This is a genomic window from Pandoraea horticolens (assembly GCF_902459555.1).
GTDB classification, from domain to species: domain Bacteria; phylum Pseudomonadota; class Gammaproteobacteria; order Burkholderiales; family Burkholderiaceae; genus Pandoraea; species Pandoraea horticolens.
Genome location: NZ_CABPSM010000002.1, coordinates 568,329 through 609,962, shown reverse-complemented (window position 1 = coordinate 609,962; position 41,634 = coordinate 568,329). Strand labels below are relative to the sequence as shown.

At 62.3% G+C, this 41,634-nt stretch carries 39 protein-coding genes and 1 pseudogene (1 of these 40 cut by a window edge); 17 read left to right on the top strand and 23 right to left on the bottom strand.

The genetic code is table 11. The annotated features are described in order from the left end of the window. Positions 1 to 2,319, top strand: a 2,319-nt coding sequence (locus PHO31112_RS27095) for an RCC1 domain-containing protein (protein ID WP_425495159.1), incomplete at its 5' end; no start/stop codon positions are given. 269 nt (positions 2,320 to 2,588) lie between these two features. Here PHO31112_RS27095 and clpB read toward each other — a convergent pair. Continuing rightward, entirely contained in the window at positions 2,589 to 5,216 is a 2,628-nt protein-coding gene (gene clpB, locus PHO31112_RS06655) for an ATP-dependent chaperone ClpB (protein WP_150619748.1), read from the bottom strand. 145 nt (positions 5,217 to 5,361) lie between these two features. Between clpB and PHO31112_RS06650 the strand changes: the two genes are divergently transcribed. Beyond that, positions 5,362 to 5,985 carry a group III truncated hemoglobin gene (locus tag PHO31112_RS06650; RefSeq protein ID WP_425495158.1) on the top strand — a complete coding sequence of 208 codons (624 nt, stop codon included), beginning with the start codon at positions 5,362 to 5,364 and terminating at the stop codon, positions 5,983 to 5,985. Between the two features lie 56 nt (positions 5,986 to 6,041). On the opposite strand, the gene moaE is transcribed toward PHO31112_RS06650, so the two are convergent. The 6 genes from moaE to PHO31112_RS06620 are packed head-to-tail and all read right to left on the bottom strand — an operon-like array spanning position 6,042 to position 12,223. Beyond that, on the bottom strand, positions 6,042 to 6,524 hold the full coding sequence (moaE, locus tag PHO31112_RS06645; RefSeq protein WP_150619747.1) for a molybdopterin synthase catalytic subunit MoaE: 483 nt from the start codon (positions 6,522 to 6,524) through the stop codon (positions 6,042 to 6,044). A gap of 52 nt (positions 6,525 to 6,576) precedes the next feature. Beyond that, positions 6,577 to 6,834: a molybdopterin converting factor subunit 1 gene (gene moaD, locus PHO31112_RS06640; protein ID WP_010803822.1), complete on the bottom strand. Its 258-nt coding sequence runs from the start codon at positions 6,832 to 6,834 to the stop codon at positions 6,577 to 6,579. Between the two features lie 39 nt (positions 6,835 to 6,873). Next, positions 6,874 to 8,085, bottom strand: a complete 1,212-nt coding sequence (locus PHO31112_RS06635) for a molybdopterin molybdotransferase MoeA (protein WP_150619746.1) — start codon at positions 8,083 to 8,085, stop codon at positions 6,874 to 6,876. A 41-nt stretch (positions 8,086 to 8,126) separates the two neighbouring features. Beyond that, positions 8,127 to 9,593 carry a threonine synthase gene (gene thrC / locus PHO31112_RS06630; protein WP_150619745.1) on the bottom strand — a complete coding sequence of 489 codons (1,467 nt, stop codon included), beginning with the start codon at positions 9,591 to 9,593 and terminating at the stop codon, positions 8,127 to 8,129. Between the two features lie 55 nt (positions 9,594 to 9,648). After that, positions 9,649 to 10,959, bottom strand: a complete 1,311-nt coding sequence (locus PHO31112_RS06625) for a homoserine dehydrogenase (RefSeq protein WP_010803819.1) — start codon at positions 10,957 to 10,959, stop codon at positions 9,649 to 9,651. A 37-nt stretch (positions 10,960 to 10,996) separates the two neighbouring features. Continuing rightward, the gene (locus PHO31112_RS06620) at positions 10,997 to 12,223 is read right to left on the bottom strand and encodes a pyridoxal phosphate-dependent aminotransferase (RefSeq protein WP_150619744.1); all 1,227 of its coding nucleotides are present in this window, start codon (positions 12,221 to 12,223) and stop codon (positions 10,997 to 10,999) included. Positions 12,224 to 12,554: 331 nt separating this feature from the next. On the opposite strand from PHO31112_RS06620, the gene PHO31112_RS06615 reads away from it, so the two are divergent. From PHO31112_RS06615 to PHO31112_RS06565, 11 genes are all read left to right on the top strand, one after another. Next, positions 12,555 to 12,941 (top strand): Mth938-like domain-containing protein, encoded by a 387-nt coding sequence (locus tag PHO31112_RS06615; RefSeq protein ID WP_010803817.1) that lies wholly within the window; start codon positions 12,555 to 12,557, stop codon positions 12,939 to 12,941. A 98-nt stretch (positions 12,942 to 13,039) separates the two neighbouring features. Next, on the top strand, positions 13,040 to 14,704 hold the full coding sequence (locus PHO31112_RS06610) for an ArnT family glycosyltransferase (RefSeq protein WP_174995581.1): 1,665 nt from the start codon (positions 13,040 to 13,042) through the stop codon (positions 14,702 to 14,704). A 141-nt stretch (positions 14,705 to 14,845) separates the two neighbouring features. Next, entirely contained in the window at positions 14,846 to 15,217 is a 372-nt protein-coding gene (locus tag PHO31112_RS06605; protein WP_150560776.1) for an SMR family transporter, read from the top strand. 85 nt (positions 15,218 to 15,302) lie between these two features. Then, entirely contained in the window at positions 15,303 to 16,469 is a 1,167-nt protein-coding gene (locus tag PHO31112_RS06600; RefSeq protein WP_150619742.1) for a DegT/DnrJ/EryC1/StrS family aminotransferase, read from the top strand. After that, the gene (locus tag PHO31112_RS06595) at positions 16,466 to 17,488 is read left to right on the top strand and encodes a glycosyltransferase (RefSeq protein ID WP_150619741.1); all 1,023 of its coding nucleotides are present in this window, start codon (positions 16,466 to 16,468) and stop codon (positions 17,486 to 17,488) included. The genes PHO31112_RS06600 and PHO31112_RS06595 overlap by 4 nt, the downstream gene beginning before the upstream one ends. Beyond that, complete coding sequence (locus PHO31112_RS06590; RefSeq protein ID WP_150619740.1) at positions 17,485 to 18,390, top strand: formyltransferase; 906 nt, start codon at positions 17,485 to 17,487, stop codon at positions 18,388 to 18,390. Before PHO31112_RS06595 ends, PHO31112_RS06590 begins: the two co-directional genes overlap by 4 nt. A 7-nt stretch (positions 18,391 to 18,397) precedes the next feature. Further along, the gene (locus PHO31112_RS06585) at positions 18,398 to 19,447 is read left to right on the top strand and encodes a bifunctional UDP-4-keto-pentose/UDP-xylose synthase (RefSeq protein WP_150619739.1); all 1,050 of its coding nucleotides are present in this window, start codon (positions 18,398 to 18,400) and stop codon (positions 19,445 to 19,447) included. 176 nt (positions 19,448 to 19,623) lie between these two features. After that, on the top strand, positions 19,624 to 20,529 hold the full coding sequence (locus PHO31112_RS06580) for a polysaccharide deacetylase family protein (protein WP_150619738.1): 906 nt from the start codon (positions 19,624 to 19,626) through the stop codon (positions 20,527 to 20,529). A 57-nt stretch (positions 20,530 to 20,586) separates the two neighbouring features. After that, complete coding sequence (locus tag PHO31112_RS06575; RefSeq protein WP_150619737.1) at positions 20,587 to 21,048, top strand: peroxiredoxin; 462 nt, start codon at positions 20,587 to 20,589, stop codon at positions 21,046 to 21,048. 334 nt (positions 21,049 to 21,382) lie between these two features. Further along, on the top strand, positions 21,383 to 23,119 hold the full coding sequence (locus PHO31112_RS06570; protein WP_150619736.1) for a PhoH family protein: 1,737 nt from the start codon (positions 21,383 to 21,385) through the stop codon (positions 23,117 to 23,119). A gap of 206 nt (positions 23,120 to 23,325) precedes the next feature. Further along, a complete protein-coding gene (locus PHO31112_RS06565) occupies positions 23,326 to 24,150 on the top strand; it encodes a C40 family peptidase (protein ID WP_150619735.1) in 825 nt (274 codons plus the stop codon). On the opposite strand, the gene PHO31112_RS06560 is transcribed toward PHO31112_RS06565, so the two are convergent. The 9 genes from PHO31112_RS06560 to PHO31112_RS06520 all read right to left on the bottom strand — a co-directional run bounded on the left by PHO31112_RS06560 (position 24,142) and on the right by PHO31112_RS06520 (position 30,770). Next, positions 24,142 to 24,414: a cupin domain-containing protein gene (locus PHO31112_RS06560; RefSeq protein ID WP_150619734.1), complete on the bottom strand. Its 273-nt coding sequence runs from the start codon at positions 24,412 to 24,414 to the stop codon at positions 24,142 to 24,144. The genes PHO31112_RS06565 and PHO31112_RS06560 overlap by 9 nt on opposite strands. 357 nt (positions 24,415 to 24,771) lie before the next feature. Further along, positions 24,772 to 25,782, bottom strand: coding sequence for an inorganic phosphate transporter (locus tag PHO31112_RS06555; protein WP_150619733.1), 1,011 nt, complete (start codon positions 25,780 to 25,782; stop codon positions 24,772 to 24,774). 13 nt (positions 25,783 to 25,795) lie between these two features. Next, on the bottom strand, positions 25,796 to 26,422 hold the full coding sequence (locus PHO31112_RS06550) for a DUF47 domain-containing protein (RefSeq protein WP_010803803.1): 627 nt from the start codon (positions 26,420 to 26,422) through the stop codon (positions 25,796 to 25,798). Positions 26,423 to 26,536: 114 nt separating this feature from the next. Then, positions 26,537 to 27,904: a replicative DNA helicase gene (locus PHO31112_RS06545; protein WP_010803802.1), complete on the bottom strand. Its 1,368-nt coding sequence runs from the start codon at positions 27,902 to 27,904 to the stop codon at positions 26,537 to 26,539. 300 nt (positions 27,905 to 28,204) lie between these two features. Next, positions 28,205 to 28,657: a 50S ribosomal protein L9 gene (rplI, locus tag PHO31112_RS06540; protein WP_010803801.1), complete on the bottom strand. Its 453-nt coding sequence runs from the start codon at positions 28,655 to 28,657 to the stop codon at positions 28,205 to 28,207. Positions 28,658 to 28,684: 27 nt separating this feature from the next. Next, entirely contained in the window at positions 28,685 to 28,966 is a 282-nt protein-coding gene (gene rpsR / locus PHO31112_RS06535) for a 30S ribosomal protein S18 (RefSeq protein WP_010803800.1), read from the bottom strand. Between the two features lie 2 nt (positions 28,967 to 28,968). Next, the gene (gene priB, locus PHO31112_RS06530) at positions 28,969 to 29,271 is read right to left on the bottom strand and encodes a primosomal replication protein N (RefSeq protein ID WP_150619732.1); all 303 of its coding nucleotides are present in this window, start codon (positions 29,269 to 29,271) and stop codon (positions 28,969 to 28,971) included. Positions 29,272 to 29,317: 46 nt separating this feature from the next. After that, complete coding sequence (gene rpsF, locus PHO31112_RS06525) at positions 29,318 to 29,695, bottom strand: 30S ribosomal protein S6 (protein ID WP_010803798.1); 378 nt, start codon at positions 29,693 to 29,695, stop codon at positions 29,318 to 29,320. A 163-nt stretch (positions 29,696 to 29,858) separates the two neighbouring features. Continuing rightward, a complete protein-coding gene (locus PHO31112_RS06520) occupies positions 29,859 to 30,770 on the bottom strand; it encodes a LysR family transcriptional regulator (RefSeq protein WP_150619731.1) in 912 nt (303 codons plus the stop codon). A gap of 121 nt (positions 30,771 to 30,891) precedes the next feature. Between PHO31112_RS06520 and gcl the strand changes: the two genes are divergently transcribed. The 3 genes from gcl to glxR all read left to right on the top strand — a co-directional run bounded on the left by gcl (position 30,892) and on the right by glxR (position 34,740). After that, positions 30,892 to 32,658 (top strand): glyoxylate carboligase, encoded by a 1,767-nt coding sequence (gcl, locus tag PHO31112_RS06515; RefSeq protein ID WP_150619730.1) that lies wholly within the window; start codon positions 30,892 to 30,894, stop codon positions 32,656 to 32,658. A gap of 163 nt (positions 32,659 to 32,821) precedes the next feature. Beyond that, positions 32,822 to 33,613 (top strand): hydroxypyruvate isomerase, encoded by a 792-nt coding sequence (gene hyi / locus PHO31112_RS06510; protein WP_150619729.1) that lies wholly within the window; start codon positions 32,822 to 32,824, stop codon positions 33,611 to 33,613. A gap of 146 nt (positions 33,614 to 33,759) precedes the next feature. Then, positions 33,760 to 34,740: a 2-hydroxy-3-oxopropionate reductase gene (gene glxR / locus PHO31112_RS06505; protein ID WP_281355082.1), complete on the top strand. Its 981-nt coding sequence runs from the start codon at positions 33,760 to 33,762 to the stop codon at positions 34,738 to 34,740. Between the two features lie 161 nt (positions 34,741 to 34,901). Here the strand turns inward: glxR and PHO31112_RS06500 are convergent, their stop codons facing one another. The 7 genes and pseudogenes from PHO31112_RS06500 to PHO31112_RS06475 form a co-directional block, all read right to left on the bottom strand. Next, positions 34,902 to 35,942, bottom strand: a complete 1,041-nt coding sequence (locus PHO31112_RS06500) for an asparaginase (protein WP_150619727.1) — start codon at positions 35,940 to 35,942, stop codon at positions 34,902 to 34,904. Positions 35,943 to 36,113: 171 nt separating this feature from the next. Next, positions 36,114 to 37,052 (bottom strand): CysB family HTH-type transcriptional regulator, encoded by a 939-nt coding sequence (locus PHO31112_RS06495; RefSeq protein ID WP_010803792.1) that lies wholly within the window; start codon positions 37,050 to 37,052, stop codon positions 36,114 to 36,116. A 111-nt stretch (positions 37,053 to 37,163) separates the two neighbouring features. Then, positions 37,164 to 37,400 carry a TOBE-like domain-containing protein gene (locus PHO31112_RS28135; RefSeq protein WP_425495162.1) on the bottom strand — a complete coding sequence of 79 codons (237 nt, stop codon included), beginning with the start codon at positions 37,398 to 37,400 and terminating at the stop codon, positions 37,164 to 37,166. Between the two features lie 104 nt (positions 37,401 to 37,504). Next, positions 37,505 to 38,240: pseudogene (locus tag PHO31112_RS06490) on the bottom strand (sulfate/molybdate ABC transporter ATP-binding protein); the annotation flags it as partial. A gap of 27 nt (positions 38,241 to 38,267) precedes the next feature. Beyond that, positions 38,268 to 39,173 carry a sulfate ABC transporter permease subunit CysW gene (gene cysW / locus PHO31112_RS06485; protein ID WP_150619725.1) on the bottom strand — a complete coding sequence of 302 codons (906 nt, stop codon included), beginning with the start codon at positions 39,171 to 39,173 and terminating at the stop codon, positions 38,268 to 38,270. A 30-nt stretch (positions 39,174 to 39,203) separates the two neighbouring features. Continuing rightward, positions 39,204 to 40,067 (bottom strand): sulfate ABC transporter permease subunit CysT, encoded by an 864-nt coding sequence (gene cysT, locus PHO31112_RS06480; protein WP_150619724.1) that lies wholly within the window; start codon positions 40,065 to 40,067, stop codon positions 39,204 to 39,206. A gap of 24 nt (positions 40,068 to 40,091) precedes the next feature. Beyond that, positions 40,092 to 41,123 carry a sulfate ABC transporter substrate-binding protein gene (locus PHO31112_RS06475; RefSeq protein ID WP_150619723.1) on the bottom strand — a complete coding sequence of 344 codons (1,032 nt, stop codon included), beginning with the start codon at positions 41,121 to 41,123 and terminating at the stop codon, positions 40,092 to 40,094. A 437-nt stretch (positions 41,124 to 41,560) separates the two neighbouring features. Between PHO31112_RS06475 and lexA the strand changes: the two genes are divergently transcribed. Further along, positions 41,561 to 41,634, top strand: the 5' portion of a protein-coding gene (gene lexA / locus PHO31112_RS06470; RefSeq protein WP_010803787.1) for a transcriptional repressor LexA. 580 nt of this gene lie beyond the right edge of the window; 74 of the gene's 654 nt are visible here — the first part of the coding sequence; it begins with the start codon at positions 41,561 to 41,563; its stop codon lies beyond the right edge, outside the window.

The window sequence follows — 41,634 nt, the reverse complement described above, 5'->3', positions numbered from 1 at the left end:
CCAGGCAGCGGCGGCCTGGAGTGGTATATCGACGTGTCCAGCGCCATGGTCAGCGCGAACAAGCCGATCCAGCGCCCTATCCCGCTCGCAAACATCACGCCCTTCCTCAACAAAACCGCGACATTGTTCTACACGGTGGACGACGGTTCGCCGGTGCTGCGCACCTCCCCCGAGCTGGACGTGCGCGTCGAGCGCCAGAGTTCGGAATTGCTCCCGCCGCGGGTCCCCTCGCTCAACAACGGCGTGCTTGATCCGCGCACCGTGCCTGATGCGGGCGTGGTGGTCATCGTCACGTACGTCACCGGCATGCTGCAGGGCGACACGGTGCGCCTGCATTGGGACAACACCATCGCCGCTGGCACGGATCAGAGCGACCGCATCGTCGGCAGCCAGCCGACCGACATCCAGTTCAGCGTACCGCGTGACAAGATCTACGCCGGCATTAATGGCACGGTAGACGTCTGGTACGAATGGCTGCGCGGCGGCGTTCGCCAAGGGGCGAGCACAGGGCTCGATTTCACCATCAAGCTGCCCGCACTGCCGCCCGCCACCATCGATCAGGCCGTGGGCACCGTGCTCAATCCCGACGACGTGCCCGCCACGGGCGCCACCGTGCGCATCGACAGCAGCGCCGCGTTCCAGCAGGGCGACCAGATCGAACTGCGCTGGACCGGCCTGCCCGGCGCCGGCAGCGGCACCTTCCTTTATAACGCCCAGGACAGCGACGTCGGCAAGGACGTCACCATCACCGTGGACAAGTCGATCGTCGTGGCCGACACCGGGCAAACCGTCACGCTCGACTACACCCTCATGCGCGCGGCCGGGGGGCAGGACGAAATCTCCCCGCCCTCCGTCTACGACGTGCGGCGCGAAATCGGCAGCGGCGACGTGCTGGTGATGGGTGCGCGCGCTGGTGGTGGCTCCCATCAGGGGATTTTGTCGAGGCCGCAGTACCTGCGCGCGCTGGACAAGAACACGCGCGGCGATTTGGTCGCCGAGTGGCGTTACGACGACGAATCCACCTGGATCCAAGACACCACCTTCCATGACACGCGCCCCTGGGTGGCGCTGAAGGTGCGCACCAAATCCGGCCAGGTGACGATCAACCCGGTCAATATCATCGGCTCGGGGATGACGCTCATCCTGGGGGGCTCGGCCCCCATAGCCGCGTTCACCGCATTGCTGTCCGGTGATAGTGTGATCTCTTGGGGCGCACCCGATTACGGCGGCAACGTACCCCCCACGATCATGACCTATACCAACGTGGTCGAGGTCGATGCGACAGGAGCCGCCTTCGCGGCGCGGCTCAGCAACGGCCGTGCCGTCCCGTGGGGCAATACCGCGATGGGTGGATCGATGCCCCCCACCACGAACATCGTCAATGCAAAACGCATTTTCGGTAATGGCGGAGCTTTCGTGGCGATCGAGGGTAACGGTACGCTGGCCGCTTGGGGCCCAGCGGGCAGAGGCGGCACGCTCTCCGCCGAAGCCGCGGCACTGAGCGACGTGGTGACGATTGCCACCACCGACTGCGCTTTTTGCGCGCTGCGGCGCAACAATCAGGTGATGGCCTGGGGGCCCAGTACCTGTGGCGGCGAAGTCCCCGGCAACATCAGGGGGCTCAACGACATCGTGGACGTGCGCGGCAACCTTTCTGCGTTCTGCGCGCTGCGCAGCAACGGTACCGTGGTTGCCTGGGGCGACCCAAGCTCCGGCGGCAGTGTGCCTGACGCCATCGCGGCGCGCCGCGACATCGCCAAACTGGCCAGTGCCACGGGTTCTGCCTTCGCGGTGCTCACCACCGGCGGCGACGTGCTGGCATGGGGCGCCTCGGCTTACGGCGGAACGGTACCCACCGACATTGGAGCCTTCGACGACATCGTGGATGTCAGTGCGACCTATAAGTCTTTCTGCGCGCGCCGTAGCAATGGCAAGGTAGTCTCATGGGGGGCGGTGGGGACTCCCCCGAAGGAAATCCTCGACCTGGACGATATCGTGCAGGTCGCGAGCACCTCCTTGGCCTTCGCGGCGCTGCGCCGCAACGGCACGGTCGTCGCATGGCCCGCCTCGACCCCCTCCGGCGACACGGCGGCGGTCGCCAGCCAGCTCGTCAACATTCGCGCCGTGTACGGCAACGCACAAGCCTTCGCCGCGCTGAAAGAGGGAGGCGGCGTGGCGACCTGGGGCAATTCGGTCGCCGGTGGCGACAGTTCCGGGGTCAAATCGGTTCTCGACAGCAGCTTGTTTTATCAGGCGACATCGGGCGGAGTTTCCTATGCCACGGAACAAGGCAAAGCCATCGCGGCGCTCGATGTTTGACGCAGGACGTCCGGAACGTCGTACGGTCGATCTTGCGGCTCGTTTCCGAACATGCGACGACCAGGGAATACAATCCCGCACACAATCCTCAGTAAAAACCTACGCTCTTAGTGCAAATCGGGTGCGGTTCGTGAGTCAGATGTTTTGTGCTCCGTCCATATGGACAACCAATGTGTGGTTTCTCCATACCCGTAACTAACCCCTGTAACAAAAAAATCCCCGCGCTCCTCTCGGAGCACGGGGATAGCTCAGGTTTGTTCTATTCAGGCTTACCCGGCGGTGGCTTCGGTCTCGTTGCTCGCCTGCTGAGCGCTTTCGCCCTCGAAGGTGAAGCGCCCATTGCGCCAGTCGACCGGGATGGTGTCCTTCGGCCCGAACTTGCCCGCGAGCACCAGCTTGGCGACCGGGTTCTCGATCTCCTGCTGAATGGCCCGCTTGAGCGGCCGTGCCCCGAACACCGGGTCGAAGCCTTCGCGCGCCACATGCATGAGTGCCGCCTTGCTGACCTCGAGCGTCATGTCCAGCTTGGCCAGACGTTGACGCAGGATCTCGATCTGGATCGTGGCAATCGACTCGATATGCTTCTGGTCGAGCCCATGGAACACCACGACTTCGTCGATCCGGTTCAGGAACTCCGGACGGAAGTGATCCTTGATCTCCGTCCACACCGCGTCCTTGATCCGTTCCTGCGGCTCGCCGACCATCGACTGGATCATCGACGAGCCGAGGTTCGACGTCATCACGATCACCGTGTTCTTGAAGTCCACGGTACGGCCCTGCCCGTCAGTCATCCGGCCATCGTCAAGCACTTGCAGCAGCACGTTGAACACGTCCGGATGGGCCTTTTCGACTTCGTCGAGCAGGATCACGCTGTACGGCTTGCGACGCACGGCTTCCGTCAGGTAGCCGCCCTCTTCGTAGCCGACATAGCCCGGAGGCGCACCGATCAGACGCGCCACGCTGTGCTTCTCCATGAACTCGCTCATGTCGATACGGATGAGGTGATCCTCCGAATCGAACAGGAACATCGCCAGCGCCTTGCAAAGCTCGGTCTTGCCCACACCGGTCGGCCCGAGGAACAGGAACGACCCATACGGACGGTTCGGGTCTGCAAGCCCCGCACGCGAACGGCGGATGGCATCGGCCACGGCGGTAATCGCCTCGTCCTGCCCCACCACGCGCTCATGCAGCTTGGCTTCCATATTGAGCAGCTTTTCGCGCTCGCCTTGCATCATCTTCGAGACCGGGATGCCCGTGGCTCGCGAGATCACTTCGGCAATTTCTTCAGTGCCCACCTGCGTGCGCAACAGACGCGGATGCGCCTGCTGGCCCGCCGCTTCTGCGGCAGCGGCATCCTTCAACTGCGCTTCGAGCTGCGGCAGCTTACCGTATTGCAGCTCAGCCACCTTGTCGAGCTTGCCCTCACGTTGCAGCTTCGTGATCTCGGCACGCACCCGGTCGATCTCTTCCTTGACCTGGGCGCTACCCTGCACGGCAGCCTTTTCGGCCGTCCAGATTTCTTCGAGGTCGGCGTACTCACGCTCCAGGCGCGAAATCTCTTCCTCGATCAACCCCAGGCGCTTTTGCGACGCTTCGTCGGTTTCCTTCTTGACGGCCTCACGCTCAATCTTCAACTGGATCAGACGACGGTCGAGCTTGTCCATCACTTCCGGCTTCGAATCGATCTCCATCTTGATCTTCGAGGCCGCCTCATCGATCAGGTCGATGGCCTTGTCCGGCAGGAACCGGTCGGTGATGTAGCGCTGGCTGAGTTCAGCCGCCGCCACGATGGCCGGATCGGTAATCTCCACGCCGTGGTGCAGTTCGTACTTTTCCTGCAAGCCGCGCAGAATGGCGATGGTTGCCTCGACGCTCGGCTCGTCGACAAGCACCTTCTGGAAACGACGCTCCAGAGCGGCGTCCTTCTCGATGTACTTGCGGTATTCGTCGAGCGTGGTGGCGCCGATGCAATGCAGTTCGCCACGCGCGAGCGCGGGCTTGAGCATATTGCCGGCGTCCATCGCGCCTTCGGCCTTGCCTGCACCGACCATCGTGTGAATCTCGTCGATGAACAGAATCGTGCGGCCTTCGTCCTTGGCAATGTCGCCCAGCACGCTCTTTAGACGCTCTTCGAACTCGCCGCGGAATTTCGCGCCGGCGAGCAAACCCGCCATGTCAAGAGAGAGCACGCGCTTGTTCTTGAGCGACTCCGGCACTTCGCCGTTGACGATACGCTGAGCGAGGCCTTCCACAATGGCGGTCTTGCCCACGCCCGGCTCACCGATGAGCACCGGGTTGTTCTTCGTACGGCGTTGCAGAATCTGGATCGTGCGACGAATTTCGTCGTCGCGGCCGATCACCGGGTCGAGCTTGCCGAGGGCAGCGCGTTCGGTCAGATCAAGTGTGTATTTCTTGAGGGCTTCGCGTTGGCCTTCCGCCTCCTGGCTGTTGACGGATTGCCCGCCGCGCACGCCCTGGATGGCCGCTTCCAGCGACTTGCGCGTCAGGCCACGAGCACGGGCGAGCTTGCCCGTTTCGCCCTTGTCGTCGGCGAGCGCCAGCAAGAACATTTCGGTGGCGATATAGCTATCATCATGTTTCTGCGCTTCCTTGTCGGCCTGGTTGAGCAGGCCCGCGAGTTCGCGGCTGACCTGAACGTTGCCGTCGGTGCCCTGCACCTGCGGCAGCTTCGCGATGGCCGTCTCGACGTCATGCGCCAACGGCTGGACCTGTACGCCCGCGCGTTGCAGCAACGAGCGCGCAGCGCCCTCGGGCTCTGCGATCAGCGCCGCGAGAAGATGCAGCGGTTCGATGTATTGCTGATCGCGACCGACCGCCATGCTTTGGGCATCAGCCAGCGCTTCCAGGAACTGCGTGGTGAATTTGTCTTGTCGCATCTAGTGCTCCGGTTAGAAATCATTCTGGATCGGATGTGCGGACAATCCCCTGGGGTTTCAAGGGGCATTACAGCGCGACGATTGACATTTCGCACCACGCCGGTGAAAGCCGGTATCGGGGCTTGCGACGGGAGAGTTCGGCGGCGTGAAACAACCGCAGGACACACCCAGGTTTGAAGCTCATAATAGCCATTTTCAGCGTGCCGCACCATGCGTTATCCCGGCACCGAAACACAAAAAAAAGCCCGTGTACCCACCCCGGTTATTCTCCCCAATGCCTGCCGAAACCTCCCACCAAACACCGGGCGAATGGCCCGAAAAGCGCCTCGCCGGGATTGACGACGATGCCGTGCGCCTGCTCGTCCACACGTTCTACGGGCGGATTCGCGACGACGATATGCTCGGGCCGGTTTTCCAGCAAGCGCTCGAAGGCCGCTGGGACATGCATCTGGAAAAAATGGTGGGGTTCTGGTCGAGCATCGTGCTTGGCGCGAAACGGTATCGCGGCAATGTGACGCAGGCTCACCAGCCCTTTGGTCACCTGAGCGGGGCGCATTTCAGCCGCTGGCTTGCCCTCTTCTTCGACACGCTGGATCACCTGTTCGAGCCGCAGGCCGCCTTCGCCTTTGCGGAGCCGGCCATCCGTATCGCGGAGAGCCTTCAATTGAATCTGTTCGGATGGGAGTACACGCTGCCCCCTGCGCAGAAGGCGCTACTCGACAGCGTGAAGCAGGCAAAACCGGCACAGCCTCACGCACGACCCACATGACGTGATTGGCAAAAATCCCGATCGTTTGCCGACGTTAGGATGCAACAAATAGAAAATCAGCGATTTTCCGCCGAGCCGGACGTTTCGCTCGTCACCCAGCGGTCCCGCGCGGCGGTATCGGTCTCGCGCGCATCGACCCAGCGCTCGCCCTGCGGCGTCGATTCCTTCTTCCAGAACGGCGCCTCGGTCTTCAGATAGTCCATGATGAACTCGCACGCGGCGAAGGCGTCCCCCCGATGGGCCGACGTGACGGCGACCAGCACGATCTGATCGCCCGACCCCAAGTCGCCGTAGCGGTGGATCACCAGCGCGTCGAACAGGCGCCAACGCTCGCGGGCCTGCACGACGATCGCCTCCAGCGCCTTCTCCGTCATGCCCGGATAGTGCTCGAGGGTCATGCGCGAGACATCCTTGCCGTCGTTCAGATCACGCACCGTGCCGACAAAGCTCGCCACAGCCCCCACGCGCAGATCGCCCGCGCGTAGTTGGCGAATCTCCTCCGACAGGTCGAAATCCTCCGTCTGTACGCGAATCGGCATGGTGGCGGTGTCTCCTGCTCAGTGTTTCGCCATGCTGGCGAGCGATGGCGGCTCAACCGCCCGTGACGGGCGGGAAAAACGCGACTTCGCACCCCTCGGTCAGGCGCGTGGCAGCCGGCACCATCGTATGGTTCAGCGCCATGCGCAGCGAGCGCTGCGCACCCAGCGTCTCGGCCCAGACCGGGCCGCGACCGCACAGCCACTGACGCACGTCTCCCACCGTGGCAATCCCGGCCGGAACCTCGACGCGCTCCTCAGCGACATTCAGCGCCTCACGGACGCTGGCGAAAAAGCGAAGATCGATCTGCATAGTCTGGCTGGTCCGCCGCAAGTGCGACGGGCCTGTCTCTCAATATAGGAGGTCTGAGAATGGCAGGAACGCCACTGTCTGCCCTGCTTCGATGCGATGGCCCGGGGGATTGTCGATGAGGCCGTCGCCCCACACGGTCGACGTGAGGACCGCCGAACTCTGATTGGGAAAGGCGTCGAGGCCACCCTGGGCATTGATCCGGGCCCGCATGAACTCGTTGCGGCGATCCGCCTTCGTCTGCGTGAAATCGGCACGCATGGCGATGCGGCGCGGCGTCACGTCCGTGACACCCTGCAACCGCAAGATGAACGGACGCACGAACAGCAGGAATGTCACGAAGCTCGACACCGGATTGCCCGGCAAGCCGATGAAGTGCGCCGTCTCGCCGCTCGCGCGATTAACTTCACCGTACGCCAGCGGCTTGCCCGGCTTGAGGGCGATCTGCCACAGATTGAGGCGACCCTCGGCTTCCACCGCCGGTTTGACGTGATCTTCCTCGCCTACCGACACACCGCCGGACGTGATGATCAGGTCGTTGGCACGTGCGGCGTCGCGCAGAATCGCACGCGTGGCCGCCAGATTGTCCGGGACGATGCCGTAATCGGTCATCTCGCAACCCAGATTCTCCAACAGGCTGCGCAACACGAAGCGGTTGGAGTTGTAGATGCTGCCCGCGCGCAACGTCTCGCCGGGCATCGTCAGTTCGTCACCGGTGAAGAACACGGCCACACGCAGGCGGCGTGCGACTTGCAGCTTCGCCATACCGACGGAGGCAGCCAACCCCAGCGCCGGCGCCCGCAGCCGCGTGCCTGCGGCGAGCACAACGCTATCACGCCGAATATCTGCCCCCTGCCGATTGACGAATTCGCCTTCGGCCGGGGTATGACGAATGACGACCGAACCATCGTCGCGCGCCTCGCACTGCTCTTGCATGACGACGGCATCGGCACCTTGCGGCACCGGCGCCCCCGTGAAGATGCGCGCCGCCGTACCGCCGGCAAGCGGTTCGGGTGAATGCCCCGCAGCAACGCGTTGCGAGACCGGCAACCCCGTCTCGCCTCCCTGCAAGTCGGCCACCCGCACGGCGTAACCGTCCATGGCACTCGTGTCCATGGGGGGTACGTCGAGGGTGGCAATCACGTCGGCCGCCAGCACGCGGCCGTTGGCCGCCAGCGTGTCGACCGTCTCCCTCCGATAGAGCGGGCGGGCAGCCGCCAGCACGGCATCAAGCGCTTCTTGTGTACTCAGCATGACGAATGGCCCGGAAGTCAGAGGACAGAGCAATCGCCGGCTTACAAGCCGGTGTGCTCCGCGATATAGGCCTTCACCCGTGCCACGTCGTTCGGCACGGTCTCAAAGCGTTGCGGCAGCGATTCGAGCTGCTCGAACCCGGCAGGCCGCGGCGGCTCGCGATGCAACGCCTCGCGAATCGTCTCGGCAAACTTCGCCGGCTGCGCGGTCTCGAGCACCACCATCGGCACACCGGGCTCGAGGGCTTCGCGGGCCACCTTCACGCCATCGGCCGTGTGGGTATCGATAACCACGCCGTAGCGCTTGGCCACGTCCTGAATCGTCGTCACGCGATCGGCGTGCGTGCTGCGGCCTGAGACGAAACCGAACCGCGCCACTCGGGCGAACGCCTCGGTACCCGACAGATCGAAGCCGCCTTCGCGCTCCACTTTCGACAGCAACCCGGCGGTCGCCTTGGCATCGCGACCGAGCAGATCGAACAGGAATCGCTCGAAGTTCGATGCCTTCGAGATGTCCATGCTGGGACTGCTCGTGTGGAGCGTTTCGGCGGACTTGCGCACGCGATAACGGCCGGTGCGGAAGAATTCGTCGAGCACGTCGTTCTCGTTCGTCGCCACGACCAGCTTGCGAATCGGCAGGCCCATCATGCGCGCGATATGGCCCGCGCAAACGTTGCCGAAGTTGCCCGACGGCACCGTAAACGACACTTCGCCGTCCTGCCCCGCCTTGCCGCCCGTGGCCGCAAAATATCCCTTGAAGTAGTACACGACCTGCGCCACGACACGTGCCCAGTTGATCGAGTTGACCGTGCCGATCTTGTAGCGCGCCTTGTAGGCGTGATCGTTCGAGACGGCCTTGACGATGTCCTGCGCGTCGTCGAACACGCCTTCGACCGCGAGGTTGAAGATGTTCGGGTCTTGCAGGCTGTACATCTGTGCCGTCTGGAACGCACTCATCTTGCCGGCAGGCGAGAGCATGAAGACGCGAATGCCTTCCTTGCCGCGCATGGCGTACTCGGCCGCGCTGCCCGTGTCACCCGACGTCGCGCCAAGAATGTTGAGCGCGTCGCCATGCTGCGCCAGTGCGTACTCGAACAGGTTGCCCAGCAACTGCATGGCCATGTCCTTGAACGCGAGCGTCGGGCCGTTCGAGAGCGCCAGCAGCGAGAGTTGCGTGTCCTTCTCGACACCCAGCGGCAGCAGCGGCGTGATCTCGGTGGCGTCCTCACCCGGACGCACGTTGCGGTACACCTCGGCGGTGTACGTGCGCTTCGTCAGGTCCGCCAGCGTTTCGGCCGGAATATCGCCCGCGAACTTGGCCAGCACCTTGGCGGCCAGATCGGCGTACGACAACTGTCGCCAGGCGCGCAACTCGCCGGCCGTCACTTGCGGGTATTGCGTCGGCAGGTACAGGCCACCATCCGGTGCCAGACCGCCGAGCAGAATGCTGGAAAACGATTGCGGTTCGCCCGAGGTCAGGCCCGCGCCGCGCGTGGAGATGTATTTCATGTGGGTCGTGTCCTGTCGTATCGGTTCGTGTGGCCAGACGCCGGCGCCCAAGCGCTCAGCTCAACGCTTCCATACGGATGCGCGTGACCTTCGAAAGCACCGTTTCCATGGCCTCGATCTTTGCGATGGCGGAGTTGATGTGCTTCTCCTGGGTCTGGTGCGTCAGGAGGATGATGTCGGTCTGGTGCTCGCCTTCGCGCGATTCCTTTTGCAGCAGCGCATCGATGGAGATATCCAGGTCGGCGAGGATGCGCGTGAGCGCTGCCATCACGCCCGCACGATCGACCACGCGCAGACGCAGATAGTAGCTCGTGGTGACTTCGTCGATCGGCAGCACCGGCGTATTCGACAGCGCGTCATGCTGGAAGGCCAGATGCGGCACGCGATGCTCCGGATCAGCCGTTTGCAGACGCGTCACGTCGACGATGTCGGCCACCACGGCCGAGGCGGTCGGTTCGGCGCCCGCCCCCTTGCCGTAATACAGCGTGGCGCCCACGGCGTCACCCTGCACCAGCACGGCGTTCATGGCACCTTCCACGTTCGCGATGAGGCGCTTGGCCGGAATCAGCGTCGGGTGCACGCGCAGCTCGATGCCCGCCTCCACGTGACGCGTGATACCCAGCAACTTGATGCGATAGCCCAGCTCTTCCGCATACTTGATGTCGAGTGCCGACAGTTTGGTAATGCCTTCGATATACGCGCGGTCGAACTGCACCGGCACGCCGAAAGCGATCGCGCTCATGAGCGTGAGCTTGTGCGCGGCGTCCACACCCTCGATATCGAAGGTCGGGTCGGCTTCTGCGTAGCCCAGACGCTGCGCATCGGCCAGCGCCACGTCGAAATCGATGCCCTTGTCGCGCATCTCCGAAAGAATGAAGTTCGTGGTGCCGTTGATGATGCCGGCGATCCACTGGATGCGGTTGGCGGTCAGGCCTTCGCGCAGCGCCTTGATGATGGGGATACCCCCGGCGACCGCCGCTTCGAAGGCAACCATCACGTTGGCCTTGCGCGCGGCGGCGAAGATCTCGTTGCCATAAACGGCCAGCAGCGCCTTGTTGGCCGTGACGACGTGCTTGCCGTTCTCGATCGCCTTGAGCACCAATTCCTTGGTGAGGTCGTAGCCGCCGATGGTTTCGACCACGACGTCGATGTCCGGATCGTTGACCACCTCAAACGGATCGCCCGTCACGACGGCCGCATCGCCGACGAGACCGCGGGCGCGTTCGACGTTGCGCACCGCGACCTTCGTAATCTCGATGCCCCGGCCGGCACGACGTTGAATTTCCTCCTGGTTGCGAGCAAGTACCTGGAAGGCACCGAAGCCCACCGTGCCAAGGCCGAGCAGGCCCAATTTGATCGGTTTCATGCAGTTTTACTCAAAAGTCGAAATCGGTTGGCGTGCATCACTTGCCGTGGCGACGGCGATAACCGTCCAGGAAGCGGGCAATGCGACTGATGGCGTCTTCCAGGTCGCCCTCGTGAGGCAGGAACACCACGCGGAAATGGTCGGGATGCATCCAGTTGAAGCCGCTGCCCTGCACCAGCAGGACCTTCTCTTCAAGCAGCAACTGGAGGATGAACTCCTGATCGTTGGCGATGGGATACACCGCCGGATCGAGACGCGGGAACAAGTACAGCGCCGCCTTCGGCTTCACGCAGGTCACACCGGGAATGTCGGTGAGCATACGGTGGGCGATCTCACGCTGCTCGTACAGGCGCCCGCCCGGCACGATCAGGTCATGGATGCTCTGATAGCCGCCCAGCGCCGTCTGAATGGCGTACTGGCCCGGCACATTCGGGCACAGACGCATCGAGGCCAGAATGTTCAGCCCTTCGATGTAGTCGCGCGCCGGACGCTTGTCGCCCGACACCACCATCCAGCCTGAGCGATAACCGCACGCGCGATAGCTCTTGGACAGGCCGTTGAACGTAATGGTGAGGACATCTTCGGAAAGCGACGCGATCGAGGTGTGCTCTGCGCCGTCATAGACGATCTTGTCGTAGATCTCGTCGGCGTAAATGATGAGCTTGTGCTCACGGGCGAGCGCGACGATGTCCTTGAGGAGTTCGTCCGAATACAGCGCCCCGGTCGGGTTGTTCGGGTTGATGAGGACGATCGCCCGCGTATTCGGGGTGATCTTCTTGCGGATATCCGCCAGATCGGGCTGCCAGTCGGCCTGTTCGTCACAGATGTAATGCACCGGCGTGCCGCCCGACAAGCTGACCGCAGCCGTCCAGAGCGGGTAGTCGGGAGCCGGCACGAGGACTTCGTCGCCGTCGTTGAGCAATGCCTGCATGGCCATCACGATCAGCTCCGACGCCCCGTTGCCGAGGTAGATGTCGTCGAGCCGCACGTCTTTGATGCGCTTTTGCTGGCAGTAGTGCATGATCGCCTTGCGCGCCGCGAACACGCCCCGCGAATCCGAATAACCGGCCGAATTCGGCAGATTGCGGATCATGTCCTGCACGATCTCATCGGGCGGTTCGAAGCCGAACGGCGCCAGATTGCCGATGTTCAGCTTGATGATGCGATGACCTTCGTCTTCCATGCGCTTGGCATGTTCGAGCACGGGCCCACGAATGTCGTAGCAGACATTCTGCAATTTCTGCGATTTGAGGATCGGTTTCACGGCGGTAGTGGTCTTGACGGGCGGCGCAGCGTCCGGACGGGCCGGCAGCAGGCGGGACGCACGGCGGACTGACGGTCCGCAAGCGTGTGCGCGAAGCGCACATGACACCGCGTCCCCCCGGTTTCGGCGTGGCAAATGCCGCACTGCAACGGTTTTGCCGTGCTGCGTACGGCAAAAAGCTATAATTTAGCTAATTATGACAGAGTTCGGCAATGCATCATTGACGGTTTGCGCCACGCGAGGCAAGATGCCCGACCGTTGCACGACCCGCCGACGCTCGTCGACCACTGGATAACCATTGGTTAACCCCCTGGGTAGGGAATCTCCGAAAGTGAAACTGCATCAAGACCCGTCGCAAGCATTGAACACTGTCACCGGCTACGGCCCCGGCTACGTCGAGGTGAACAAGGTTCGTCACGAACAAAGTGTGATCATTGCGCCCGAGGGCGAGATTCAGGCCTGGCCGGTGTCGCGCTTCGACGCGCTCGATCCGTCCCATTTCGAAAAACTGCGCGCCCTCGACCCCGAGGTCGTCATCTTCGGCAGCGGCAATCGCCTGCGCTTTGCCCATCCCCGACTGACCAGCACGCTCACCAGCACCCGTATCGGCGTGGACTCCATGGACACCCAGGCGGCCTGCCGCACCTACAACATCCTGATGAGCGAAGGACGCCGGGTCGTGCTCGCGCTGCTCATCGAGACCGAGGCAGCTGAGTGAGCCGCCGCCCGCTCGCCTCCGGCCTATCGGCCGCCCCCCTCGCCCCACCTCCGCTCTCAGCGCCCAACGCACCCAACGCGCCACCCTCGTCCCATCCGCTGTCCCTCGCTGCTTTCTGGCTGCTTCTTGTGGCGTTCGCGCTCGTGTGGTTCGGCGCGCTCGATTATCGCCATCTGATTGCGAGCGACGAAGGGCGTTATGCGGAGATGGCACGTGAAATGTGGATCACGGGCGACTGGATTACGCCGCGCTACAACGGCTACAAGTATTTCGAGAAGCCGCCGCTGCAAACCTGGATGAATGCGCTCACCTTTGCCGCCTTCGGACTCGGCGAATGGCAAGCCCGGCTGTGGACGGCGCTCACCGGCTTCGCAGGCGTGCTGATGGTCGGCTTCACCGGCCGCCGAGTGTTCAATGCGCGTGTCGGCCTGTTCGCCGCCGCAGCGCTGGCCTGCGCGCCACTGTGGTCGCTGCTCGGGCACTTCAACGTGCTCGACATGGGCCTGTCGTTCTTTATGGGCCTTTCGCTGTGCGCGCTGCTGCTGGCCCAGCGCCCAGGGCTGGCGCGCGCCGCCGTGCGCGGCTGGATGTGGCTGTGCTGGGCGGCCATGGCGCTCGCCGTGCTGAGCAAGGGGCTGGTCGGCATCGTACTGCCGGGCGGCGTGCTCGTGATCTACACGTTCGTCGCACGCGACTGGGCCTTGTGGCGGCGCCTGTATCTGGGCAGCGGCCTGATCGTCTTCTTCGCGATTGCAGCCCCGTGGTTCGTGCTCGTGCAGATTCACAATCCGGAATTCTTCGACTTTTTCTTCATCAACGAGCATTTCCGCCGCTTCGCGATGGCGGGCCACAACCGCGATGGCGCGCCGTGGTACTTCGTACCCGTATTCATCGTCGGCTTCCTGCCCTGGCTATCGGTGCTGCCGGGCACCGTGCGCGCCACGCTGCGCATGCCGCGCCAGCCCAACGGCTTTGCCCCGGCGCTGATGCTCTGGGTGTGGTCGCTGTTCATCTTTGCGTTCTTCAGCGCCTCGCACTCGAAGCTGATTTCGTATCTGCTGCCCATCGCGCCAGCCATGGCCCTGCTCTTCGGCCTGTACCTGGCGCAGTTGCGCCGCGAAACGGTACGCCTGCATCTGGCCGGTTACGCGATCTTCCTGATCGCAGCGCTTGTCATGGTGGCCATCTTCGTGGGGCGCGCAGGCAGCGTGCGCAACCCGAACGAGTTGTACAAAGCCTTCCAGATCTGGTTGTACTTCGCGCTCGGCGTCGGTCTGGCGGGAACGCTCGTGGCCTGGCGGCTGGCGCGGCACAGCGCGCGTCGCGCCCTGCTCACCTTTGCCTGCGCCATGCTGCTGCTTGTGACCGTCGGCGGCATGGGGCATGAAGTGTTCGGCCGCCAAAGCTCGGGCGTACTGCTCGTGCCGGCGATCAAGGCAGAGATGCAACGCCTCGGGCCGAACGTGCCGTTCTATTCCGTGAATGTGCTCGATCACACCATGCCGTATTACCTTGGCCGCACCATGATCATGGTGCAGCATCCGGACGAACTCGAATTCGGCGTAAAGCAGGAGCCGCAGAAATGGGTGCCGACGCTTGATGATTTCTACGCCCGCTGGCGGGCCGACCCCAAAGCCCTCGCGCTGGTCGACCCGGGCACGTTCGGTCAGCTCGAAGCGCAACATCTGCCGATGCGCATCATCGCGCGTGACAGTCGCCGCATAGTGATCTCGAAACCGCAGCCGGAAGACAACGTAAAATAGCGCGCTTGCCCGTCGATTGACCCGCTTCCCCGATCATTCGCGCCGCGCAGCGGCAGCATTACGAGGCCGGACGCTTAGCCGGGCTAAGCGCCAGCCAATTTGCAACATCCATAATTGTTCACAAACGTTCACAAACGTTCCATGAATCTCGCTACGTTTTCTCTTATTCTCACGGGCGTGCTGCTCAATGCGTGCGCCCAGTTGTTGCTCAAGGCCGGCGCCGGCTCGATTGGCGCACTCGAATTCACGCGCGCCAATATCGTCCCCATCGGCATCAAGCTCGCCACGCAAGTACCGATCATGGGCGGGCTCGTCTGCTATGCCATTAGCGTGGTCGTCTGGATTCTGGCGCTCTCGCGCGTCGAAGTCTCGATCGCCTATCCGATGCTCTCGCTCGGTTATGTCGTGAACGCGATCGCCGCCTGGTACCTGTTTGGCGAAACGCTGTCGATGCAACGTGTCGTGGCTATCGGCATCATTCTGGTCGGTGTTTATATTCTGGCGCGCAGCTAAGGCTGCGAACCGATGGATTCGACGCATGCGCCGCATCAAGTGCTGACGCATCCCCCAATGCTTATCTGAGGCTTTGTCTTACATCATGAGCGACTCGGCAACCTCCCAATCGAATCAACCGTTCCTGCCGTTCACGCGGCCGAGCATCGACGACGCCACCATTGCTGGCGTCGCCGAGGTGCTGCGTTCCGGCTGGATCACTTCGGGCCCGCAAGTGCAGGCTTTCGAGAAAGCGCTATCCGAATTTTTTGGCGGACGCCCTGTGCGCACCTTCAACTCCGGCACCGCAACGCTCGAGATCGGCCTGCGCCTCGCCGGTGTGCAAGGCGGCGACGAAGTCATCACCACCTCGCTGTCGTGGGTCGCCACGGCCAACGTGATTCTGGAAGTCGGCGCGACGCCCGTGTTTGTCGACGTCGATCCGGTCACGCGCAACATCGACCTCGACCTGCTCGAAAAGGCGATCACGCCCAAGACGCGCGCCATTATCCCCGTCTATCTCGCCGGACTGCCGGTCGACATGGACCGGCTGTACGGCATTGCACACCGTCACAACCTGCGCGTGATCGAGGATGCCGCGCAAGCGATGGGATCGACGTGGCGCGGCAAGCGCATCGGCGCCCTGGGCGATCTCGTGTCGTTCAGCTTCCACGCCAACAAGAATCTGACGTCCATCGAAGGCGGCGCCCTCGTTTTCAACAATGAGGACGAGGCACGTCTGGCCGAGAAGTACCGCCTGCAGGGCGTGACCCGCACCGGCTTCGACGGCATGGACGTCGACGTGCTCGGCGGCAAGTTCAACCTGACGGACGTCGCCGCCCGCGTCGGCCTCGGCCAGATGCCGCACCTGGCGGCATTCAACGCGCGTCGCAAGGAACTGGTCCGCCTGTACCTCGATACGCTCGCGGGAGGCCCCGCAGTGGCGTTGGGCCTCGGCCTGCCGCACGCCGACTTCACGAACTCGAACTGGCATATGTTCCAGGTCGAGTTGCCGCTGGAGCGGCTCACGATCACCCGTGCCGGCGTCATGGAAAAACTCAAGGCGCGCGGTATCGGCAGCGGCGTCCACTACCCGGCCATTCACCTGTTTACAATGTATCGTTCACTCGGCTTCCATGAGGGGCAGTTTCCGCATACGGAACGCCTCGGGCGCACGCTCCTGACGCTGCCGCTCTTCCCGGCCATGACCAATGCCGACGTTGCGCGCGTCTGCGAAGCCGTTAATGCCATTTGCGCTGATCATCGAAAATGAATTGTCCACAACTCTCCGTCGTCATCCCGGTTTATAACGAAGAAGCCGGACTTGCCGCCCTCTTCGACCGGCTATACCCGGCGCTCGACCAACTGGGTACGACTTACGAAGTGGTGTTCGTCAACGACGGCAGCCGCGACCGTTCCGCCGCGTTGCTCGCCGAGCAGTATCGCGTGCGTCCGGATGTGACGCGCGTCGTGCTGTTCAACGGCAACTATGGGCAACACATGGCCATTCTGGCCGGCTTCGAGCACACGCGTGGCGAGTGGGTCATCACGCTCGACGCCGATCTGCAGAATCCGCCCGAAGAAATCGGCAAGCTCGTCGAGCAGTTGGCCGCGGGTCACGACTATGTGGGTACGGTACGCATGAACCGTCAGGACACGTGGTTCCGCCGCCATGCGTCGCGTGCCATGAACCGCCTGCGCGAGCGCATCACGCGTATACGCATGACCGATCAGGGCTGCATGTTGCGCGGCTACAGCCGTCATATCGTCGACACGGTCAATCAGTGCCGTGAGATCAACACGTTCATTCCGGCGCTGGCCTACACGTTCGCGCAAAACCCCACGGAAGTGGATGTGGCTCACGAGGAACGCTTTGCGGGCGAGTCGAAGTATTCGCTCTATAGCCTGATCCGTCTGAATTTCGACCTCGTCACCGGCTTCTCGGTGGTACCGCTGCAATGGCTCTCGGGCGTGGGCATCACGCTGTCCGCCGCCTCCGGCCTGTTGTTCATTGTGCTGATCGCCCGCCGCTTCCTCTTCGGCTCGGAAGTCCAGGGTGTGTTCACGCTGTTCGCCGTCACGTTCTGCCTGCTTGGCGTGATTCTGTTCGGCATGGGTCTGCTCGGCGAGTACATCGGCCGCATTTATCAGCAGGTTCGTCAGCGCCCGCGCTATCTGGTTCAGGCGGTGCTCGAAGAGCACCCGTCGGGCCGTTCGGAGAACGCCGCCGGCGGCCCCTCGAACACCAGCCGGACCGCCGGCGCGACGGAACTGGGATCGCACGCCTCATGAGCGCCAAAGCCGTCGTTTTCGCCTATCACAACGTTGGCGTGCGCTGCCTTCAGGTGCTGCTCGCACGTGGCGTCGACGTCGCACTCGTCGTCACGCATCAGGACAATCCGAACGAGAACATCTGGTTCGGCAGCGTCGCCAGTGTCGCCGCCGAGCACGGTATCCCGGTCGTCACCCCCGACGATCCCGCCGATCCCGCGCTTGCTGAGCAAATCCGCGCCATCGTGCCGGATTTCATCTTCTCGTTCTACTACCGTCACATGATTCCCCCGGCGGTGCTCGAGATCGCCCCGCGAGGCGCCTTCAACATGCACGGTTCGTTGCTGCCAAAGTATCGTGGCCGCGTACCGGTGAACTGGGCGGTTTTGAGGGGCGAAACGGAAACGGGCGCCACACTGCACGAAATGGCCGCCAAGCCTGACGCCGGGGCGATCATCGACCAGACGGCAGTGCCGATCCTGCCGGATGACACGGCCGGCGAAGTGTTCGAGAAAGTGACGGTCGCGGCTGAGCAGACGCTCTGGCGCTGCCTGCCCGGCCTGATCGCCGGCACGGCACCGCGTCACCTCAACGATCTGAGCGCGGGCAGCTACTTCGGCGGACGCAAGCCAGAAGACGGCCGTATCGACTGGTCGAAGCCGGCACAAGACGTCTATAACCTGATTCGCGCCGTTGCGCCGCCCTATCCCGGCGCATTTACCGACGCAGCGGACCATCGTTGGGTCGTCACGCACGCCCGTCTGTCACGCTCGCCGGTTCCCTCCGGTTTGCCCTGCGGACTGCAAGTAGTGGATAATGCGCTCCTTGGCGTTTGCGGCGACGCAAATGCCATCGTCATTCATGAACTATTGCTGGACGGCAAGCCTGTCGCGCCGGAACAGTTTTCCCAGCTCAATCACTGACCGTAATATGAAAAAAGTCCTGATTCTCGGTGTCAACGGGTTCATCGGCCACCACCTGTCGAAGCGCATCCTGGAGACGACTGACTGGGAAGTTTATGGCATGGACATGCTCACGGATCGCCTGGGCGATCTGATCAACCACGAGCGCATGCACTTCTTCGAAGGCGACATCACGATCAACAAGGAATGGGTCGAGTACCACATCCGCAAGTGTGACGTGATCCTGCCGCTGGTGGCCATCGCCACGCCGGCCACCTATGTGAAGGCCCCGCTGCGCGTGTTCGAACTCGACTTCGAGGCGAACCTGCCGATCGTGCGTTCGGCCGTGAAGTACGGCAAGCATCTGGTGTTCCCGTCGACCTCCGAGGTCTATGGCATGTGCACCGACGGCGAATTCGATCCGGAAAACTCGCCGCTGATCTACGGCCCGATCAACAAGCCGCGTTGGATTTACGCCTGCTCGAAGCAGCTCATGGACCGCGTGATCTGGGGCTACGGCATGCAGGAAGGCCTGAACTTCTCGCTGTTCCGCCCGTTCAACTGGATCGGCGCAGGTCTCGACTCGATCTACACACCGAAGGAAGGTTCGTCGCGCGTGGTCACGCAGTTCCTCGGCCACATCGCTCGCGGCGAGAACATCAGCCTGGTCGACGGTGGCAACCAGAAGCGCGCCTTTACCGACATTGACGACGGTATCGACGCGCTGGTGCGCATCATCGACAACAAGAACAACATTGCCAGCGGCAAGATCTACAACATCGGCAACCCGACGAACAACTTCTCGGTGCGCGAGTTGGCCAACATGATGCTCAAGCTGGCCGCCGAGTACCCCGAGTACGCCGAAACGGCCAAGAAGGTTCAGCTTGTCGAAACGTCGTCGGGCGCGTACTACGGCAACGGCTATCAGGATGTGCAGAACCGCGTGCCGAAGATCGAGAACACCATGCAGGAACTCGGCTGGGCGCCGACCACCTCGATGGACGACGCACTGCGCAAGATTTTCGAAGCGTATCGTAGCCACGTTGCCGAAGCTCGCCGTCTGGTCGAAGGCGAGTAACCGAGTTACGAGCCAAGGTGTAAAGATCCGGCCCGCCGCCACTCGGTTGCGGGTGAGACATTGCACTGCACGCCCGGTGCGCCCTCGGCGCACCGGGCGTTTTTGACTCGACATTTTTCATTCGATATTCGGGGTATGGCGCGAAGTCTGCGCGATCCCCCAACTCAAGGGCGGCTATGGCCAAGATTGTCCTCAAGATCGACGTCGACACGCTGCGCGGTACGCGTGAAGGCGTGCCCAATCTGCTTGCGGCACTGGCCGAGCATGAGGCACAAGCGACATTCCTGTTCAGCCTTGGACCGGACCACACCGGCTGGGCGCTCAAGCGCGTCTTCCGCCCCGGCTTTCTGAAGAAGGTCTCGCGCACCTCGGTGGTCGAACACTACGGCTTCAAGACGCTCATGTACGGCACTCTGCTCCCTGGCCCGGACATCGGGCGGCGCGCGGCCGGCGTCATGCGCACCGTTCAGGACGCCGGACATGAGACCGGCATCCACACGTGGGACCACACCTACTGGCAAGACAACGTGCGCACGCGCGACGCCGCCTGGACGCAGCGTCAGATGTCGCAGGCCTATGCGCGCTTCACGCAGATCTTCGGCGCGCCGCCGCTCACGCACGGCGCGGCCGGCTGGCAGATGAACAATGACGCCTTCCGGCAGATCGACGCCTGGGGCATGAAATACGCGTCGGACGGACGCGGTACAGCGCCGCACTACCCGATCGTCGATGGCGTGCGCCTGAAACATGTGCAAATGCCGACGACGCTGCCCACGGTGGATGAGTTGCTCGGTATCGACGGCCGCGATATCGACGGCGTGGCCGAGCATCTGCTTGCCCTGACCCGCGATCCGGCGCAACATCACGTGTTCACGCTTCACGCAGAGCTTGAGGGCCAAAAGCTGGCTCCGTTGTTCCGTCAATTGCTGGCCGGATGGCGTCGTCAAGGGCACGATCTGGTGACGATGGGCCAGTACTACGAAACGCTCGATCTCGCCTCGCTGCCGGCGCACCCCGTCGTGTGGGGCGAAATTCCGGGCCGCTCAGGCGATCTGATTCTCGAGGGGCAGGCGGCTGCCTGAACCCGCCTCGACCCGCTTCCCCGTTTCGGCCTTGAAAGGCCACCCAAGGAGACCATAGTGACGGTAGCCATCGACACTCCCGTGCCCGATTTCACCGCACCGGCCACCGGCGGCGATTTTTCGCTCAAGGCGCATCGCGGCCAGAAGGTGGTGATCTACTTCTACCCGAAGGACAACACCCCAGGCTGCACGACGGAAGGCATGAATTTCCGCGACAGCTACGACCAGTTCCAGGCCGCCGGCGCGCAAATCATCGGCGTGTCGCGCGACAGCCTGCGCTCGCATGAGAATTTCCAGCGAAAGCTCGAACTGCCCTTTGCGCTAATCTCGGACGGTGACGAAGCCGTCTGCAAGCTGTTCGGTGTCATCAAGTTGAAAAAACTGTATGGCAAAGAACATATGGGTATCGAGCGCAGCACCTTCCTGATCGACGAAAAGGGCGTGTTGCGCAAGGAGTGGCGTGGCGTGCGCGTGCCCGATCACGTTGCAGATGTTCTGGCTGCCGTACAAGCGCTCTGAACACCGGTCGGCATATGCGATGGCCCCGGAACAAATGCGCGCCGGGCATCGCCAGTGAACCGGGACGGGCGCTATCTGCAAGGGTGTTGCGAACCGGTCGATAGCGGCCGCCGGTGAGCGCATTCGACGCTATACAAGTCCGGCAAGAGACGCTATAGTCGGCCGTAATGATCAAGCGCATTGAACGAGACTATTGCAGGCGTCGCCACGGCGGCGCCTTCAGCCAAGCCGCCTCTCCGGTGCGTCCGGGCAGGCGGCTTTTTTGTTGCCAGGACGTGTGGTATCGCTGTCTGTCCTGGCCGAGTAGTGTTGTGTTTTCTTGAACGGGAAATCTATGCCATTGCCATCGGCGCCGACCAAACCGGGCACGCTGCTTGCCCCGGAACAATTCCCCACTCGCCTCAAACCTTCGCGCACGGAGGCCAAGAAACCGATCCCCTCATCTGAACAACACGCACTGGGCGAGACATCCGGTGCGGCTGGCACGGCCGAATTGAAGGTCGTCCCGAAAACAGCTCCGGCGACGCAGACTGCACCACAGCCGTCACCTGCAGCACGCTCACCCCAATCGCCTCCGGCAGCCGACTCGACCGTCGCAACCCCGTCTCTCAAGGCCGTGAAGTCGACGGCGACGAACGGTGGTTCGAAGCGTGCCCGCAACAAGGATCTGGAACCCGCCAAGCTCTTCGTGCTCGACACGAACGTGCTCATGCACGACCCGAGCAGCCTGTTCCGCTTCGAAGAGCACGACGTCTATCTGCCGATGATGACGTTGGAAGAGCTGGACAACCACAAGAAAGGCATGTCGGAAGTGGCGCGCAACGCGCGTCAGGTGAGCCGCACCCTCGACGGGCTGGTCGCGGAAAGCGGCACGAAGTCGATGGCCGAGGGCATTCTGCTCTCGCGGCTTGGCAACAAGGACGCCACGGGCCGCCTGTACTTCCAGACCGATCTGCACGAAGTGCCGCCGCTCGAAGGATTGCCGCAAGGCAAAGCCGACAACCAGATTCTGGGCGTCGTGCGGGCACTGCAGGACAAATTCCGCGATCGTCAGGTCGTGCTGGTGTCGAAGGACATCAACATGCGCGTCAAGGCGCATGCGCTCGGCCTGCCTGCGGAAGACTATTTCAACGACAAGGTGCTCGAGGACAGCGATCTGCTGTACTCGGGTGTGATGGCTCTGCCGCCGGACTTCTGGACCAAGCACGGCAAGGGCATGGAGAGCTGGCAGGACAACCGTACCGGCACCACGTTCTATCGCATTACCGGGCCGCTGTGCATGAGTTTCCTCATCAACCAGTTTGTCTATCTGGAGACGAACAACGGTGAGGCCCCCTTCTACGCACAGGTCCGCGAGATCAACGGCAAGACAGCGCTACTGCAGACGCTGCGCGACTATGGGCACCACAAGAACAACGTGTGGGGCATCACGGCACGCAACCGCGAGCAGAACTTTGCGCTGAATCTGCTGATGAATCCCGAAGTGGACTTCATCACGCTGCTCGGCCAGGCCGGTACCGGCAAGACGCTGCTCGCGCTCGCCGCAGGTCTGGCACAAACGCTCGACGAGAAGCGCTACAACGAGATCATCATCACGCGCGCGACCGTGCCCGTTGGTGAAGATATCGGCTTCCTGCCGGGTACTGAGGAAGAGAAGATGCAACCGTGGATGGGCGCATTCGACGACAACCTCGAAGTGCTGCAGAAGACGGATGACTCTGCCGGTGAATGGGGCCGCGCGGCCACGCAGGAACTGATTCGCTCGCGACTCAAGGTCAAGAGCATGAACTTCATGCGCGGGCGCACGTTCGTGAACAAGTTCGTCATCATCGACGAGGCGCAGAATCTGACGCCGAAGCAGATGAAGACCCTCGTCACGCGCGCGGGCCCCGGCACCAAGCTGGTCTGTCTGGGCAACATCGCTCAGATCGATACGCCTTACCTGACCGAAGGCAGCTCGGGCCTCACCTACGTGGTGGATCGCTTCAAGGGCTGGGGTCATAGCGGACACGTCACGCTCGCGCGCGGCGAACGCTCGCGTCTGGCCGACTACGCAGCGGAAATTCTCTGACATCTTCGAGCCAATGACGAGCGCTCAACGCTCATCGCAACGGCGCCTTCGGGCGCCGTTTTTTGTTGCGGTCGATGCCGGCGATACGGTGCGCCGATGACAGAATCGCCTGGGAATCCACGTATTTGTGACATCAATGCCACAGAACGCCCGTATTTCGGCACTTTTGCGATGCATTTGCCCGGCAAGCGTCGTAAACTCGGCGCATGCGAATTCAGCGCCCTCCCCGCACTCCTCGCTTTCTTGCTCGCCACGTAACGCCGCCGGCAGCACTGCCGAACGCGCTATGGCGGTGTGCAGGCGCGTTGACCCTCACGCTGCTGGTGGCGGCGTGCTCGTCCGGCCCATCGGTCAGACAAGGTGGCACTGCGAACTATGGCAACCGCACAGTGGGGCCGGAGCGCAGCGCAGGTCAGGAGGAAATCACGCTCGAAGCGATGAGCCTCGTTGGCATTCCGTACCGCTACGGCGGCAATACCCCGGATTCCGGTTTCGATTGCAGCGGTCTCGTACGCTATGTGGTGGCGCGCGCCGCCGGTGTGAATCTGCCGCGTACGACGGCCGATATGAGCGGCGTCGGCACGCCACTAGAGCGCGACGATCTCGCCTCGGGCGATCTCGTCTTCTTCAACACCACGGGACGCGCCCACTCTCACGTGGGCATCTACGTCGGTCAGGGAAAGTTCGTGCACGCACCGAACACGGGGGGCACCGTCCGTCTGGAGAGTCTCTACGTCCCGTATTGGGCACGCCGGATCGACGGCGTTCGGCGCGTGGCCGCCAACAAGGCGCCCGCAGGCAACACGACCTACGTCAATCGCTCGGCCCCGGCAACGGTTGCGCAAACGCCTGCGGCAGCACCGCTGGCTAATGTGCCGATGAACACCGCACCGAACCGGCCGCTCACGGCCGCTGCGCCGTCGCCGATGGAAACGCCGCAGGTGTCGCCACCGAGCCGCACCGCCAACCTCGTCACGTCGCCCGCGCAGGACGACGACCCGATCGCCCGCTTCGCCAACGGCTCAATGTAGGGTCTTGCGGCCAACGAGATATTGCACACCCGCCGGACCATAGTGCTCGGCATGCGCTTCGTTGGCCCTCAGATGGAAAACATCGCCCTCATGATACACACGCTCGTTGTCGCCGATGCGAATGGCGATCTCGCCGAAAAGAATCAGCGCCTTTGCCTCAAAGGGATGCGCATGCACGTCGAGATCGCCCGCCTCTCTCGTCACCTTCACCAGTTCCGTAAAACCCTCCAGAGCCAGTTCTCGCTCGAATGCGTCGCGTTGCATACGCTCTCCGTGTGACCAATGTGATGTGGGTTAGCGCAGATGCGCGAGCAGTGTCGCAGCGCCGCCGATATTGATTGCCACTCCCATGAGCGCGGCGAGTGGGCGGCTGCGCAGGGAATGATGAATCAGTGTGTTCATATTAGCCTCCAACGGGGTTCGATAAAACGCTATGAAAAAATGATAATAAATCGCAATTAACTATTGAAATTGATTCTCTCGATGAAGGTCATATCGTGCGTCAATGCGCTCATGCCACGCGAGGGCACGAAGGGAAAACGAAAAAAGCGGCCGAAGCCGCTTTTTTCATGTTTCCGGGCAAGTACACCGTCATAACGACGGCATACCGCGGAAAAGGTATTACAGAATCTGCTTGCCCACCCACCAGGCAATAGCGGCAATGAACGCCGAGGCCGGGATCGTCAACACCCATGCCCAGACGATGTTGCCTGCCACGCCCCAACGCACTGCCGAGAGCTTGCGCGTGGCGCCGACACCCACAATGGCCCCGGTAATCGTGTGCGTGGTCGAGACCGGCACCCCGAGCCACGAGGCGAAGAACAGCGTGAATGCCCCGCCCGTTTCGGCGCAGAAGCCCCCCACCGGCTTGAGCTTGGTGATCTTCTGTCCCATCGTGCGCACGATACGCCAGCCACCGAACATGGTGCCCAGACCGATCGCCAGATAGCAGCCCACGATCACCCACAGCGGCGGTTCCGCGGCTTCCTGCGGCCACATGCCGGCGGCAATCAGCAGCATCCAGATGATACCGATGGTCTTCTGCGCGTCGTTACCACCGTGTCCCAGGCTGTACATACCGGCTGAGACCAGTTGCAGGCGACGGAACCAGCGGTCCACACGCGCGGGTGGCGTGCGGAAGAACAGCCACGACACCAAGAGCATGAAGAATGAACCGAGCACGAAACCAAGCAGCGGCGAGATGAAAATGAACGCCACAGTTTGCAGCAGACCGCTCGCGACGAGCGACCCCGTGCCCGCCTTGGCCACCGCCGCGCCGACCAGACCACCGATCAGGGCGTGCGATGAACTCGACGGAATACCGTAGTACCAGGTGATGATGTTCCATGCGATAGCGCCCACGAGAGCGCCGAAGATCACATAGTGATCGACGATCTCGGGGTGAACTGTGCCCTTGCCCACCGTCGCCGCGACTTTCAAATGAAAAACGAACAGTGCGATGATGTTGAACATGGCGGCAAAAGCCACCGCCTGATGTGGCTTGAGCACGCCCGTCGAGACCACCGTGGCGATCGAGTTGGCGGCGTCGTGAAAGCCGTTCATGAAGTCGAACAAGAGCGCCAGGGCGACCAATAGTCCGATCAGCCAAAGGCTGATGTGCAGCGTTGCCATCGAAAGTCTCCGCTCAGGCGTTTTCCAGCACAATGCCTTCGATGATGTTGGCAACGTCCTCGCACTTATCGGTCACCGATTCGAGCAATTCAGACACCGCTTTCTGCTTGATCAGCTCTTTCACGTCGGATTCTTCGCGGAACAACTTCGACAGCGACGCGCGCAGCAGGCGATCAGCCTCCGATTCAAGACCGTCGATTTCTTCGCAGAGCTTCAGAATCTCGCGGGCACGGTCCATATCGTTGAGCAGCGCCACGGTGCTTTGCACACGCTCGCAGCATTTCACACAGATCTCGCCCAGCGTACGGGCTTCGCTCGGCACACTCTTGACGTCGTACATCCACACGGCCGTCGCCACGTCTTCCATCAGATCCAGGATGTCGTCCATCGTGCTGATCAACTTATGGATCTCATCGCGGTCGAAAGGCGTGATGAACGTCTTGTGCATCAGATCGATGGTCTCGTGCGTGATGCGATCCGCTTTCTTTTCATTGTTCTGCACAGCAACGGTACGTGCCTCGGCATTGGGCAGATCGTTGAGCATGGCGGACAGCTCGCGACTGCCGGCAACCATGCACGCTGCATGCTGGTTGAACAGCTCAAAGAACTTGCCCTCGGTGGGCATGAAGCGACCGAACATTATTGGAAAACTCCGGGTATTGATGAGGAACGGGTCGACACAAAAACGTCACATTCTACCTCGTTGCTGGCGCGCGTCACCGCACGCCCGCACTAATGGGCGGAAATCAATGCGTCAGTACTGGGGACCCGCCAGATTGTCGAACTTGGTGTAGGCGCCGATAAACGCCAGACGCACGTGGCCGATAGGACCGTTACGCTGCTTCGCGATAATGATCTCGGCGGTGCCCTTGTCAGGCGTATCAGGGTTATACACTTCGTCGCGGTAGATGAACAGAATGATGTCGGCATCCTGTTCGATAGCGCCCGATTCACGCAAATCCGACATGACCGGCCGCTTGTTCGGGCGTTGTTCGAGACTACGGTTGAGCTGCGAGAGTGCAATCACCGGCACATTCAATTCTTTGGCAAGGCCCTTGAGCGAACGCGAGATTTCGGAAATTTCGGTCGCGCGGTTTTCGCCGCCGCCCGAGCCGCTCATCAACTGAAGGTAATCGATGATGATCAGGCCGAGCTTGCCGCACTGACGCGCCAGACGGCGCGCGCGCGCGCGCAGTTCCATCGGGTTGAGCGCAGGCGTCTCGTCGACGAATAACTGCGTCTCGTTCATTTTCTGCATCGCGTGCGTGAGCTTCGGCCAGTCTTCGTCGACCAGCTTACCGGTACGCAACCGATGCTGATCGAGACGCCCGACCGAACCCAGCATACGCATGGCCAACTGCGTACCCGGCATTTCCATCGAGAACACAGCGACGGGTAGCCCTTCTTCCACGGCAATATGCTCGCCGATGTTCATCGAGAAGGTCGTTTTACCCATCGACGGACGGCCGGCCACGATAATCAGATCGCCGCCATTGAAGCCCGAGGTCATGCGATCCAGATCGACGAACCCCGTGGGAATCCCGGTGATGTCGCTGCCGCCTTCGCGGTGATACAGCTCGTCGATGCGCTCGACCACTTGCGTGAGCAGCGGCTGCAACTCAAGGAAACCGCTCGTGCTGCGCGAGCCCTCTTCGGCGATGGCAAAAACCTTCGCCTCCGCCTCGTCGAGCATCTGGCGCACTTCCTTGCCTTGCGGATTGAATGCGTCGGACGCGATCTCGTCGGCCACCGTGACAAGCTTGCGCAGCACCGCCCGGTCACGCACGATCTCTGCGTAACGACGAATGTTCGCCGCACTCGGGGTGTTCTGCGCCAGCGCGTTCAGATATGCGAGCCCGCCCACGTCCTCGCCTTTACCGGCAGAGGTGAGCGATTCGAAAACGGTGATAACGTCGGCAGGACGGTCGCCGGCGATCAGGCGGCCGATATGCTGATAGATGATCCGGTGATCGTAGCGGTAGAAATCCGAGTCGGCCAGAAAGTCGCCGATACGATCCCACGCGCTGTTATCGAGCAGCAACCCACCGAGCACGGATTGCTCCGCCTCGATAGAGTGCGGCGGCACTTTAAGTGAATCGAGCTGGGGATCGGGCGCATTCATGCCGGGCATTATACCGTCCCCGCGATCGCGGTCCCCCCCGGCAAAATCCCGCTTGCGCGACGATTTTTCCGAGCGCGGTTTGTTCAGCAGTTTCCCTGGAGGCAGCATAAGGTGGAGCTATCGAACGTGACGAACGTGGAAGGGAGCGCAACCGGAAGGCGGTCGGCGTAGATCAGCGCATGACCGGCAGCCGGATAATCCCGGCAACCCGCAAAACAGAACAGACAGGCATAAAAAAACGGAAGCCGGCGGACCGGCTTCCGTCTTTTATTCGCGTCGGGAAGCTGACGCGGATACGACTTAGGCGTGCTCGCCCAGCACCGACACGTTCACGTCGATGATGACGTCAGTGTGCAGCGCCACTTGGACCGGGAAGTCACCCACGGTCTTGAGCGGGCCATTCGGCATACGCACTTGCATCTTCTCGACCTTGAAACCTTGGGTGCCCAGGGCTTCGGCGATGTCGAAGTTGGTGACCGAACCGAACAGACGGCCGTCAACACCGGCCTTCTGCGAGATTTGCACGGTCAGACCGCTCAGCTTTTCGCCTTCGGCTTGTGCAGCAGCCAGCTTCTCGGCGGCAGCCTTTTCCAGTTCGGCACGGCGAACTTCGAATTCGGCGATCGCGTCCTTGGTGGCGCGGCGAGCCTTCTTGGTCGGGATCAGGAAGTTACGTGCGAAACCATCCTTGACCTTCACGATGTCGCCCAGGTTACCCAGGTTGACGACCTTTTCCAGCAGAATCACTTGCATTATCTATTCTCCTTCGTCGACTGGCGATTAAGCACCGTGCAGATCGGTGTACGGCAGCAGCGCCAGGAAACGCGCGCGCTTGATGGCCGTATCGAGTTGGCGCTGGTAGTGCGCCTTGGTGCCCGTCAGGCGAGCCGGGGTGATCTTGCCGTTGTCGCCGATGAAGTCCTTCAGCGTTTCGACATCCTTGTAATCGATCTGCTCGACACCAGCGACGGTGAAGCGGCAGAACTTCTTGCGCTTGAACAGCGGGTTTTGCTGTTGACGGCGACGATCAAACTTCTTGTTTTTACCGTTAGGACGCGGCATGTTCAACAATCCTTTTCAAATTCTTGCAATGCTGTGATGTGAAACACCAGGGTGCGGCTATTGCGATGCTTCTTTGCCAGGAAACCTGCCCACTGGGCCGGTTTCTCGAGTCCCAACGCCATGACTTTGGCACTGAGGGGACCGATCGCAACGGCTGGCATCGAGAACTCGACCTGACGAGCGACGCCCGCCTCTTCAACAGTTCCCGCATGGGCCAGCGTGACATCGATCACGGGAAGTCCGGCTGGGGTATAGCGCAGCGTGCCGATTTCGACGATGCTGGCCTCTAGCCGTAAACGATTCACGCGGTCGATGTGTCCGTTGGCACCCTGATGCGTTCCGGTGCGCTAATTACGAAGCAACAGCTTCGGTCGCGGGCACGGCGGCAGCCTTCTTGGCTTCTTCGCGGGCCACTTCCTTCATCATCGGCGACGGCGTGGTCTCGGCCTTCTTCATGCGAACCACGAGGTGGCGCAGAACGGCGTCGTTGAACTTGAATGCGTGCTCCAGCTCGTCCAGGGTTTCCTGGTCGCACTCGATGTTCATGCAGACGTAGTGAGCCTTAGCCAGCTTTTCGATCATGTAGGCCAGTTGACGGCGGCCCCAGTCTTCGACGCGATGGATCTGACCAGCCTTGGCCGTCACCATGCCCTTGTAGCGCTCGATCATCGCAGGCACTTGCTCGCTCTGATCGGGGTGAACGATAAATACGATTTCATAATGACGCATATAGAGCTCCTTATGGACAAAGCCGCCTGGGCGTCAGAACCAGTGCAGCAAGGTTGCAGAACCCGCGATTCTAGCGGAATTCATGTCGATCATCAACTCCCGCCCTATCGGTGCCGTCCGATTTGCGTCCCGGCGCCCGCCCCCGGGTACCGCCGGCCCTGGCTCAGGCATTCTCCAGCCAGTAGTTTGGACGAGCGTAGATCTGCCGCAACTGCTCAATGAAAAGACGCACCCGTGCGGGCTGGAAGCGCTGCTGCGGGTACACGGCGAGAATGTCGTAGTCGGGCAGCGCGTACTCGTCGAGCACGGTCTCCAGCTCTCCCGAGAGCAGTTCGCGCTGGATTTCCCACGTCGAGCGCCAGCCCAGCCCCAGCCCTTCCAACGCCCAACGGTGCAGCAACTCGCCGTCGTTGCAGTCCAGATTGCCCGCAACGCGAATCGTCACGAGCTTGCCCTGCCGCTTGAAGTACCAGCCGCGTTGCTGGCCGCCTTGCAGATTGAACGCGAGGCAATTGTGCTTGGCCAGGTCTTCCAGCGTCTTCGGGCGGCCATGCCGCGCGAAATATGCCGGCGTGCCGCACACCACGCGCCGGTTCTGAGCGAGTTTCACAGCCACGAAATTCGGGTCGACAGCGCCGCCGATGCGAATGCCCATGTCGTACCCCTCGCGCACGATGTCGACCACCCGATCGGTCAGATTGAATGAAATCTGCACCTCTGGATGCTGACGCAGAAACGCCGGCGCGTGCGGGGCCACATGCTTGCGGCCGAACGCCGCAGGCGCCGACACAATCAAATGCCCCGAGACGGCGTGACGTCCCGCGCTGATCTCGTTCTCCGCCATCTCCCAGTCGCCGAGCAACTGCTTGCAGCGCTCAAGAAAAGCGCCGCCCTCTTCCGAGAGCGCCAGCCGGCGCGTGGACCGGTACATCAGCTTGATGCCGAGCCGCTTTTCGAGGGCATCGATACGCCGCCCAAGCATCACCGGCGAGACGCCTTCCTTTAGCGCTGCGGCGGCCAGACTGCCCGCTTCGGCCACCTGCACGAAGGTTTCGATCTGTTTGTAACGGTCCATCACCCCTCCATTCAATACTTTTTGTTCTTAAAAAAACGATCTTTTGTGATCTTATCAAACAAATCGTACCGGCTTAAAGTGATCTCCAACATCATTACTCATTACCCATTGGAGGAGTCACATGGCCAAGATGACCGCCGTAGAGGCCGCCGTCCGAGTGCTGGAGAAGGAAGGCATCACGACCGCATTCGGCGTGCCCGGCGCCGCCATCAACCCGTTCTATTCGGCGATGCGCAAGGCCGGCAGCGTCGAGCACGTGCTCGCACGCCACGTCGAGGGCGCGTCGCACATGGCCGAGGGCTACACGCGCGCTGAAGCCGGCAACATCGGCGTGTGCATCGGCACGTCGGGCCCGGCGGGCACCGACATGATTACGGGCCTCTACTCCGCATGGGCCGATTCGATTCCCATCCTGTGCATCACCGGTCAGGCGCCGCGCGCCCGCCTGTACAAGGAAGATTTCCAGGCCGTCGACATCGAGTCGATCGCCAAGCCGGTCACCAAGTGGGCCGTGACGGTGCGCGAGCCCGCCCTCGTGCCGCGCGTGTTCCAGCAGGCATTCCATCTGATGCGCTCGGGCCGTCCGGGTCCGGTGCTCATCGACCTGCCGTTCGACGTGCAGGTCGCCGAGATCGACTTCGATCCGGAAACGTATGAGCCGCTGCCCGTGTACAAGCCCGCGGCTTCGCGTGCGCAGATCGAAAAGGCGATTCAGATGCTGGTCGCATCGGAGCGTCCGTTGCTCGTCTCGGGCGGTGGCGTGATCAATGCCGACGCCGCCGATCTGCTCGTCGAGTTCGCCGAGACGGTGAACGTGCCGGTCGTGCCCACGCTCATGGGCTGGGGCACCATCGCCGACGACCATCCGCTCATGGCCGGCATGGTCGGCCTGCAAACCTCGCACCGGTTCGGCAACGCGACCATGCTGGCCTCCGACTTCGTGATGGGCATCGGCAACCGCTGGGCCAACCGCCACACCGGCAGCGTCGATGTCTTCACCAAGGGCCGCAAGTTCGTGCATGTCGACATCGAGCCAACGCAAATCGGGCGCGTGTTCGGTCCGGATTACGGCATCGTCTCCGACGCCAAGGCTGCCCTCAAGTTGTTCGTGGAAGTCGCCAGGGAACTGAAAGCTGCCGGCCGTCTGCCGGACCGCTCGCAGTGGGTGGCCGACTGCCAGAAGCGCAAGCGCACCATGCTGCGCCGCACGGACTTCGATCAGGTGCCGATCAAGCCGCAGCGCGTGTATCAGGAAATGAACGCGTTCTTCGGCCGCGACGTGCGCTACGTCTCGACCATCGGCCTGTCGCAGATCGCAGCCGCACAGTTCCTGCACGTGAACAAGCCGCGTCACTGGATCAACTGCGGTCAGGCAGGCCCGCTGGGCTGGACAGTGCCGGCGGCAATCGGCGCGAAGGTGGCATCGCCGTCGTCGGACGTGGTGGCGATCTCGGGCGACTACGACTTTCAGTTCATGATCGAAGAACTGGCCGTGGCTGCGCAGTTCAAGGTGCCGTACATTCACGTGGTCGTGAACAACTCGTACCTGGGCCTGATCCGTCAGGCACAGCGCAACTTCGACATGGACTACTGCGTGCAGCTCGCGTTCGAGAACGTGAACTCGCCGGAAGTGAACGGTTATGGCGTGGATCACGTGAAGGTGGCCGAAGGTCTCGGCGTGAAGGCGATTCGCGTGTTCCAGCCGAACGACATCCAGCCCGCGTTTGCTCAGGCTCGCAAGCTGATGGCCGAGTTCTCCGTGCCAGTGATCGTGGAAGTGATTCTCGAGCGCGTGACCAACATCGCGATGGGCACCGAGATCGACAACGTCAATGAGTTCGAAGAAATCATCGACGTCGTGGAAGAAGACAACGCAGTGACGGCATAAGCCGAAGCCAGCCAGATCTGCAACAGGATTGCGGGGCGCGTGCGTCCCCTCCGCTTTCGGCTAGACCCCGTGAACGGCCAAAGTGCGCGCCCCGCAACCCGGCAACACCCTTGCATCGAAATCGTCGAAACCACCCCCTAAAAAAGAGAGAGGAGTCAGCGCAATGCCGAAATTTGCCGCCAACCTGACCATGCTGTTCAACGAGGTGCCGTTCCTCGACCGCTTCAAGGCGGCCGCCGCAGCGGGCTTTCGCGGTGTGGAGTTTCTGTTCCCCTATTCGTTTCACCGCGACCAGATCGCCGACAAGCTGAACCAGTATCAGCTTGACCTCGTGCTGCACAACCTGCCGGCCGGCAACTGGGAAGCCGGTGAGCGCGGCATCGCCATCTTCCCGGATCGCGTCGCCGAGTTCCGCGAGGGTGTGGGCGAAGCGATCACCTACGCCAAGGCGCTGGGCGTGAAGCAACTGAACTGCCTCGTGGGCAAGCAAGGCGCCGACCTGTCGACGCAAGCTGCCCAGGAAACGCTCGTGGAAAACCTTCGCTTCGCCGCCGCTGCACTCAAGGCCGAAGGCATCCGCCTGCTGGTTGAACCGATCAACACGTATGACATTCCCGGCTTCTTCGTGAACCGCACGAAACAGGCGCTGGAGATCTTCGACGCTGTCGCCTCGGACAACCTGTTCCTGCAGTACGACATCTATCACATGCAGCGCATGGAAGGCGAACTCGCCAAAACCATCGAGACGAATCTGGCACGCATCGCTCATGTGCAACTCGCAGACAATCCGGGCCGCAACGAGCCGGGCACGGGTGAGATCAACTACGCCTACCTGTTCGCGTTCCTCGATCGCGTTGGCTACAACGGCTGGATCGGCTGCGAGTACAAACCCGCCACCACCACGACCGATGGTCTCGGCTGGTTCAAGGCAGCGGGTTTGCGCGAAGCCGCCTGATTTTCGAAACGCCCCCGTTCACCCCGCACGGCGCCTCCCCTGGCGGCGTGCAGACGACACAACGGCGTAGCTGCATGACGACGAAGCGGCGCGCCGGCTGACCGGGTTTCGACGAGGAAGGGCCCCGCCGGCCGCATGCAGGGGGCATGCGGCCGGAGCACGGGGGACGCGCTTGCGCGCCATCGCCTCGCTCGTCCGGGCGTCAGCGAATCACACATCAAACTTTGGCAACAAGGAGTCTCAAAATGGCACAACTCGGTTTCATTGGTCTGGGCATCATGGGCGCGCCGATGGCGAAGCATCTGCAAAACGCCGGCCACAAGCTGTTCCTGTACGAGCGCCGCACGCCCCCGCAAGACCTGATCGACGGTCAGGCCACGGTCTGCACGTCGGCCAAGGAAGTCGCCAAGCGTGCCGACATCGTCTTTGTGATGGTGCCGGATACCCCGGACGTGGGTGCGGTGCTGTTCGGTCAGGAGGGTCTGGCCGAAGGCCTTTCGGCGGGCAAGATCGTCGTCGACATGAGTTCCATCTCGCCGATCGAGACGAAGGAATACGCCAAGAAGATCAAGGCGCTGGGCGCCGAATACCTCGACGCACCGGTCTCGGGCGGCGAAGTTGGTGCAAAGGCTGCCTCGCTGTCGATCATGGTCGGCGGTTCGCAAGCGGCGTTCGACGACGTGAAGCCGTTCTTCGAATTGATGGGCAAGAACATCACGCTCGTGGGTGAGAGCGGTGCCGGCCAGACCTGCAAGGTCGCCAACCAGATCGTGGTCGCCCTGACGATTGAAGCCGTGGGCGAAGCGCTGCTGTTCGCCTCGAAGGCCGGTGCCGATCCCGCCAAGGTGCGTGAAGCGCTGATGGGCGGCTTTGCATCGTCGCGTATTCTCGAAGTGCATGGCGAGCGCATGGTCAAGCGCAACTTCGAGCCGGGCTTCCGCATCGCACTGCATCAGAAGGATCTGAATTTGGCACTCCAGAGCGCCAAGGCCCTCGGCGTTTCGCTGCCGAACACGGCCACGTGCCAGGAGCTGTTCAACGCCTGTGCCGCCAACGGTGGCGCCGCGTGGGATCACTCGGGCATGGTGCGCGCGCTGGAGATGCTCGCCAACCATACCGTGGCGTAATTCACCGCCACGCAGGCAACGTCAGGCGATCAGGGAGATACGGCGCGCATAGGCGGACGCCGGGCTGCAAAGCCCGGTGCCCGCAGGGCGTCACGGCGCAAGTCGTTCGAATGAGCGGCCGGCGCCGTATTTTTTTGCCCCGGACGATCGGGTGTTGCGGGTCAATACTCGGCAAACAGGCTCTGCATGCGCTCGCGCGGCACGCCCGCCTGCAACGCCAACATCAGCAAGACACGCGCCTTGAACGGATGCAGGTTGCCCGCGCTCACGAAGCCATACTGGTCGTCGGGCGCCGCGCCGTTGTGCATGACATGTCCGCTGCCCACGCGTGCGGCGCGTACGACCGTCACGCCGCGCTGCACGGCCTCGGCCAGCGCCTGTTGCAGCAATGAATGCAGCGAGCCGTTGCCCGTGCCTGCGACCACGATGCCCTGCACGCCGGCTTCCACCAAGGCGTCAACGGCGATCCGCGACACGCCCGCATAACTCGAGACCACTTCGACGGCGGGCAACTCGCCCGAAAGTCCGACGAACTCGCTCTCGACGGTGTGGTACTGCAGCGCCGTACGTTGGAACGCCACCCGCTCGTCCTGCACCCAGCCCAGCACGCCGATTTCCGGCGAGTGGAAGGCGTCGACCTTGTAGGTGCTCGTTTTGACGACATCGCGTGCGCAGTGAATCTGGTTGTTGATGGCGACCATCACGCCACGGCCCGACGAAATCGGGTCGGTAGCCACGCGCACGGCATTGAGCAGGTTGAGCGGTCCGTCGGCGGAGAGCGCCGTTGCGGGCCGCATCGCCGCCGTCAACACCACCGGCTTGCGGCTATTGATGGTCAGGTGCAGGTAATACGCAGTCTCTTCGAGCGTATCGGTCCCGTGGGTAATCACCGCCCCTGCCACGTCGGGCTGCGAGAGCAAAGCGTTCACACGGGCGGCAAGCTTCTGCCAGAGCGCTACACTCATGTCCTTGCTGTCGATCTGGGCGACTTGCTCGGCGTGGATGTGCGCGACGGTGCCCAGCGCCGGGACAGCGGCAAGCAGGTCCTGCACACCGAGCGCCCCGGCCTGATAACCGGCGGTGCGCGTCGCATCGGCCGCGCTGCCCGCGATCGTGCCGCCCGTGGCGAGCAGCGCAATGCGCGGCAGATCGCCCGAGGACACGGTGTAATGAGGGATGGGGTTGAATGAGGTCAAAGTCATGTCAACGATTGTATCCAATACTGCCCGGCTTCCCAATCGCTGAAAATATCGATCCCACCTCAGCGGGCGTGATCCATGGCCAAGCCACGGCCGAACGACGGGGATGTGCCGGACAACGCCTGAAAACGTGCGCCGCCCTGCCCCCCCCCGGAAATGTCGCGCGCCGCCGCGTCAGGCCGCGAATTCCAGCGCTTCTCGCAATTGCGTCGAAATTTCCTGCTCCTTGAGCGCGGGGGCAAGCATTTCAATGAAACGGTAAGCATACGAGCGCAGGAACGCGCCGCGGCGCAAGCCGATCCGCGTGGTGCTGGGCTCGAACGCGTTGTCGAGTTCGAGCACCGCCAGATCCTGATCCTTGCGCGGATCGACGGCCATCGCCGCCACGATCCCCACGCCCAGCCCCAATTCGACGTACGTCTTGATCACATCGGTATCCAGTGCCGTCAACACGATGTCCGGCACCAGTCCCTGATCGGAGAACGCCTTGTCCACATGCGAGCGGCCCGTGAAGTCGCCGTCATAGGTGATGATCGGGTATTCGGCAATGTCCGCGAGCGTCACGCTTTCACGCCCGACCAGCGGGTGATCCTTCGGCACGACAGCCACATGATGCCACGAATAGCACGGGAACGTGACGATATCGGGAAAGCGGTCGAGCGCCTCGGTCGTGATGCCGATGTCGGCTTCACCGTCGATGACCATCTGCGCGATCTGACGCGGGCTGCCCTGGCGCAGCGCCAGATGCACCTTCGGATACACGCTCGTGAACTGCTTGATGACCTGCGGCAGCGCGTAGCGCGCTTGCGTGTGCGTCGTCGCCACCACGAGATGACCGCTATCCTGATCCGCGAACTGACGCGCCACGCGGCGCAGATTCTCGGCGTCGAGCAGCATGCGCTCGATCAGTTGCAGCACCGCCTTGCCGGGCTCGGTCAGTCCCGTGAGACGCTTGCCGCGACGCACGAACACATCCACCCCGAGTTCGTCTTCGAGATCCTTGATCTGCTTGCTCACGCCCGACTGCGACGTGTACAGCGCACTCGCCGCCTCCGTCAGGTTGAGGTTCTGCCGAACGGCTTCGCGCACATAGCGCAATTGCTGGAAATTCATGATGTAACTCCGCCTTGTTGCTTTGTCTGTCCGTGACGTCTAAAAACGTCAACTATGTGTACCCAATGGCTTCAACTTGTTGTGGTCTGTCGTTCGATGCTGTCGTGCGGCTCACGCTTGCGCGGAGAACACCCGCAACTGACGCGGCACTGCCCTCAGCGTGGTGCCGGCATCGGCGCCGAGCGCCTGCCAGCCCGAGCGGGTGAGCTCCGCTTCCCATACCGCATCGCCCGGTGCGGCGAGTTCCACGCGCACGGTGCCGCCCAGCGGAATCGCGCGACGCACGGCCACGTCGATACCCGGGCCGCCATCGTGCGCAGGCAACAGCGCGAGATCGTGCGGACGCACGTACGCAATCGCACGGCCATCCTGCGGCACAGCCGGCAAATCGTCCTTGTGCACCGTCACGCGATACGCGCCGGCGTCCGCAATGAAATCGTGCGTGCGCAGTTCCCCCGACAGCCGGTTCGCGGCGCCAAGAAACTCATAGACGAACGCGCTCTGCGGCGTGTCGTAGACGTCTTGCGGAGCGCCGATCTGCTCAACCTTGCCGCGGTTCATCAGCACGATACGGTCAGCGACTTCGAGCGCCTCTTCCTGATCGTGCGTGACGAAGATCGTCGTGATGTGCAGTTCGTCGTGCAGACGTCGCAGCCAGCTACGCAACTCCTTGCGCACCTTGGCGTCGAGCGCACCGAACGGCTCGTCGAGCAGCAGCACCTTCGGCTCGACAGCCAGCGCGCGCGCCAGTGCAATACGCTGACGCTGCCCGCCCGACAGTTCCGCCGGGTAATGGTCAGCCAGCCAGTCGAGTTGCACGAGGCCGAGCAATTCGTGCACCTTGTTGCGAATCTGCGCATCCGAAAGACGTTCGCGCCGCGACTTCACGCGCAGACCGAACGCCACGTTCTCGAACACCGTCATGTGACGAAACAGCGCGTAATGCTGAAATACGAAGCCGACCTGACGCTCGCGCGTGCCAACCGAGGCGACATCCTCGCCGTTCAGAACGACGCGACCAGCGTCTGCAAATTCCAGCCCGGCAACGATACGCAGCAGTGTGGTCTTGCCGCAGCCGGACGGCCCAAGCAGCGCGACCAGCTCGCCCGTGGGGAATTCGAGACTCACGTCGTCGAGCGCCGCGAAATTGCCGAACCGCTTCGAAACCTGTTGTACCTGGATACTCATTGTCTTGCTCCTCGATGCGATGTCCGCTCAGGCCGCTACGGCATCTTCGCGACGCGCGGCCTTGTCCTGCGCCAGCTTACGTTCGGCCCACAGCTTCAGGGCCAGCGTGGCGAGCGCAAGCAACGCGAGAATCGACGCTGCCGCAAATGCCCCCACCGTGTGGTAGTCGTTGTATTCAATTTCCACATGCAGCGGCAGCGTGTTCGTCTCGCCGCGAATATGGCCAGAGACGACCGACACCGCACCGAACTCGCCCATGGCGCGGGCATTACACAGAATCACGCCATACAACAGCCCCCATTTGATCTTCGGCAGCGTCACGCGCATGAACACCTGCCAGCCGGTGGCGCCAAGCACACGAGCGGCTTCCTCTTCCTCGCTGCCCTGTGCCTGCATGAGCGGGATCAATTCGCGCGCCACGAACGGGAACGTGACGAACACGGTCGCGAGCACCAGTCCGGGCAGCGCGAACACGATCTTCAGGTTGTGGGCATCGAGAAAGTCCCAAATCGGCCCTTGACGGCCGAAGATCAGCAAGAACGTCATCCCGGCGATCACCGGCGAGACCGAAAACGGCAAATCGATGAGCGTGGTCAGCACGCTCTTGCCCTTGAAGTCGAAGCGCGCAATCGCCCACGACGCCGCCACACCGAACACCAGATTGAGCGGCACGGCGATGACAGCGATCAGCACCGTGAGGCGAATGGCCGAGAGCGCATCGTCGTTCGTCAGGCCGTCCCAGTAAGCAGCGAAACCCTTGCCCAGGGCGGTAACGAACACCGACGCGAGTGGCAGTACCAGAAACAAGGCGAAGAATAGCAACGCTACGCCAATCAGCGCGGCCTTGACGAGCGCGGGCTCGTCGGTCGGATCGGCATTACGGGCCTTGGCCACATGTGGCAAGGTACGCGACAGTGCGAATGAATCTGACATGATCGAAACGTTCTCTTTCGTTTTCCTGAATCACACGCCACTGGCGCGCCGGCCCGAATGACGGCGTTGCAGCCACCATTGCAGGGTATTGATAAGCAGCAGCAACACGAACGAGATCACCAGCATCACCACGGCAAGTGCCGCAGCGCCCGCATAGTCGAACTGTTCGAGCTTGGTCACGATCAGCAGCGACGTGATCTCCGAGACCATCGGGATATTGCCGGCGATGAAGATGACCGAACCGTACTCCCCCACGGCGCGCGCGAAGGCCAGCGCGAAGCCGGTCAGCAGCGCGGGCAGCACGGCCGGAAGAATCACATGACGCAGCGTCTGCCAGCGTGTGGCGCCCAAGCACGCCGCTGCCTCTTCCTGCTCACGCTCGAACTCTTCGAGCACCGGCTGGAGCGTGCGCACCACGAACGGCAGTCCGATGAACGTCAGCGCCACAAAAATGCCCAGCGGCGTAAAGGCGATCTTGATGCCGAGCGGTTCGAACCAACGTCCGATCCAGCCGTTCGGCGCGTAGATCGCCGCCAGCACGATGCCCGCCACAGACGTGGGCAAGGCAAACGGCAGGTCGATCAGCGCGTCGACGAATCGCTTGCCCGGGAACGTGTAACGCACCAGCACCCACGCCAGAATGAAACCGAATACGGCGTTGAGGATAGCGGCCGCCAGCGAGACGCCGAACGTGAGGCGGTACGACGCCAGCACGCGCGGCGAACTCACCGCGGTGACGAAGCTCGCCCAGTCGAGCGAGCTTGCCTTGATGAAGACCATCAGCAACGGCACCAGCACCACAAGGCTCAGGTATGCGACGGTGTAGCCCATCGTCAGGCCAAAGCCCGGCAAGGCACTCGGCTTGCGCCAGAGGGGAAACAGTGCGGTACTCATGCGAGGGCCCCTTTCGTCGTGGCGTTACTTCTTGGTATAGATCTGGTCGAAGATGCCGCCGTCGGCAAAGTGCTTGGCCTGCGTCTTCGTCCAGCCGCCCAGATCGGCGTCAACCGTGTAGAGCTTGAGCTTCGGATATTGCGACGCGTACTTCTTCGCGATCTCCGGCGAGCGCGGACGATAGAAGTGCTTCGCAGCGATTTCCTGACCTTGCGGGGAATACAGCCATTGCAGATAGGCTTCGGCAGCCTTGCGGGTACCGTGCTTGTCGACGTTCTTGTCGACCACGGCCACCGGCGGTTCCGTCAGAATCGACGACGACGGCACCACGATGTCGAACTTGTCCGGACCGAGGTCCTTCACCGAGAGCAGCGCTTCGTTTTCCCAGGCGATCAGCACGTCGCCGATACCGCGCTCCACGAAGGTCGTGGTGGCGCCACGAGCGCCCGAATCGAGCACGCCCACGTTCTTGTAGAGCGCCTTGACGAAATCCTGCGCCTTTTGCTCATTGCCGCCCGGCTGCTTGAGGGCGTAGAGCCATGCGGCAAGGTAGTTCCAGCGAGCGCCGGCCGACGTCTTCGGGTTCGGCGTCACGACGCTGATGCCCGGCTTGACGAGATCGCCCCAGTCCTTGATCCCCTTCGGATTGCCCTTGCGCACCAGCAGCACGATCGTCGAGGTGTACGGCGTAGCGTTGTCAGGCAGACGCTTTTGCCAATCCTTGTTCACGAGGCCGGCCTGAGCCAGTTCGTCGATGTCCGCAGAGATGCCGAGCGTGACGACGTCGGCGGGTGCGCCATCGAGCACGGTACGGGCCTGCTTGCCCGAGCCGCCGTGCGAGGCCTTCACCGTCACCGTGTCGCCGGTGGTCTGCTTGTAATGGGCTTCGAAAGCCTTGTTGTAGTCGGCGTACAGCTCACGCGTCGGATCATACGAGACGTTGAGCAGAGAAAGGCTTGCGGCCTGCGCCTGAATCGTCATGCCGGCGGCCAGCGCTAGGCTGCCCAGTGCCACCACCAGCTTTTTAGCTTTCCATCCCCGTGCTGCTTTGCTCATGACTTGCACTCCTTGTTTGCTTCTCGTGTGTAGGAGGCCAGTCTATGAGGGGCGCTAAATAATTAAAAATAATATTTTTTCGTTTGTTTATGCCGGAATAAGGATTAGCGAAAAGATGCTGAAGGAAGCATTTGGCTGCCCAAACGTACGTCGGCTCAGCCGCAACGGCCTTCGGCACCCTCGTTCCCTTGGCTCCTCATGGGGCGTATAAGCGACGGGCCGTGATGGCCGATGGCGTCTGGCGGCATCCCGTTGTAGCGGCGCACGTCAATGTGCTGCTCGGCGCTTCCGATGCGTAGGGGCTTGTGACACTGACAATGTGCGGCGCAAAGTAGGGGGATGTGGCAGAAACTTCACGCACTACACGAAGTTTTCCCTTGCGTTTTTGCAAACACTGTACAAAAATACAGCCACCTGTGCTTCCATACAGTGATGCCATGATCAAACTTACCGCCCGTCAACAGCAGGTCTACGAACTGGTCCGACAAGCGATCGAGCGCACCGGCTTTCC

What these genes read in the sequence shown, in the direction of transcription:
- clpB (WP_150619748.1), bottom strand. Translation starts at nt 5,216, where the DNA reads ATGCGACAAGACAAATTCACCACGCAGTTCCTGGAAGCGCTGGCTGAT.
- moaE (WP_150619747.1), bottom strand. Translation starts at nt 6,524, where the DNA reads ATGCCGATTCGCGTACAGACGGAGGATTTCGACCTGTCGGAGGAGATT.
- moaD (WP_010803822.1), bottom strand. Translation starts at nt 6,834, where the DNA reads ATGCAGATCGATCTTCGCTTTTTCGCCAGCGTCCGTGAGGCGCTGAAT.
- PHO31112_RS06635 (WP_150619746.1), bottom strand. Translation starts at nt 8,085, where the DNA reads ATGCTGAGTACACAAGAAGCGCTTGATGCCGTGCTGGCGGCTGCCCGC.
- thrC (WP_150619745.1), bottom strand. Translation starts at nt 9,593, where the DNA reads ATGAAATACATCTCCACGCGCGGCGCGGGCCTGACCTCGGGCGAACCG.
- PHO31112_RS06625 (WP_010803819.1), bottom strand. Translation starts at nt 10,959, where the DNA reads ATGAAACCGATCAAATTGGGCCTGCTCGGCCTTGGCACGGTGGGCTTC.
- PHO31112_RS06605 (WP_150560776.1), top strand. Translation starts at nt 14,846, where the DNA reads ATGAATCTCGCTACGTTTTCTCTTATTCTCACGGGCGTGCTGCTCAAT.
- PHO31112_RS06600 (WP_150619742.1), top strand. Translation starts at nt 15,303, where the DNA reads ATGAGCGACTCGGCAACCTCCCAATCGAATCAACCGTTCCTGCCGTTC.
- PHO31112_RS06595 (WP_150619741.1), top strand. Translation starts at nt 16,466, where the DNA reads ATGAATTGTCCACAACTCTCCGTCGTCATCCCGGTTTATAACGAAGAA.
- PHO31112_RS06590 (WP_150619740.1), top strand. Translation starts at nt 17,485, where the DNA reads ATGAGCGCCAAAGCCGTCGTTTTCGCCTATCACAACGTTGGCGTGCGC.
- PHO31112_RS06585 (WP_150619739.1), top strand. Translation starts at nt 18,398, where the DNA reads ATGAAAAAAGTCCTGATTCTCGGTGTCAACGGGTTCATCGGCCACCAC.
- PHO31112_RS06580 (WP_150619738.1), top strand. Translation starts at nt 19,624, where the DNA reads ATGGCCAAGATTGTCCTCAAGATCGACGTCGACACGCTGCGCGGTACG.
- PHO31112_RS06570 (WP_150619736.1), top strand. Translation starts at nt 21,383, where the DNA reads ATGCCATTGCCATCGGCGCCGACCAAACCGGGCACGCTGCTTGCCCCG.
- PHO31112_RS06565 (WP_150619735.1), top strand. Translation starts at nt 23,326, where the DNA reads ATGCGAATTCAGCGCCCTCCCCGCACTCCTCGCTTTCTTGCTCGCCAC.
- PHO31112_RS06560 (WP_150619734.1), bottom strand. Translation starts at nt 24,414, where the DNA reads ATGCAACGCGACGCATTCGAGCGAGAACTGGCTCTGGAGGGTTTTACG.
- PHO31112_RS06555 (WP_150619733.1), bottom strand. Translation starts at nt 25,782, where the DNA reads ATGGCAACGCTGCACATCAGCCTTTGGCTGATCGGACTATTGGTCGCC.
- PHO31112_RS06550 (WP_010803803.1), bottom strand. Translation starts at nt 26,422, where the DNA reads ATGTTCGGTCGCTTCATGCCCACCGAGGGCAAGTTCTTTGAGCTGTTC.
- PHO31112_RS06545 (WP_010803802.1), bottom strand. Translation starts at nt 27,904, where the DNA reads ATGAATGCGCCCGATCCCCAGCTCGATTCACTTAAAGTGCCGCCGCAC.
- rplI (WP_010803801.1), bottom strand. Translation starts at nt 28,657, where the DNA reads ATGCAAGTGATTCTGCTGGAAAAGGTCGTCAACCTGGGTAACCTGGGC.
- rpsR (WP_010803800.1), bottom strand. Translation starts at nt 28,966, where the DNA reads ATGCCGCGTCCTAACGGTAAAAACAAGAAGTTTGATCGTCGCCGTCAA.
- rpsF (WP_010803798.1), bottom strand. Translation starts at nt 29,695, where the DNA reads ATGCGTCATTATGAAATCGTATTTATCGTTCACCCCGATCAGAGCGAG.
- PHO31112_RS06520 (WP_150619731.1), bottom strand. Translation starts at nt 30,770, where the DNA reads ATGGACCGTTACAAACAGATCGAAACCTTCGTGCAGGTGGCCGAAGCG.
- gcl (WP_150619730.1), top strand. Translation starts at nt 30,892, where the DNA reads ATGGCCAAGATGACCGCCGTAGAGGCCGCCGTCCGAGTGCTGGAGAAG.
- hyi (WP_150619729.1), top strand. Translation starts at nt 32,822, where the DNA reads ATGCCGAAATTTGCCGCCAACCTGACCATGCTGTTCAACGAGGTGCCG.
- glxR (WP_281355082.1), top strand. Translation starts at nt 33,760, where the DNA reads ATGCGGCCGGAGCACGGGGGACGCGCTTGCGCGCCATCGCCTCGCTCG.
- PHO31112_RS06500 (WP_150619727.1), bottom strand. Translation starts at nt 35,942, where the DNA reads ATGACTTTGACCTCATTCAACCCCATCCCTCATTACACCGTGTCCTCG.
- PHO31112_RS06495 (WP_010803792.1), bottom strand. Translation starts at nt 37,052, where the DNA reads ATGAATTTCCAGCAATTGCGCTATGTGCGCGAAGCCGTTCGGCAGAAC.
- cysW (WP_150619725.1), bottom strand. Translation starts at nt 39,173, where the DNA reads ATGTCAGATTCATTCGCACTGTCGCGTACCTTGCCACATGTGGCCAAG.
- cysT (WP_150619724.1), bottom strand. Translation starts at nt 40,067, where the DNA reads ATGAGTACCGCACTGTTTCCCCTCTGGCGCAAGCCGAGTGCCTTGCCG.
- PHO31112_RS06475 (WP_150619723.1), bottom strand. Translation starts at nt 41,123, where the DNA reads ATGAGCAAAGCAGCACGGGGATGGAAAGCTAAAAAGCTGGTGGTGGCA.